At 56.0% G+C, this 57035-nt stretch carries 51 protein-coding genes, 2 tRNA genes and 3 pseudogenes; 30 read left to right on the forward strand and 26 right to left on the reverse strand.

The genetic code is table 11. The features are described 5' to 3' along the window. The 5 genes from AUC61_RS13825 to AUC61_RS13845 form a co-directional block, all read left to right on the forward strand. On the forward strand, positions 1–960 hold a 960-nt coding region (locus AUC61_RS13825; protein ID WP_243246833.1), incomplete at its 5' end, for a type VI secretion system Vgr family protein. After that, positions 960–1742 (forward strand): DUF4123 domain-containing protein, encoded by a 783-nt coding sequence (locus AUC61_RS13830; protein WP_243246834.1) that lies wholly within the window; start codon positions 960–962, stop codon positions 1740–1742. The genes AUC61_RS13825 and AUC61_RS13830, both read left to right, overlap by 1 nt. A 1-nt stretch (position 1743) precedes the next feature. Then, on the forward strand, positions 1744–5463 hold the full coding sequence (locus AUC61_RS13835) for a toxin VasX (RefSeq protein ID WP_243246835.1): 3720 nt from the start codon (positions 1744–1746) through the stop codon (positions 5461–5463). Continuing rightward, entirely contained in the window at positions 5460–6530 is a 1071-nt protein-coding gene (locus tag AUC61_RS13840; protein ID WP_243246836.1) for a hypothetical protein, read from the forward strand. Before AUC61_RS13835 ends, AUC61_RS13840 begins: the two co-directional genes overlap by 4 nt. 5 nt (positions 6531–6535) lie before the next feature. After that, positions 6536–7612 (forward strand): hypothetical protein, encoded by a 1077-nt coding sequence (locus AUC61_RS13845; protein ID WP_243246837.1) that lies wholly within the window; start codon positions 6536–6538, stop codon positions 7610–7612. Between the two features lie 79 nt (positions 7613–7691). Here AUC61_RS13845 and AUC61_RS13850 read toward each other — a convergent pair whose 3' ends face one another. Then, complete coding sequence (locus tag AUC61_RS13850; protein ID WP_243246838.1) at positions 7692–8033, reverse strand: FKBP-type peptidyl-prolyl cis-trans isomerase; 342 nt, start codon at positions 8031–8033, stop codon at positions 7692–7694. Between the two features lie 349 nt (positions 8034–8382). Between AUC61_RS13850 and AUC61_RS13855 the strand changes: the two genes are divergently transcribed. Further along, on the forward strand, positions 8383–9147 hold the full coding sequence (locus tag AUC61_RS13855) for an SDR family oxidoreductase (RefSeq protein ID WP_243246839.1): 765 nt from the start codon (positions 8383–8385) through the stop codon (positions 9145–9147). 13 nt (positions 9148–9160) lie between these two features. On the opposite strand, the gene AUC61_RS13860 is transcribed toward AUC61_RS13855, so the two are convergent. From AUC61_RS13860 to AUC61_RS13880, 5 genes are all read right to left on the reverse strand, one after another. Then, positions 9161–9448, reverse strand: coding sequence for a hypothetical protein (locus tag AUC61_RS13860; protein ID WP_122663663.1), 288 nt, complete (start codon positions 9446–9448; stop codon positions 9161–9163). A 373-nt stretch (positions 9449–9821) separates the two neighbouring features. After that, positions 9822–10790, reverse strand: a complete 969-nt coding sequence (locus tag AUC61_RS13865; protein WP_243246840.1) for a threo-3-hydroxy-L-aspartate ammonia-lyase — start codon at positions 10788–10790, stop codon at positions 9822–9824. Between the two features lie 29 nt (positions 10791–10819). Continuing rightward, positions 10820–11209 carry a RidA family protein gene (locus AUC61_RS13870; RefSeq protein WP_243246841.1) on the reverse strand — a complete coding sequence of 130 codons (390 nt, stop codon included), beginning with the start codon at positions 11207–11209 and terminating at the stop codon, positions 10820–10822. Between the two features lie 45 nt (positions 11210–11254). Next, entirely contained in the window at positions 11255–11878 is a 624-nt protein-coding gene (locus AUC61_RS13875) for a helix-turn-helix transcriptional regulator (protein ID WP_243246842.1), read from the reverse strand. A 324-nt stretch (positions 11879–12202) separates the two neighbouring features. Next, complete coding sequence (locus AUC61_RS13880) at positions 12203–13141, reverse strand: fatty acid desaturase (protein ID WP_243246843.1); 939 nt, start codon at positions 13139–13141, stop codon at positions 12203–12205. A gap of 142 nt (positions 13142–13283) precedes the next feature. Between AUC61_RS13880 and AUC61_RS13885 the strand changes: the two are divergent. After that, a pseudogene (locus AUC61_RS13885) lies at positions 13284–13382 on the forward strand (transporter substrate-binding domain-containing protein); the annotation flags it as partial. Positions 13383–13445: 63 nt separating this feature from the next. After that, on the forward strand, positions 13446–14696 hold the full coding sequence (locus tag AUC61_RS13890; RefSeq protein WP_243246844.1) for an acyl-CoA thioesterase/bile acid-CoA:amino acid N-acyltransferase family protein: 1251 nt from the start codon (positions 13446–13448) through the stop codon (positions 14694–14696). On the opposite strand, the gene AUC61_RS13895 is transcribed toward AUC61_RS13890, so the two are convergent. Continuing rightward, positions 14697–15587: a DMT family transporter gene (locus AUC61_RS13895; RefSeq protein WP_243246845.1), complete on the reverse strand. Its 891-nt coding sequence runs from the start codon at positions 15585–15587 to the stop codon at positions 14697–14699. It lies immediately after the preceding gene. Between the two features lie 779 nt (positions 15588–16366). Between AUC61_RS13895 and AUC61_RS13900 the strand changes: the two genes are divergently transcribed. From AUC61_RS13900 to AUC61_RS13910, 3 genes are all read left to right on the forward strand, one after another. Beyond that, complete coding sequence (locus AUC61_RS13900; RefSeq protein WP_243246846.1) at positions 16367–17524, forward strand: MFS transporter; 1158 nt, start codon at positions 16367–16369, stop codon at positions 17522–17524. 144 nt (positions 17525–17668) lie between these two features. Continuing rightward, on the forward strand, positions 17669–19030 hold the full coding sequence (locus tag AUC61_RS13905; RefSeq protein ID WP_243246847.1) for an MATE family efflux transporter: 1362 nt from the start codon (positions 17669–17671) through the stop codon (positions 19028–19030). Between the two features lie 22 nt (positions 19031–19052). Then, complete coding sequence (locus tag AUC61_RS13910) at positions 19053–19703, forward strand: TetR/AcrR family transcriptional regulator (RefSeq protein ID WP_243246848.1); 651 nt, start codon at positions 19053–19055, stop codon at positions 19701–19703. 16 nt (positions 19704–19719) lie between these two features. On the opposite strand, the gene AUC61_RS13915 is transcribed toward AUC61_RS13910, so the two are convergent. Together AUC61_RS13915 and AUC61_RS13920 are read right to left on the reverse strand one after the other, a co-directional pair. Continuing rightward, entirely contained in the window at positions 19720–22464 is a 2745-nt protein-coding gene (locus tag AUC61_RS13915) for a beta-glucosidase (protein WP_243246849.1), read from the reverse strand. Continuing rightward, positions 22461–22703, reverse strand: coding sequence for a hypothetical protein (locus AUC61_RS13920; RefSeq protein ID WP_243247074.1), 243 nt, complete (start codon positions 22701–22703; stop codon positions 22461–22463). The genes AUC61_RS13915 and AUC61_RS13920 overlap by 4 nt, the downstream gene beginning before the upstream one ends. Before the next feature lie 612 nt (positions 22704–23315). Between AUC61_RS13920 and AUC61_RS13925 the strand changes: the two genes are divergently transcribed. Beyond that, positions 23316–23642, forward strand: coding sequence for a hypothetical protein (locus AUC61_RS13925; protein ID WP_243246850.1), 327 nt, complete (start codon positions 23316–23318; stop codon positions 23640–23642). Here the strand turns inward: AUC61_RS13925 and AUC61_RS13930 are convergent. Genes AUC61_RS13930 through AUC61_RS13940 form a run of 3 tightly spaced genes read right to left on the reverse strand, consistent with a single transcriptional unit; the run spans position 23639 to position 28787 of the window. Further along, positions 23639–26020: a hybrid sensor histidine kinase/response regulator gene (locus tag AUC61_RS13930; protein WP_243246851.1), complete on the reverse strand. Its 2382-nt coding sequence runs from the start codon at positions 26018–26020 to the stop codon at positions 23639–23641. The genes AUC61_RS13925 and AUC61_RS13930 overlap by 4 nt on opposite strands. Before the next feature lie 30 nt (positions 26021–26050). Next, positions 26051–26512, reverse strand: a complete 462-nt coding sequence (locus tag AUC61_RS13935; protein ID WP_122663646.1) for a response regulator — start codon at positions 26510–26512, stop codon at positions 26051–26053. A gap of 16 nt (positions 26513–26528) precedes the next feature. Further along, a complete protein-coding gene (locus AUC61_RS13940) occupies positions 26529–28787 on the reverse strand; it encodes an ATP-binding protein (protein ID WP_243246852.1) in 2259 nt (752 codons plus the stop codon). Positions 28788–29233: 446 nt separating this feature from the next. Between AUC61_RS13940 and AUC61_RS13945 the strand changes: the two genes are divergently transcribed. Both AUC61_RS13945 and AUC61_RS13950 read left to right on the forward strand, forming a co-directional pair. Then, the gene (locus tag AUC61_RS13945; RefSeq protein WP_340163295.1) at positions 29234–30019 is read left to right on the forward strand and encodes a 2-keto-4-pentenoate hydratase; all 786 of its coding nucleotides are present in this window, start codon (positions 29234–29236) and stop codon (positions 30017–30019) included. Between the two features lie 103 nt (positions 30020–30122). Continuing rightward, complete coding sequence (locus AUC61_RS13950; protein WP_243246854.1) at positions 30123–30992, forward strand: lipopolysaccharide kinase InaA family protein; 870 nt, start codon at positions 30123–30125, stop codon at positions 30990–30992. A gap of 145 nt (positions 30993–31137) precedes the next feature. On the opposite strand, the gene AUC61_RS13955 is transcribed toward AUC61_RS13950, so the two are convergent. The 4 genes from AUC61_RS13955 to AUC61_RS13970 all read right to left on the reverse strand — a co-directional run bounded on the left by AUC61_RS13955 (position 31138) and on the right by AUC61_RS13970 (position 34759). Further along, positions 31138–32325, reverse strand: coding sequence for an MFS transporter (locus tag AUC61_RS13955; protein ID WP_243246855.1), 1188 nt, complete (start codon positions 32323–32325; stop codon positions 31138–31140). Between the two features lie 245 nt (positions 32326–32570). Then, a complete protein-coding gene (locus AUC61_RS13960; RefSeq protein ID WP_243246856.1) occupies positions 32571–33485 on the reverse strand; it encodes an SDR family oxidoreductase in 915 nt (304 codons plus the stop codon). Positions 33486–33967: 482 nt separating this feature from the next. Further along, a complete protein-coding gene (locus AUC61_RS13965; protein WP_243246857.1) occupies positions 33968–34315 on the reverse strand; it encodes an antitoxin Xre/MbcA/ParS toxin-binding domain-containing protein in 348 nt (115 codons plus the stop codon). Positions 34316–34683: 368 nt separating this feature from the next. Then, positions 34684–34759: transfer RNA gene (locus tag AUC61_RS13970), tRNA-Asn, on the reverse strand. A gap of 158 nt (positions 34760–34917) precedes the next feature. On the opposite strand from AUC61_RS13970, the gene AUC61_RS13975 reads away from it, so the two are divergent. The 5 genes from AUC61_RS13975 to AUC61_RS13995 all read left to right on the forward strand — a co-directional run bounded on the left by AUC61_RS13975 (position 34918) and on the right by AUC61_RS13995 (position 42598). Next, on the forward strand, positions 34918–36543 hold the full coding sequence (locus AUC61_RS13975; protein ID WP_243246858.1) for an NADP-dependent glyceraldehyde-3-phosphate dehydrogenase: 1626 nt from the start codon (positions 34918–34920) through the stop codon (positions 36541–36543). Between the two features lie 592 nt (positions 36544–37135). Next, positions 37136–39391, forward strand: coding sequence for an ATP-binding protein (locus AUC61_RS13980; protein WP_243246859.1), 2256 nt, complete (start codon positions 37136–37138; stop codon positions 39389–39391). An 84-nt stretch (positions 39392–39475) separates the two neighbouring features. After that, positions 39476–39985, forward strand: a complete 510-nt coding sequence (locus tag AUC61_RS13985; RefSeq protein ID WP_243246860.1) for a cupin domain-containing protein — start codon at positions 39476–39478, stop codon at positions 39983–39985. Between the two features lie 169 nt (positions 39986–40154). Then, complete coding sequence (locus tag AUC61_RS13990) at positions 40155–41039, forward strand: DMT family transporter (RefSeq protein ID WP_243246861.1); 885 nt, start codon at positions 40155–40157, stop codon at positions 41037–41039. 125 nt (positions 41040–41164) lie between these two features. After that, the gene (locus AUC61_RS13995) at positions 41165–42598 is read left to right on the forward strand and encodes an NAD-dependent succinate-semialdehyde dehydrogenase (protein ID WP_243246862.1); all 1434 of its coding nucleotides are present in this window, start codon (positions 41165–41167) and stop codon (positions 42596–42598) included. Positions 42599–42687: 89 nt separating this feature from the next. Here AUC61_RS13995 and pbpG read toward each other — a convergent pair whose 3' ends face one another. Continuing rightward, on the reverse strand, positions 42688–43629 hold the full coding sequence (pbpG, locus tag AUC61_RS14000) for a D-alanyl-D-alanine endopeptidase (protein WP_122663622.1): 942 nt from the start codon (positions 43627–43629) through the stop codon (positions 42688–42690). Between the two features lie 243 nt (positions 43630–43872). Here pbpG and AUC61_RS14005 point away from each other — a divergent pair, with 243 nt between their 5' ends. Beyond that, a complete protein-coding gene (locus AUC61_RS14005) occupies positions 43873–44433 on the forward strand; it encodes a hypothetical protein (RefSeq protein WP_243246863.1) in 561 nt (186 codons plus the stop codon). Positions 44434–44563: 130 nt separating this feature from the next. On the opposite strand, the gene AUC61_RS14010 is transcribed toward AUC61_RS14005, so the two are convergent. The 3 genes from AUC61_RS14010 to AUC61_RS14020 form a co-directional block, all read right to left on the reverse strand. Continuing rightward, a complete protein-coding gene (locus tag AUC61_RS14010) occupies positions 44564–44746 on the reverse strand; it encodes a hypothetical protein (protein WP_122663620.1) in 183 nt (60 codons plus the stop codon). Positions 44747–44864: 118 nt separating this feature from the next. After that, positions 44865–45059: a hypothetical protein gene (locus AUC61_RS14015; protein WP_122663619.1), complete on the reverse strand. Its 195-nt coding sequence runs from the start codon at positions 45057–45059 to the stop codon at positions 44865–44867. A 187-nt stretch (positions 45060–45246) separates the two neighbouring features. Then, positions 45247–45612, reverse strand: a complete 366-nt coding sequence (locus tag AUC61_RS14020) for a hypothetical protein (protein ID WP_122663618.1) — start codon at positions 45610–45612, stop codon at positions 45247–45249. A gap of 212 nt (positions 45613–45824) precedes the next feature. On the opposite strand from AUC61_RS14020, the gene AUC61_RS14025 reads away from it, so the two are divergent. Further along, on the forward strand, positions 45825–46640 hold the full coding sequence (locus tag AUC61_RS14025; RefSeq protein ID WP_243246864.1) for a shikimate 5-dehydrogenase: 816 nt from the start codon (positions 45825–45827) through the stop codon (positions 46638–46640). Positions 46641–46680: 40 nt separating this feature from the next. On the opposite strand, the gene AUC61_RS14030 is transcribed toward AUC61_RS14025, so the two are convergent. Beyond that, the gene (locus tag AUC61_RS14030) at positions 46681–47346 is read right to left on the reverse strand and encodes a YceH family protein (protein WP_243246865.1); all 666 of its coding nucleotides are present in this window, start codon (positions 47344–47346) and stop codon (positions 46681–46683) included. A gap of 154 nt (positions 47347–47500) precedes the next feature. On the opposite strand from AUC61_RS14030, the gene AUC61_RS14035 reads away from it, so the two are divergent. Continuing rightward, positions 47501–48010 (forward strand): DUF1993 domain-containing protein, encoded by a 510-nt coding sequence (locus AUC61_RS14035; protein ID WP_243246866.1) that lies wholly within the window; start codon positions 47501–47503, stop codon positions 48008–48010. Between the two features lie 15 nt (positions 48011–48025). Here AUC61_RS14035 and nhaR read toward each other — a convergent pair whose 3' ends face one another. Next, the gene (nhaR, locus tag AUC61_RS14040) at positions 48026–48928 is read right to left on the reverse strand and encodes a transcriptional activator NhaR (protein ID WP_243246867.1); all 903 of its coding nucleotides are present in this window, start codon (positions 48926–48928) and stop codon (positions 48026–48028) included. Between the two features lie 128 nt (positions 48929–49056). Between nhaR and AUC61_RS14045 the strand changes: the two genes are divergently transcribed. Further along, positions 49057–49293 (forward strand): hypothetical protein, encoded by a 237-nt coding sequence (locus AUC61_RS14045; RefSeq protein ID WP_122663613.1) that lies wholly within the window; start codon positions 49057–49059, stop codon positions 49291–49293. 32 nt (positions 49294–49325) lie between these two features. Beyond that, positions 49326–50087 carry a TerC family protein gene (locus tag AUC61_RS14050; protein ID WP_243246868.1) on the forward strand — a complete coding sequence of 254 codons (762 nt, stop codon included), beginning with the start codon at positions 49326–49328 and terminating at the stop codon, positions 50085–50087. A gap of 94 nt (positions 50088–50181) precedes the next feature. On the opposite strand, the gene AUC61_RS14055 is transcribed toward AUC61_RS14050, so the two are convergent. Continuing rightward, on the reverse strand, positions 50182–50385 hold the full coding sequence (locus AUC61_RS14055) for a hypothetical protein (protein ID WP_243247081.1): 204 nt from the start codon (positions 50383–50385) through the stop codon (positions 50182–50184). A gap of 194 nt (positions 50386–50579) precedes the next feature. Here AUC61_RS14055 and AUC61_RS14060 point away from each other — a divergent pair, with 194 nt between their 5' ends. Then, positions 50580–51266, forward strand: coding sequence for a peptidase C39 family protein (locus AUC61_RS14060; protein ID WP_243246869.1), 687 nt, complete (start codon positions 50580–50582; stop codon positions 51264–51266). A 17-nt stretch (positions 51267–51283) separates the two neighbouring features. Here AUC61_RS14060 and AUC61_RS14065 read toward each other — a convergent pair whose 3' ends face one another. Continuing rightward, the gene (locus AUC61_RS14065; protein WP_243246870.1) at positions 51284–52567 is read right to left on the reverse strand and encodes an NAD(P)/FAD-dependent oxidoreductase; all 1284 of its coding nucleotides are present in this window, start codon (positions 52565–52567) and stop codon (positions 51284–51286) included. Between the two features lie 186 nt (positions 52568–52753). Here AUC61_RS14065 and AUC61_RS14070 point away from each other — a divergent pair. Continuing rightward, positions 52754–52830, forward strand: a tRNA-Val gene (locus AUC61_RS14070). A 107-nt stretch (positions 52831–52937) separates the two neighbouring features. On the opposite strand, the gene AUC61_RS14075 is transcribed toward AUC61_RS14070, so the two are convergent. Then, positions 52938–53177, reverse strand: a complete 240-nt coding sequence (locus AUC61_RS14075) for a tyrosine-type recombinase/integrase (protein WP_243246871.1) — start codon at positions 53175–53177, stop codon at positions 52938–52940. A gap of 99 nt (positions 53178–53276) precedes the next feature. On the opposite strand from AUC61_RS14075, the gene AUC61_RS14080 reads away from it, so the two are divergent. The 4 genes and pseudogenes from AUC61_RS14080 to AUC61_RS14095 all read left to right on the forward strand — a co-directional run. Continuing rightward, positions 53277–53621: an antiterminator Q family protein gene (locus AUC61_RS14080; RefSeq protein ID WP_422765346.1), complete on the forward strand. Its 345-nt coding sequence runs from the start codon at positions 53277–53279 to the stop codon at positions 53619–53621. 607 nt (positions 53622–54228) lie between these two features. Then, positions 54229–54495, forward strand: coding sequence for a phage holin family protein (locus AUC61_RS14085; RefSeq protein WP_243246873.1), 267 nt, complete (start codon positions 54229–54231; stop codon positions 54493–54495). Further along, positions 54399–54930: pseudogene (locus tag AUC61_RS14090) on the forward strand (terminase large subunit); the annotation flags it as partial. The gene AUC61_RS14085 and the pseudogene AUC61_RS14090, both read left to right, overlap by 97 nt. Positions 54931–54932: 2 nt before the next feature. Further along, positions 54933–55412, forward strand: a pseudogene (locus AUC61_RS14095) (phage portal protein); the annotation flags it as partial. Between the two features lie 503 nt (positions 55413–55915). Here AUC61_RS14095 and AUC61_RS14100 read toward each other — a convergent pair. Next, positions 55916–56671, reverse strand: coding sequence for a class I SAM-dependent methyltransferase (locus tag AUC61_RS14100; RefSeq protein ID WP_243246874.1), 756 nt, complete (start codon positions 56669–56671; stop codon positions 55916–55918). Positions 56672–57035: the final 364 nt, after the last annotated feature.

The following is a 57035-nucleotide window of genomic DNA, read 5'->3' on the forward strand; positions in this document are numbered from 1 at the left end:
GGTCCGCAGGGCGAAGAGATTTACTGCGACGACTATGGACGGATCAAGGTCAAGTTTTTCTGGGATCGCGAGGGTGGTCGCAACGAGCATTCCAGTTGCTGGCTGCGGGTCGCCACCGGCTGGGCGCATGAGCAATATGGCACGGCGATGATCCCGCGGGTCGGCATGGAAGTGATTGTGGGTTACTTCGAAGCCGATCCGGACCAGCCTTATGTGCAGGCCTGTTTACCCAATGCCGGTACGCGAGTGCCGCTGAACCTGCCCGCGCAAAACACCCAGACCGTGCTCAGGACCCAAAGCAGCCCGGGCGGCGCAGGCTTTAACGAGTTGCGCATCGAAGACCGCAAAGGTGCCGAGTCCATTTCCATCCGCGCTCAACGCGACTGGTCTGAGCACGTACTTAATGATCAGTCGATTCAGGTGGATAACCAGCGCAAGGTCAATGTCACCGGGCTTTCTAGTCACGAGTTGCACAGCGAAGAGCACCACCTTACGCATGGGGCACGCAAAACCCAGGTGCTGGCCGATGACTCGTTGACGGTGGTCGGTAATCAGCACATCAGCGCGACGAATCGTCTGGTCAGCGCGACTCAGGAAATACACCTCGCCGCCGGGCAAAACATGATTGTCGACGCCACGCTCAGCACCACGATTAAAGCGGGCGGCCACTGGATATCGATTACTCCTGCGGGGATTTTTACCAGCGTACCGATTCAGTTGGGTGGGGTTCCGGTGCCAGGAACCGCATCGGTGCCTTCACTGCCGATGCCGCTGGACAAGAGAACGGCGATCAGCCAGCCCGAGTCCGTTGCAGATCGCTCCAGTCTGGCGCTTCCCGGACAACTGGTAGGAGACACCCCGATTATCGAGCTGTGCCAGACGCCGCAAGGCAAAACACCCATGGAGTGCCCGCTGGAACATTGCCCTTGTGCAAGAAAATTACGCGAAGGGGGGCAGTGATGAATACCTGGATACTGCTTGAGCGTACGAAGTCAGTTCTGGCACAGCTATATAAAAAAGTCGGTGCGCCTAAGCTTTCAATGCTTTTCGATACCACGGAGTTAGCCGCCTACACCGAGCAAAGCCCGATTCTGGTGACGACCGATGAAACCTCGGACTTGCTCAAGGCCGTACAGCAAGCACCTGAAGATTGGCCTGGTTTGATCATTCAGAGTGAGCAGCCGACAGTCGCGGTCCTGGCTCATCTGCGTCAAATTCTGCTGGTTCGCTTTGGTGGCAGAGGCAGAGGTGTTTTACGGTATTCCAACCCTCTCACCGCCAGCTACTTTTTCCCGTCCTGTCAGACCGACGCACTCAAATACTGGCTTGGACCTATCAACCATTTGAGCTGGTACGGCGGGACGTGGGCTGACCGAGCCCTGGACGCAAGCTCTTGGCGAAATATCGAGAACCCTGAAGCGCAAAGCTGGGAACCAACGGCCCACGAAGCTGCGCTCGATAGCCATCAACAGCACGCCCTGCAGTGCCAGCAACGGGATCACTTCCTGTACCGCTGGTGGCTCAAGCAAAGCGACCTTTGTTATTCGCGTGGCCAGCAGTGGTTGCATGAGGGGCTGGACTACGGGTTTACGAAAGTTGATTCGCTTGAGCACTACCTGAACGTGCGTCGGGACTATCCAGCTCCTGACGTACCGCAAGAGTTGCCGAAAGGCTCGGACGAAAGCCGTTTTGCCTTCCTGCTGTACCACCTGCAAAAAAACTCCACCGGACAGGAATACTGAAATGGCGCAGAACGTCGGCGATCTGAGTCGTGGCCCTTGCTGTGAAATCAACAAACTCATCGTCCAGGTGGTTGGCAATGAGCATCCTGCGAGCCAGCGCCTTGCTTTTTATGAGTGCGACAGCGACAAACGACTGGATGCACTGACCGCTCAGGATTGTCCGGAAACCATCACGGCATTCATGTGCACGCCAAGCATGCTGCATGTCTGGGACTGGAGCGACGGATCTCGGAACCGAATGATGCTGGAGGTTGAATCAGAGAGCGGGTCGCCGATTCTGTTACCGCTGCCCGACGTGGGCATCACCGTTCGGCAACTGGACCAGCAACACAATCAAATCGTCCCGATATTGCCGTTCGTGGCGTTGCCCGGAATCAACAGTGCTCACGATTACGGCACGCCGGTGCTGTGTCGGCCCGGTTACATTTATGTGTTTCTCGGTAATCGCCTGTGGCGCGAGCTGGAAGTCCAGGTCACAGACGAAGGCACCACCTATCACGACATCGACCTGAACAAGTTTCGTATTGAGGGCGGATATGCCGATGATGCCCGTCTGGCCACGGGCAAAGGGTTGGACGACATCTGGCTGCCCGCTAACTGGAACAATAAGCGCGTTGAAGCCGAGTTATGTTTCAGCGAAGTACAGCTCAACCCTGCGCGGCTTAAACGTTTGGAGCAGGACCCGGGGTTACGCAAACAGCGTTGCCAAAGGCCCGACCTCAGAGTTGCCCAAGAGGCCTCAAGCCGTCGCTTTCAGGGCAAGCCCGACGGTGCGGCCATGCTCAAAGCATTCAGCGCCTTTGATGCATTTGACGCCGTCAATCAGTCAGAAGCGGGTGCCGCTCATACCTCGTGGCTGAACCTGAGACAGCATGCCTTTCCTGTATCGGTTCCAGCGCCGCAACGCGCGCGGCAGACTGGTTTTGAATGGATGCTCGATCAACCGGCTCAGTATTTGTGCGATCTGGGTGGACGGTTTCTGGCGACCGCTTTCAAGGCTGCACGGCAGCACGTTCAAAGGTGTGAAGACGGGAAGGCCGCTTATCTTCCGCAGCGCCTTGAAACCGGTGCCTGGGCGCAGCGTCTGGCGCAGCTCGTTGAGCCAACGGCCGAATCCAACAGCGGACTATGGGAGGCTCACCCGCCTGCAGAGGACGTTTTATCGCGCGCACGCTCCCGGCATCTCTACGGCGTAATGCTTGTGGACGCGCATTACCGGATGCGTCACCTGAACACCCGCATTCAGGAACAACAGCAGTTACTGGAATTGTGCGGTGCAAGGGCGCAACAGTACGGTCATCACGGCAGTGCGCTGCTGGTACAGCAGTTGATCGTGCCCGCGTCCATTGGCGGCCAGAAGAACCCGATGCATCAACAGCTGGAGCATCTCAAAGAGCAGGGTCGACTGGACATCAACCGCTTTACCGCCACCGGCGAGCGCACACAGTTGTGGCGCAGTCTGGAAATGAGCCAGTCGCTGCTCTGCGAGTGTCTGCAACAGCTGCATACCGAACAGAGCCTCGCTGATTACGCGAGCCAGGACGGATTCAAATACGCTGCATCTCTCTACTTCATCAGCCAGATGTTCGTCACATTGGCGTTGCGCCCAGCGGCTTACGATCCATTGGCGGTCAGTGGCGATATCACCGATGCCGTAACCCAGCTCAGTCTTTACAGCCCCAAAGAGAGCGCTGGTCAGCGCTGGCTCGCTAAAGTCGTCAACGATTTAGAGCATCCGCTGCACCGGATGCTCTGGCCGGATGCGGAGCTGCAAGACCTCAACGCTCCTTATCAGCCGCCCAGTGCGCCTGAAGTCAATCAGGGTGACGGACAGTTTCGCGGTACTGAGCTGGCGAAAATAGAGCGGAGCAACTTTTTTCCGCCTGCAAGCCCAGGCGATATCAACAGCCTGTTCCTGGCGACGTTGCTTAAAAGCGGCAACCTCAACTCCACGCTCACGACAGCTGCCAAGGGTGCCGCTGGGGCACTCATTGCTGTCCATGAAAACCTGCAAGGCGCTGTTGAAGCGGCGGAGCAGGCTTTGCATAAAGCCAAACAGGCTGGCGCCCGGCAATCCTCCACACCCTGGCGTGCAAGTACTGCGATACAACGGAGGGGCATTGCACAGCTGCGCAGCATGCTGCCTGACACCTTTGGCGACCTGCATTTCCTGAGCCGGGCCGAGGCCCATCACAAGGAATACCATGTTTTCGGTCTGGACGACCTGCCCGAGCAGCCCAACCGTTCTGCACACACGTATGGGGTATATCGCAATCAACACGGGGCCATGAAAAGTCCAGCTGAGCGACACGGCTATGCCGAGCAGCCCGTAATACTCTCGCCTGACCGAAGTGTGCTGGGTACGCCGGGGCAACATCCCACCTCAATATCGGTGCGTGACGCTAATCTGCGTTTCAATGAGGCGTGGCAGAAAGAGTTGATGGATAGCGCAGCGGATACGGCTGAAAAGGCAAGCGCTATAGAGAAGGCGGCGAAGCAGCTTAATGGGCTGCGCCATAACGGGTTTTTCGAGGTGTTGAATTCGGCTCCGTTTGCGGCGGGAGTGGTGGGGCTGGAACTGTGGAATTTGAGGAATGAGCTGGATGCGCAGGAGCAAGTCGGTAGGGAAAAAAGCCATTTCAGGGCCAGCGCAGGAATTTCAGGCGCATCGTTAGATCTTGCTATTGCGATGGAGGCACTCACAGTAAAGCTAGCGGGCAGTCAATCTATTCTGGCAGCCGCACGTACGACGCTGTTTACCCTTTCAGAGGCATCGGCCGAGCGGCTCCTGGGTCCTTTAAGTGCATACCTCGTGAAGGCGCTCAGCGCTCGCCTCCTTGGTCAGGTCGGTGCAGGTTTGGTGTTCGCCGGTCTTAACCTCTATGACGCCTGGTATTCCTACCGTTGGGGCGACGATGGCTATGTCGGCCACTTGCTTATGGCCGCTGGCGGGCTTATCGGCGCAGCCGGTAGTCTCATCGTCAGCAGCAGTGCGTTTCTCGGTCTGTCGCCGGCAGGTTGGGCTTGTCTGCTTTTAATCGGCATGGGGGCCGCATGGGTTTTTCTGTTTAGCAGTAGCCCCGTGGAGGACTGGTTGAAAAAAGGTCCTTTTGGAGGTGATCCCTACAACATGGCGGAGCACCTGCGTGACCCGCAAACAGCTTTTTACTACCTGGTCAGCCTGCTGGCCAACATACGGATCGGAGTAGAACGCAATCCGGATTTCGAGCCTGACGCGAAGCTGGACTTTCGCGACACGGTGCCCTTCGAAGTACGCAGTGCTAACACACGGATCCGTATTGAAAGCAATCTGAGCGGGCTATTCGGTGGGCCGAGTTCTTTAAATACTAAAGCTTTGCTTAATCTGAAAAGCTTTGAGGTTTATTTCGAAGCAAGCAGTGAGCGCAGCAGAACGAACAGCTCCCAACTCGATGTGACTCCCGTTGCCCACAGGCTTTGGCCAGATGCCCTGGAACTGTTCGTGAACACGCCGTTTTCTTACAAGGCAGAACCTCTCGCGAACCTGCCCGAGGTTTATCACGTATGGCGAGTACGTGCCCAGTTCAGCTTGAACGACGGGCAGCGCATCTGGGTCTTTCCCGCTCCACCCCCCAAGGACCCAACGCCCTTCGACCCGGCCTATTCGAAGCCGGATTTTGAAAGCATCGAACGTCTGTTCTGGGCTGATGAAAAAACACATAGAGCGAAGACTTCGCTATGAAGGCAGAGCAGACCTCTTACTACGCCCCGACAGCCTATCGGTCGGATAATATTCCCGATCAATTGCCTTCAGCAGAGCGGTCCTGGTTAAAGCGCTTCGGCAAACGACGCTTGCCATGGGGATATACGCTAGATATTGCCCCCGATGATTTCATGCGTAAACGCTCGCCCAGTAACTTACGGTTTCGCGAACAGATGCGCGAAGAACGAGAGAATGAAAAGGCGGCAGGCACCTATGTGCCTGCTCCTTATGAGCACGTGGATTTTCATGATCGACATGACCATCAGCGATTCAGGTTTTCACTGTGGTCCGCCAGATCGCAGTTTTGGGCTTATGTACACATGTTTGGAAAAGGCTGGTCGCTCATATTCACTCCCGTTTACATTTTCACCGCTATTTCTATCGGTGTTACTGCGAGGGGAGATTTTCTACCAGCGCTTATGGATTTTGTACAAAGCACTTACGACGTAATGCTACTTCCCCTTTATGCAGCTTGGGCATTGGCTGCGCTCGTCATTCACAAATTCCCCAAACTCTGGGTAAAACCCTCCCGAGGCCCAATCTGGGAGTTGAACCGCCGCACCGGTCTCGTAACCCTGTTCGACTACAACAATAACGGCGAATACAAAAAGAACGGCACCATCGGCGAGCTGACAGCCCCATTTTATGAGTTCGATGCTTACATCGTCTCCGTAGCAGAGCGGCAGGGCTCAATGAACCACATACTGTTTCTTGCCCATCGTTATCGCGATATCGTGATCGACTTCTCGTCCCTGGTTAACCTCGATAACCGCTGGCAAATGCCCTGCGCGCTGTGGGATTTCCTGCAGAACTACATGGACACCAGCGGCCCGCTGCCGGAGTTGCCGCGTTACGAAGAGTTCCGCCACCTCGATCCCACCACTGCTACCTACGACCAGAAAACCGGCCGCCCGCCGCGTTTCTGGATCGACATGGATGACGCAACTTACAAACAGCATCTGGACCATTTGCTGGACAACATTGATGACATCGAGACTTTTCAACGCCCAAACCTGATGGCGCAGTATGTAAGGTATGTGGACTGAAACCCATGACGACGAATTACAGTGAAACACCTTACTACGCACCGACGGCTTATCGCTCGGATAGCATCCCCGGTCAATTGCCTTCAGCAGAGCGGTCCTGGTTAAAACGCGTCGGCAAACGCCGCTTGCCATGGGGATACACGCTAGACATCGCCCCCGATGGTTTCTTGCGTAAGCGAGCACCGGATAAATTGCGATTTCAGGAGCAGATGTTCAAGGAACGTGATGAAAAGATGGCGGCAGGAACCTATGTGCCAGCCCCTTACGAGCACGTGGACTTTCATGATCGACATGATCACCAGCGATTCAGGTTTTCGCTTTGGTCCACCAGATCACAGTTTTGGCTGCACCTGTTGATATTTGGGAAAGGATTCTTTTTGGTCGGATTGGCTCCGCTCTTGTTCGCTCTAGTTGCAGCGATTTACACACTGCCGAACACGCCTATCGAAATAGCGATGGATACGCTTAAGTACGTTTTTCCTTGGGTTACAGGGCTTCCTCTTCTCTGCTGGGCCATAGGCTCTCTCGTCATTCACAAATTCCCCAAACTCTGGGTAAAACCCTCCCGAGGCCCAATCTGGGAGTTGAACCGCCGCACTGGTCTCGTAACCCTTTACGACTACAACAATAACGGCGAATACAAAAAGAACGGCACCATCGGCCAACTGACAGCTCCGTTTTATGAGTTCGATGCCTACATCGTTTCCGTAGTAGAGCGGCAGGGCTCGATGAACCACGTGCTGTTTCTCGCGCATCGTTATCGCGATATCGTGATCGACTTCTCGGCCCTGGTTAACCTCGACAACCGTTGGCAAATGCCCTGTGCGCTGTGGGATTTCCTGCAGAACTACATGGACACCAGCGGTCCACTACCGGAGTTGCCACGTTACGAAGAGTTCCGCCACCTCGATCCCGTCACTGCTACCTACGACCAGCAAACCGGCCGCCCGCCGCGTTTCTGGATCGACATGGATGACGCAACTTACAAACAGCATCTGGACCATTTACTGGACAACATCGACGCCATCGACACTTTTCAACGCCCAAACCTGATGGCGCAGTATGTAAGGTATGTGGACTGAAACCGATGGCGACGGATTACAGCACAACATTTTACTAGGCGTGTGCTTTCACCTTCTCCGCTCGGGCTACTGATTACCCTCAATCATCCCGAGTCAAAACTTCCAGCAATTCAATCTCGAAATGCAAATCAGACCCTGGCTTGATATGCGCGCCCATCTGTCGATCGCCGTAGGCCAGATGTGCAGGGACGAACAACGTGCGGATACCGCCGACTTTCATGCCCATCAGGCCCTGATCCCAGCCCTTGATCACACGTCCGGTGCCGATCACGCACTGGAAAGGCTTGCCGCGCCCATGGGATGAATCGAACACGGTGCCGTCGTCCAGTTTGCCGGTGTAGTGGGTGGTGATCAGCGCGCCTTTGACGACTGCCTTGCCGTCACCGGTGCGGATGTCTGTGATCAGCAATTCGTTGCTCATGGTGCTTTCTCTAATAAGGCGACAAGGGCGGCTTTTTCTCAGGAAAGCGTCAGTGGTGCAAGAGGTTTGATGAGCTAATCAACATTCCGGCACTCCTGCGATCAAGGCTGTAGGAGATTGCTTCGCGCCCCTGACACAGCGCTGTTACGCGGCAGACAGAGACCTGTAGGAGCGCACGAGCACCGCGAGGCCGCGATAGCGGGGTATCAGACAATATGCCATCGCGGCCTCGCGGTGCTCGTGCGCTCCTACAGTCGATTGTGTTTGCAACTCGATAGCGCGGAGTTGGAAAGGCCGGGTAATCTCCTGTGCTATTCAGCATTTTTCCAAATCAGAAGGGAGCAATTGAATGACCAACGCCACCGCTTCAAAAGTCGCACTGGTCACGGGCGCAGGCAGCGGCATTGGTCGTGCTGTGGCGTTGGGTTTGCTGGAGGATGGCTACAGCCTGGTACTGGCCGGGCGTCGTCAGGAGCCGTTGGACGAGCTGGCCTCTATTATTGGCGAGGCGGGCGGCAAGGCCATTGCCGTGTCCACTGATGTCCGCGACCCGACGAGTGTCGATGCGCTGTTCGCCAGAATCGAAGAGGCTTATGGCCGTCTGGATGTTCTGTTCAACAACGCAGGCGTGGGCGCCCCGGCTGTTCCGGTGGATGAGCTGGACGTCGAGAAGTGGCTGAACGTGATTAACACCAACGTGACTGGCGTATTTCTCTGTGCCCGTGCCGCGTTCGGGCTGATGCGCAGGCAGGTGCCGCAGGGTGGCCGGATCATCAATAACGGTTCGATATCCGCCCACACGCCACGACCGTTCAGTTCGCCTTACACCGCCAGCAAACATGCAGTGCTCGGGTTGACCAAGACGTTTGCGCTGGACGGTCGGGAATTCAACATTGCTTGCGGGCAGATCGATATCGGTAACGCGTTGACCGAACTCGCTGCACGCATGACCACCGGGGTGCGGCAGGCCAATGGGCAGACCGCGGTTGAGCCCATGATGGACGTCAAGGAGGTCGCCGATGCGGTGCGCTATATGGCGAGTTTGCCGCTGTCGACCAACGTGCTGAATATGACCGTCATGGCCACCAACATGCCTTTCGTTGGCCGCGGCTAGGTTTTATAGCGGCTTAGTTCAGGTTCTGGCTGGCAACAACCATGGCTTGAGCAATGTTGGTTTTTTCCGCTTCAGTGAAACCGTCCCAGACATGCACCTTGGCGTAGTAGCCCAGGCCTGCCAGGGAATAGAGGCTCAGGGTGAATACGATGAAGATGGTCACGAACGTCCAGCGGCCGCCGTCGCTCTCTTCACGGGAGGAGAAGTTCTCGGTGTAGGTGTCGTTGCCGTTACGCGATACAGCGTTGGCAGCCAGACGTTTGAACCATTGAAACAGGTAGATCATGACGAGTCGCAGCATGGGATTAGCCTCAAGTTTTAAAAGTGTGCAGTAGGGCGCCCAGCGGGCTGCCCGAAATCGTCGTTTGCGCTCAGGGCGCGCTCGGCCACAAATGCCGAAAACGAAAAAAGCCCGTCTATGACGGGCTTTTCTTTTTATAAATCTGGTCAAGTCGCCGGGCTTCGAATTCGACGACCATTGATGTCGTTGAGGTTCGATTCCGAGTGCGCTTACCGGTATTGCAACATTTTAGAACAAATGGTTTTGCCGTTCCATGACCGTTCGGCAGTTGTCAGACAACTAGTTGAATTTGCGGTGTGGCATTTTGTCGCGTGAAGGGCCGACTGATATTGCAATCATTTCGGAGTGCGAATCGATCGGCCCTTTAGTCCGCCTAGCGGGCTAACAATGCGGCATAACGCTGCAGATCCACGTTGCCACCGCTGATCAGAATCCCGACTTTCTGCCCTTTGAGCTGTTCTTTGATCTGCAAGGCCGCAGCAAAACTCAGGCAGCCGGTGGGCTCGACGACCATTTTCATTCGCTCGGCATAAAAGCGCATGGATTCGATCAGCTGTGCATCCGAGACCGTGAGGATGTCGTCGACGTCGCGGCGGATGATCGGAAAGGTGTGGTTGCCCAGGTATTGCGTTTGCGCGCCATCGGCAATGGTATCGGGAACTGCGATACGCACGATTTCACCCGAGCGGAACGAACGCTGTCCGTCATTGCCAGCTTCCGGTTCCACGCCATATAGCTTGCAGGCAGGGGACAGCGCTCGGGTAGATAGGGCTGAACCTGCGAGCAATCCGCCGCCACCCAGGCAGACCAACAGGGTATCCAGCGGACCGACTTCTTCGAACAGTTCCTTGGCAGCTGTGCCTTGCCCGGCAATCACGTCCGGATGGTCGTACGGTGGAATCAGGGTCATGCCCAAACGTTCGGAGTGCTCGCGGCCGATGGCTTCGCGGTCTTCGGTCTGGCGGTTGTAAATCACCACGTTCGCACCGTATTCCCGGGTCGCCGCAATTTTTGCCGGCGGCGCATCGTGGGGCATGACGATGGTGGCCGGAATGCCCAACAGCCGGGCGGCGAGGGCGATGCCCTGAGCATGGTTGCCGGAGGAAAACGCTACCACACCCCGTTTGCGCTGCTGTTCGTCAAATTTGGCCAAGGCGTTGAATGCGCCGCGAAACTTGAAGGCACCCACCCGTTGCAGGTTCTCGCATTTGAAAAAAACCTGTGCCTCAAACAGGCTATCCACTGTGCGGGAAGTCAGTACCGGCGTGCGGTTGGCCTGACCGACCAGACGTGTTGCGGCGTCTTCAACATCCTGGTAAGTGGGAAGGGCAAATGTGTTCATGCTGATAATCCTTCTCGAAATGAAAAGTGTCAGGCCGCAACGGCCATGGCTTCGACTTCAACTGCACAGCCGTAATGCAGCTGGGCAACGCCCGCAACGGCTCTGGCTGGACGGTGCTCCCCCAGCCATTGACTGTAGAGACGGTTGAACAGCGGCCATTGCTCGATATCCGTGACGTAGACCCGGACCTGTACGAGCTGCTGCCTACTGATACCTGCTGCCTCCAGACAACTGTCCAGATTGAGCAAGACTTGCCGTGTCTGTTCTTCAAACGAGGCATTTGCCAGGTGCGCACCGTCGGCAGTGATTGGCAATTGCCCGCTGATCATCACGAAGCCGTTTGCGATGGACAGGTGCGAGTAGTGCCCGGCAGGCGGGCTGATGGCGTTGCTGTTCTTGCAGAGGATTGGCTGGGACATGGCGCTCTCCTGTTGAAGGGCAGATGCAGGCATAAGTAGTAGGGACTATTTCAGATAGCTGTAAGCGGCTGCCCTGGAGACGCCGAGGTGTTGCGCAACCACTTCCATGGACTTGCGCATCTCCAGCACTCCCGATGCCTTCAACTCTCTGAGCAACACGCGACGCTCATCGGCCTTGAGTGAACGGGGCGTGCTTGCCGAGCGGCCTGCGAATTCGTCGATTCGTTTGCGGATGCTCTGGGCGCTATCCACTTCGAGGCTCTCGTCCACGCTGCAGTCCACCCGCGTGAACTGCGCCATGGCCGTCTGGACGCCTTGAAACAAGGTTAGATCGACGTTCATGCACAGCGCTGCAACGTACTGACCCTTGATATTACGGATACCGATCGAGGTACTTTTGGCCTGACGTCCATCAGGGAAATGATTGGCGTAATTGGCGATGATTTGCGGATAGGCCGGGTCAGCAATTCGCGCCAGGCCAAGCTCGGTGGCTGGGTCGCCGACTTTGCGCCCCGACAGGTTGTTATGAATGGCGTAGATCGCGTGATCCGGCGTTTGCAAGTCGTGCACGACCACTTCACAAAACGGCCCAAAGGTCTCACCCAAGCCTTGAGCGACCTGTTTGAGCTGTTCGAGCAGGTTGCGGGTTTCTGCTGATGGGTTGGGCATGGTTAAGAGTGTCTTGATAAATTATTAAGACAAACTATCCAGTAATTGACGAATAGTAAAGGTTGTTGGCGGTTTGATTTCTTTTGGAGCGCCTCCGTAGTCCAGTGCGCGGCGCTGTTGCGCAGCAAACACATGACCTGTAGGAGCTGCCGAAGGCTGCGATCAGTTATCGCTGACACACCGCAATCGCAGCCTTCGGCAGCTCCTACAAATCCTGTGTGTGCCATGCTGAGTCAGGTAGGAGGCAACTTGTTGGCGAGAGGTTTTGATGCGGTGATTCAGACTAGACGCGTGTCAGGCAGGAGGCAGCCAAGCCGTGATCAATCAGTGCCACGGATGTTGCGGACTATCAATAGGCCGCAAGCCATGCTGACGAAACAGCTCGCCATAGCCGCCCACCAGAAACTGGCCACTGCGTTGCAGCCAGTCTTCGCGGCGTTCCTCGTACACGCGGGGTATGTAATACCAAGGCAAGCCAGGGAGGTCGTGATGAACCAGATGCAGGTTCAGATTCAGGAACAACCAGCGCCACGGCCAACCGGCTTCGTTGATGACCGAACGATGCTCTGGCGATGACGCGGGACGGTGCTCATAGAAGGACCGCACCATGGATAACGCCAAGGCTAAAACACTGGCCAGCAAGTATTCGAGTACGCCGATACCGCCTTGTGCCTGGACGAACAGCAGCAAGCCGGCGGCGCAGACGATGTGAGTCAGCCACATCAGCCAGGCCTGTATTTCCCCTTTGCGTAAACGTTGCAGTTCCACCGCCGCCAGGCCGATCAGCGCTATCAGCGGGCCTACCAGCAAACGGCCATAGAGGGTTTTGTTCAGCCAATGCAGGCGGCGCGAGCCTGTGCTATTTCGTTCCCAGTGCTGTCCGCTGAAGTAGCGGCTCTCAGGGTCACGCTGCGGCAGGGTTAGCTCTTCATCGCGATGATGCAGCAGATGACTGTCGCGATACAGGGTGTAGGGGTACCAGATTGCCAAGGGCGCATAGCCCAGCGCCTTGTTGACCCACAACCAGCGAGTAGGGTGACCATGCAGCAATTCGTGTTGCACCGACATCCAGAAAGTAATCACCGGCACCAGCAACACCAGGGTCAGGCCACGCCCCAGCAGCGCGGAGTAATGGACCAGACTGAACCACGCCGCATAAGTCCCGATCAACAGGAGCCAGGTCGGCCAGTCGGTGCGCGCGGTCCATGTCGAACGGAGCCGTGATATGCGCTGTTGGTGCGCGGCATCTAGATAGTTGGGCATGTGTGCAGCCGAAGAAGGCAGTAGGGACCATAGGTCCAGTGGCCGCACAGTAGCAATTCTGGTTATTTCTGAATAATCACTTCTAGGCACATTTATATAGCGTCAGGTAATTAAAAAAAACGGTGCTTCCAGGTCATGATGGGTGCCCGCAGATTCGGTCATCTGGTTACGCAAGGAGCAGCCGCAGACGCAGCAGGCTCCGGACCGTATAGTGCGCGACTGGCATGGCAGCGGCTGGCTGCCGCTCGACGCTTGATTGCGCCCGTGACGCCTTGAGGCATTCGACAGGAGAACGAGGGATTTCATGACGAGACTATCAGTCACACCGGCAGAGGGTTTGCTGGACGAGCCGCGACGCATCGCTGTCGAAGGTCTCCAGCCTGCTCAAACCGTCGTGCTCTCTACTCGCACGTTGCGTGGCAATGGACAGTATTGGCTCAGCTCGGCGACGTATGTTGCCGATGCCGAAGGGCGTGTGGATCTGGAACGAGATGCTCCCATATCTGGCAGCTACGAAGGTGTCTCTGCGTTGGGCCTTCTCTGGAGTCAGCGGCCTGAAGTTGAGGGCGCCGCCGATGTGTTTCCGGATGACGTATTGCAGCCGTTGGTGACGCGAATATTCGTTGAGGGCAGTGATCAGGAGGTGGCGTTGATTCAGCGCCTTGCCGCCCACGGTGTTACCCGCCGGGAAGTCCGCGAGGACGGTCTGGTTGGCACACTGTTTATGCCTGCGAGCAAAGGGCCGCATCCCGCCGTCATTGTGCTCAATGGCTCCGGTGGCGGGATCAACGAGCCTCGGGCTGCGCTCTACGCATCACGAGGTTACGCCGCCTTCGCATTGGGGTATTTCAAAGCACCAGGTTTGTCGTCTTACATTTCCAATACGCCGCTGGAGTATTTCGTGGCGGGTTTGAACTGGGTTCGTCGAGAGGTGCGGCCTGCTTATGATTTTGTCGCGCTGAGCGGCCAGTCGCGGGGCGGCGAATTGGTACTGCTGCTCGGCAGTATGTTTCCTGAGGCAGTGTCGGCGGTCATTGGTTACGTACCCAGCGCTTTGGTGCATGGCGGGCAAGCGGCGGCGGACCCGGCGGTAGGCCGCGATGGGCCAGCCTGGCTTTATGAAGGCAAGCCATTGGTGCATCTCTGGAACGATAATAAAACCGCTTCCTGGGCTGCAAAAGATGCCGGTTTGCGTAATGCCGAATCGATCAGCACCGCGCTACTGGACCATGAAGCCGTGCAGCGGGTAGCCATCCCGGTAGAGAAAATCCAGGGACCAGTCTTGTTGCTGTCGGCAGGTGACGACGCTGCATGGCCTTCAGCGCGGTTTTCGAGAATGGCGTTGCAGCGGCTTCAAGAGGCGGGTCATCCCTGGCCTGTGCAGCATCTGGATTTCGAACACGCCGGGCATACCATTCTGCTGCCGCACATACCTGCCACCTACAGCGTTGACGGAGCACCTGCGGCGAATGCCGAGGCCAACGAGCAATCATGGCGAGCGGTAAAGGCGTTTCTCGACGCAGCGGTCAACGCCCGCGCTACAAAAGAGTCGTGATCAGATCTTGATGGGCTGTGGCGCCTTGACCGTGGTCCGGCGCCCCAGTACCACAGTGCCTACCACTCCCGCCGCAAATACCCAGGTCAAAGGGTCGATGTGCTCACCGAACCACAGTGCGGAGAAGGCGATCGTGAAGAAGATCTGCAGCAGTTGAACCTGTCCGACCCGGGCGATGCCGCCCATGGCGAGACCCGCATACCACGCAAAGAAACCGATAAATTGCGAGAACAGGGTGACATAGCCAAACGCCCACAATGTCGGTGCGCTGATCGTGCCTTGATGCTGCGAAGCGAGGTACAGAACAGGGCCCAGCAGTAAGGGAAAAGCCAGCACCAATGCCCAGCAGATGACTTGCCAGCCACCCATTTCTTTGGCCAGGCGTCCACCCTCGGCATAGCCCAGACCGCCAAGCGCGATGGCTGCCAACATCAACAGGTCGCCACTACTGACACTGCCTGCGCCTTGAATCATGGCGTAAGCCAGAACGAGCACACTACCCAGTGCGGCGCATGCCCAGAATGCTTTGGAAGGCCGCTCATGGTGCAGCCATGCAGCGTACATAGCGACGATCAGCGGTTGCAGGCCATTGACCAGTGCGCCGTGGGAAGAGGGCAGTGTTTGCATCGCCCATGATGACAGGACGGGGAAGCCGACAATCACGCCAAGGATCACGAAACACAGCCCTTTGAATTGCTGCAACGTCGGCCAGCGCTCGCGTCGACAGAGCAGTAGCGCGGCAGCAGGAATTGCTGCAACAAGCGCCCGGCCCAGGCCGTTAAGCAAAGGATGAATTTCTTCGACCACGATGCGAGTCATGGGCAGGGTAAGGCTGAAAATTATAACGCCGAGCAGGCCCAGGGCCATGCCGGTGTTAACGCGAGATTTCATAAACGGCTCGTCGTTCAGGGATGCGGGCCGGTATTTAGCCATAGAGGCGCACTGTCCAAGCGCTACAGAGAGCGACAGAGTGGGCAGTACACTTTGCGGGTATGGGATCGCCGTTGTTTGCAACGGGAGGGCGGTGTTTCTGATAATGCAGGTTTGTTGGCTGTACTGGCCCCTTCGCGAATGAATTCGCTCCTACCGGATTTGCGCTGACGACGTGAGATCGGCTTTAGCCGGGAGGGCGGTGTTTCTGATGATGCAGGTTTGTTGGCTGTATCGGCGCCTTCGCGAATGAATTCGCTCCTACCGGATTTGCGCTGACGACGTGAGACCGGCTTTAGCCGGGAGGGCGGTGTTTCTGATGATGCAGGTTTGTCGGCAGTACCGGCGCCTTCGCGAATGAATTCGCTCGTACCAGGATTTGCGCTGACGACGTGAGACCGACTCCCACAGGGGCGGGTGTTCACCACCGCTCGCAGGATCGTGCAATGAACAGCGCTAATCAGGCAAACGATGTGAGGTCAGCGACAGTACAATTTCGGGGCACTGCAGTAGCACCTCTGGTGACCAGTTACGTCGCATCAATGCATGTTTCGACGGTAGACCGGAACGAGGTGGCCGGACATAATGGCGGCCGCTGTTTGCCTGCCAATAATTCCCGCCTGCATCGATCGCCTGCCGCATCAGTGATCGGTCAGTACTCAAGTCATATCAGCTCAATCATTTCCTTGTAAAAACCAGTCTGGTGTTCACCGGCCTGGCGCTTCGCTATTGGAGTTCAAATGCTGTTACCCATTCTGTTGTTGTCGGCTGCCGGCTTTACGGTGCTGACGACCGAATTCGTCATTGTTGGCCTGTTGCCCGGCATTGCCCGGGACCTTGAGGTCAGCATCCCTCAAGCGGGTTTGCTGGTGACATTGTTCGCGTTCACGGTGGCCTGCCTCGGCCCATTCCTGACCGCCTATTTCGCGCGCTTCGAGCGCAAGAAACTGTTCGTAACGGTCATGGTGCTGTTTGCGCTCGCCAATACCCTTGCGGCACTGAGCCCCAATATCGTCGTGATGGGCATTGCACGGCTGATACCCGCGCTCGGTTTGCCGGTGTTCTGGGCATTGGCCAGCGAGACAGCGGTTGATCTGGTCGGGCCTGAGCACGCAGGTCGTGCGATGGCGAAGATCACTTTCGGCATCGTCTGCGCCACGGTATTTGGCATTCCGGTGGGGACGCTGGTCGCAGACGCGGTGGGCTGGCGCGTGGCGTTTGGCATGCTCGCGGTGCTGGCGCTGGCAAAAGCGCTGCTGCTGTGGGTGTATCTGCCGAGCATCCGCGTGACCCGTCAGGACGCTTCTCTTCGCCAACAGATGCGCGTTCTGCGCAGCCCCGTATTGCAAGGCCATGTGTTGTTGTCGGTGCTGGTGTTCTCCGGGATGTTTACCGCCTACACCTATCTGGCGGACATCCTTGAACGACTGGCTGGCTTCAACGGCACCGTGGTGGGCTGGTGCCTGATGGCGTTTGGTGCGGTGGGCCTGATCGGCAATTCACTGGGTGGGCGTGCGGTAGACAAGCATCCGCTGATGGCGTCGATTGTCTTCTGCGCGTTCATGGTGGCGGGCATGGTTGCTTTGATACCGAGCATCCACTCGCCGGTTTTTCTGGCCATGGCGCTGGCGACCTGGGGGATTACGCAGGCAGCACTGTTCCTGGTCAGCCATGTGCGAGTCATGAAAGCTGCGGAGGGCGCGACAGCCTTTGGCGCTTCACTGAATATTTCAGGTGCCAATCTGGGGATTGGTCTGGGGGCTATCGTGGGAGGTCGAATGATCGATTCGTATGGGCTGCAGAGCCTCGGTTATGCGGCAGCGTGCTTTGTCGGGCTTTCCATTCTGCTGGCTGTCCTGTTGATGGGGCGGCCCGTTTCCGAGCCATTGCCGGAGTAGGTACCTGACGTCCTGAACCCTTGGTCGGCACGTCGCCGATATTGAGTGCCGGTGATAGCTCCCAAGCACGCCCGCCGCTAGAATCGCCGCCTCAATGGGCTTGGCCACTGTTGCTGGCCAGGCATTGTCTGTTTGGGGAATGTGATGGCGGTAGCCCGCGCGACGTTTACTGAAGGACGCATAGCACGCCATATTCTGGTCATGAGTAGCACGAGTGCCCTGAGCCTGTTCGCGGTGTTTCTGGTGGACATATTGACGCTCGTCTATGTCTCCATGCTGCACCAGCCCTTGCTGCTTGCAGCCGTTGGCATTGCCAAGGTGCTGATCTTCCTCAACAGTGCGCTGGCCAATGGGCTGATTCTTGCGGCTGCGACGGTACTGTCCGAACGAATCGGTCATCGCGCAAGCCAGGCAGTTTCACGTTTCACCACCAGCCTGATCCTGATGGTACTGATCGTCTGTGGTCTGTCAGCAGCCTTGCAATTGGCGTTGATCGTGCCGATTACCCATCTGCTGGGTGCTGATGCTGCGACCTATGAGGCCGCACGGGTATTTATTTGGCTGGCATTGCCTTTCAGCGTGCTGCAGTCCGCCATGCAGATGTCGGCGCAAATCCTGCGGACTGCCGGGGACAGTCGCCGCGCATTGTGGGTGGTGCTTTCTGGCGCGGTTACGTTGGCCGTTGCCGATCCGCTGCTGATCTTTGTACTGGGCCTGGGGCTTGAAGGGGCCGGTATTTCCTACGCATTGTCGGCGTTCGTGTCTGCCAGTCTGGGGCTGTACTGGGTGCGTCGCCATGTCGGGATGAAGGTGTCAGTCAGGCCAAAACTGCTGCGCATGCACGTCAAACGCACGTTCCGGGTGGCCTTGCCTGCAATGGTTGGCAATTTGGCGACGCCCGTAGGGTTGGCGTATCTTGTCTCGTCCGTGGCTACTTTTGGCACATCAGCTTTAGCGGCGATGGCAGTCCTTGACCGGGTCCTGCAGTTTTCCTACTGCGCTTTTTTTGCGTTGCCGAGTGCCTTGGCACCGGTTCTCGGACAGAATATCGGCGCTCACCTCGATAAGCGGGCCAACGCGGCAATCGTCTTTTCGCGAAGGCTGGTGGTTGTTTACGGGCTGTTTGTCTGGGGATTGTTATTGCTTACCTGCGGTACCATTGCCGATTTCTACGGCCTTGAAGGCGAAGGCCGAGTGCTGTTTCTGGCCTTTTGTCAGTTGGGTGGTGGTTTGTGGGTACTGATTGGTCTGGATTTCGTCTCGATTGCCGTTTTCGTAACCATGCAGCGGCCTTGGTTTGTGGCGATGTTCGCCTGGCTTAGGTCCACTGCAGGCACAGTACCGTTCGTGTTCGCCGGCATGCATGTGTTCGGCAGCAGTGGGGTGATGCCAGGCATGTTTACCGGCAATGCGCTGATTGCAGTGATCTCGACCGTTGTTGCGTCCATTACTGCAAAGCGGTTTTTTGAACGACGGAACCAGCCCGCGAGCGCCGGGATAATTTGAATGAAGCGGTTATCGGATTTTTATGTCAGTTGACGAATCAGGGAATGAATCAGGCGAAGAAGTCGCGCCAAAGCGTCGTCGGGCGCCCAAAGGGGAGATGCGCAGAGCGGCGCTGCTTGACGCGGCAACAGTGATTTTTGCCCGGGATGGCTATACCAGTGCTTCGATGCGCGATGTCGCGACGCTTGCCGGTATCACGACCGTAGGCCTGTTACATCACTTCCCCAATAAAGAAGCGTTGCTGGCTGCGCTGCTGGATCGTAGGGATCAGCGGGTGACTTCGAGGTTTCACGAGCTGACGACCGAACTCACCGTGCAGGGTTTCCTCAAGTTTCTGAGGCTGAGCATGGGGTTTAGTGTCGAGGATGCTGCCGAATGTCAGGCGTCACTGGTGATGAATACCGAAAGTCTTTCCCATGCTCATCCGGCATGGTCCTGGCATCAAGACAGATTTCACCTTACCCACCAGCATGCTCGCGGCCATTTGAACGCGTTGAAAGAGGCGGGTGAAATTCGTGCCGATATCGACGTGAAGGCCATGGCCCAAGAGATTTTCTCGGTCATGGACGGCTTGCAGATTCAGTGGCTGAGATGCCCGGAAGAGGTGGATGTCATGGCGGTGTTCGACATCTATTTGCGGCGTCTCGGGAAGGACATTCAGGCTCATCCTTGAGCCTGAACGCTGACGCTTAGTAAGCCTGTGTGGCGTTCACCTGCACGGCTTTGCGCAGTGGCAGTGGCAGCGGGTTACTGTCGCGGGTGGTCAGGTGTTCCGGGAACAGCGTGGTCAAGGTGCGATTCAGGGTCAGATTTTCCGAATCCGAACCGACGAGAATCTTGAACTTGCCAGCGTCCACATCCCAGCTTGCAGTCTTGTCTACGTAGTAGGCCAGGGAGCGTGAGTCGATCGGGATGCTGACGGTTTTGCTTTCGCCGGGTTGCAGATACACCTTGGTAAAGCCCTTGAGTTCCTTCTCAGGACGATCAACGGCCGGTTTCACCGGTTGCACATACAACTGCGCGACTTCGAAGCCCGCCTTGTTACCGGTGTTGGTCAGGGTGAATTTCACGTCGATGGTTGCGCCGGGGCTCAGCACGTTGGTCGACAGTTTCAGATCGCTGTAGCCGAAAGTGGTGTACGACAGACCGTAGCCGAACGGGTAAAGCGGTTTGGCGTGTTTCTTGTCATAACCGCGATAGCCCATGTACAGACCTTCGCTGTAGGTCATTTCGGTCAGCGGATTGCTGCCACGGTAAGCCGCCGGGTCCGGATAGGACGCATAGCTCGGGTTATCTTCGATTTTCTTGTCGATGGTGATCGGCAGTTTGCCCGAAGGGTTGACCTTGCCATACAGAATCTCTGCCAGTGCCTGACCGCCTTGTTGGCCCGGGAACCAGGCTTGCAAGGTGGCGCCGACTTTGTTCGCCCAAGGCTGCATGTCAGCAACGCCGCCGCCGTGCATGACCACGATGGTGTTCGGGTTGGCGCGGGTCACGAAACTGATCAGCTCAGCCTGTTGATCGGGCAGCTCGAAGCCATGGTCAGAGCCTTCGCCTTCATGCTCGTAATTGGAACCTGTGGCGACCACGACCGCGTCGTATTTCGACAGATCCTTGGGTGGACGCAGGGACGCCCAGCTCATCTGTACCCCGGTAATCCCGCCCAGTGCCGGGATGAAGTTACCCTGCACGCGTTGGTATTCAAGCTTCACGGTGTAGGGTTTGCCAGCGACCAGCGCCGGAGTTTTGCCGGAGGTGGTCATGGCGTTTACCACGTCTGCGGAGTACGGCACGCCGTCGCTCTGCAACACCAGCTCATCGTTGACCCACAGTTTGTAAGGGCCGTCCGCACGGACTTTGAACACGTGTGCACCGGACACCGTTGGCTTGATCGTCGCGGTGAATCTGGCCGAGAAAGCACCCGCTGTCGGGCTGAAACCAGACACAGCCGTAGTGCCCGCGTTGGTTTCGTTGGTGCCAGTGGTCCAGTTGAGGTTCACGCCAGGCTCGACGCGAGTCACGCTTGGGCTGCCGGACAAGCTGGTGTTGGAGAAGTACTCAGCCTTGACGCCCGAATTGCTGATGCCTTTGTCATTGGTTGCCGGTTGATACCAGGCCGACGACTTCGGGTTCAGGCTCAGTTCCGGAAGATAGGTAACGTTCGAGCTGCTCGACGCCAGTTGTTGCAAGCCGCTCAGTTCGGTCACGTAGCTGTTAGGCGGTGAATTGGCGGTGCCGAAAGGTGAGGCGGGGGCCTCGTGTGCCCAGTCGCCGATCACTGCGACTTTTGCGGTCTTGGCCAGTGGCAACAGCGGTTTGCCTTCAGTGGTGTTTTCATTGCGCAGCAGCACGATGGATTCGCGAGCCGTGTTCAGCGCCGCACGTGCGCCATATTCGGGATGGTCCAGCGTCTTGGCAGTGTTTAGGTGTTCCTGGAAGTCATAGCTGACGATGGCGCGCAGGTTGCGTTTGACCTTGTCATCGATAACATTCTGGGTGAGCTGGCCACTCCAGAGATACGGCAGCAGGTTGGCTTCGGTAAATTGCAGGCCCGACGGCATGTCGATATCGGTACCGGCCCAAGCGCCTTTGAACGCATCGTGAATGGCGTTGAAGTCGCTGATTACGGTGCCCTGATAACCCCATTCACCCTTGAGCACTTCAGTGATCAGGTGATGGTTTTCACAGGCGTAGTCGCCGTTGACTTTGTTGAAACCACACATGATCGACGCAACGTTGGCGTTTTTCACCATCGACTCGAAGCCTGGCAGATACAGTTCGCGCAGGGTGCGTTCGTCAGCAATAACGTTGACTGCCTGGCGATTGGCTTCCTGTTCGTTGGCCAGGTAATGCTTGCCACTGGCCTGAATGCCCTGAACCTGAATGGCATTGACCACGGCCGGTGCAAGCACGGCACCGAGGAACGGATCCTCACCACTCATGTACTCGGCGGAGCGGCCGTTGTAAGGCGTCCGGTACAGGTTGACGCCCGGTGAGAGCATTTGCTGGCCACCCGAGATACGGGTTTCGTAGGCAATGGCCAGGCCGAACTCCTTGGCGCGATTGATGCTCCAGGTCGCAGCGAGTGCGGACTGGGACGGGTACTGCGCACCGAATGTCGCGTTGTTGACGTGCACACCCATTGAGGAATCGTAGGCCGTGGTTCCTTTGATGCCCCACTTGAGCAGCGGCGGGATCATGTGCCCGTCGTTGACCCGGGTAAAGTTGATCTTTTCGGACTGGCTCATGTTGTCCAGGATTGAACTGACACGGGCTTCGACTTCATTGCCGGTAGCTGGCGTGACGGCGGCCAGGGCCAGATTGGCCTGCAGGACGCTGAAGGTCAGCAGGCTCAGGCTCAGGGTATGTTTGAAAGCTGACACGGCAAGCGTCCTTTTGGCGGATGCAATCGGCTGATGGTGGGGTTGGTTCATGGACGTTGCGCCTGGGTCGGGGCGTCATCGGTCATCACCGGCGCGTCGAGCACGGTGGAAGGGCCTTTTGCCGTGGATGTGCTGACATTGGCAGCGCCAGTCAACTGATCACGTCTGGCTTCTACCTGCACACGAATCTGCTCGGCGGACGTGGCAGCGTTCGTCGCAGAAGTTGAGTCCGCCGCCAGGGCAGACAAACTTTGCGCGCAGAGTAATACAGCGCTAATAACAGACAGCAAGGGTCGACTCATCGATTGCATCTCGATTGATGGTTTAGAGAAAAAAAGAAAAGGCTGTTAGGGCGCACGGTTAAATGCGCCGAACGTTAAGTCAGGTTCGAGTCATAAAAGTTCAGTGGCGAAGAAGGATATTTGTAAGCGCGGCGTTATTAAATGGTGGCACATGGCCTGAGAGGGGTTTTCAAGCGTTTTAAGCAGAATTGAGTTTGGAGGTTCGTTTGATTTTATGCCTGTTCAGGGTTTTTATTGCTGAAAAATCTATTTTTGTGGTTATAAAAACTGTTATTTATAATTTTATGAGATTATTATTGCTTTGTTGTAAACCTAACTGTCGTTAGGTTTAGTGTTCTGGTAAGCTGTTCGTCGTGCTTGAAGTGGGCGATATTATGCGAGATTTAATAATCGGTTACTTAGCCGCTATAAGGCTTTTTGTTGGGCGCCTAATAAGAAGATTTATTGTTGGTTTTGACCTGTTTTAGAATAGCAGTGGCTGACGCTGTTTCAGTGTTTGGTTTGATCGAGTTTATATAAAGCGCGTGCTGGAGGGTATTTGCCCGTGAGTGGGCTAGTGGTTTAAGTATCGTCTTTCCTTTTTTAACGATGTCATCATTTATGCAGTTACTTCCCGCCGATACGCTCCACCCAGCGACTGCTGAGAGAAAATACGCGATCGACCTCGCCGTCCTGAAAACCGTCCAGCAACTCAATCATGTCCAGTCCAGAAAACTGACATTTGGCCAGATCTACATGCAGATGCTGCGCACGCGCACGCGCATTCCACCGATTGCTCAGTGCGTAGAAGCGGTTGATGCGTTGGTGAAGGAGGGGCTGTTGGTGTCAGAGCGGATACTGGATGAGGATCCTGCGTTTCCCTACACCCAGCACATTATCAGCGGGCTGACCGAGATTGCAGCAGCCTCTCTGAGAGGGGAGTGCTAGCGACGCCCGGAGCTGCTCAACATGGCGTGCAGCTTGTTCCGCAAATCGAACTCGTTGAATGGCTTCTGGACCACAGCCGAACCGTTCAGACCCAGAACATCGGTGTCGGCATAGCCCGTGACAAAGAGCACCGGCAGGGCTGGATGGTTCTTATGGATCAGGCTGGCGAGCTCACCGCCGGTCATGCCTGGCATTGCAAAGTCGGTCAGCACCAGATCAATGTCCTGATCCAGCATGGTCAGCGCCTGCGCGCCATCCTTTGCCTGTTTGACCTTGTATTCCATGGACTCAAGCATCTGCACCGTCACGGCCCTGACTTCCGGGTCGTCGTCCACAAGCAGGATCGTGTGCGCGCCACCCCCGTGAGAGGGGGCCTGAGTCAATGTCTGCTCATCCGCCAGAGTCACTGGTTTGTCGACGCTGGGCAGATAGACCATGACTTTGGTGCCGGCTCCCAGCTCGCTTTCAATCATTACGCCGCCGCCCGATTGCTTGGCGAAGCCGAATACCTGAGCCAGGCCGAGGCCCGAGCCCTTACCCACGTCTTTGGTGGTGTAGAACGGTTCGAACGCCCGAAGCAGGGTCTCGGGGCTCATGCCGCTGCCTGAGTCACGGATAGCCAACACTACATATTTGCCTGGCTCCGGGTCCTCCGGGCGTATGGCAGGCCGGGTGACGTGCTCATTGAACGTGGAAAAGCACAGCGAGCCGCCCATGGCCATGGCGTCTCGCGCATTGATCGCCAGGTTGAGGATGATCATCTCGGTCTGGGTCGGGTCGCCCATCGCATACCAGAGGTCGTTGGCCAGATCGGTTTCGATCCAGATACTGCCACCCAGTGCGCGGCCGAGCAGGGTGCCCATGCCACGAATGGTGTCATTGAGATTGATGGCGGTTGGCTGCAGGCGCTGGCGCCGGGAGAAAGACAGCAGTTGAGCCGTGAGCTTGGCCCCGCGTTCGCCTGCGTCCTTGACGTTCTGCAAGCGTTTGGCGGTCTTGTCCAGTGTGCCGCGTTCGATGTCCCTGATCGCGAAGGTAGTGCTGGTCAGGATCACGGTCAGCAGGTTGTTGAAGTCATGAGCCACGCCAGCGGTTAGCTGACCTACTACTTCCAGGCGCTGCATCTGCTGCAAGTCCGCTTCGATCCGTTCCCGTTCGCTGATTTGCGCCCGCAGTCTCTGGTTAGCCGCGGCCAGTTCATCAATGACTGCGCGCTCCTCGGTAATGTCGCGAACGGCGGCATACATCAGCCCGCCCTCGGGGACGATGGTCCACGACAGCCAGCGGTAGTCACCGGACTTGTGCTTCATGCGGTTGACGAACCGGGTAGAGATATTGCCCTGGGCAATGCTTTCCATTTCGTGGAGTGTTGTGCGGAAGTCATCCGGGTGGATCAACTCCCATAAACGCATCTGGCTGATCTGCTCATGCGACCAGCCCAGCGTCGCCTCCCAGGCCGGATTGAACGAGATAGGCGTCATGTCCAGTTGCAGCACGGCGAGCAGCTCCCTGGACAGCTCCCAGATTCGATCACGCTCTCGCGTGCGCTGCTCGATACGCGCCCCCAGCACTTCGTTCAGCTCGACCAGCTCCCGGGTCGCTTGCTTGCGCTCGCTGATGTCCTGCATGACGCCGGTAATGCGCACGCATCTGCCATTTTCGAACACCGAGCGGCCGCTGGAGAACAGCCAGCGTGAGCGGCCATTGGGCATCAGTGCCCGGTATTCGATCTGGTAGTCAGACTCCCGGGCAATGACTGCATTGATTTTCGACTCCAGCAGCGCGCGATCTTCCGGATGGCATCGAGCAAGCAGGAACGCCAAGTCCACCGAGGTGTGGGGCAATATTTCGTACAACGTGTTGCAGCGTTCATCCCAGAGCATCCGGCCGGTGGCGGGCTGGATTTCCCAGACGCCCATCAGTGCGGCTTCAATGGCGAGACGCGCCCTTACCTCAACGTCCTGAAGCGCGGTTTCCGCCGCCCGTCGCTGGGTGCGTTCGCGCACTTCCGACACCGCACGCCTGACGGCTTTGGGCAGCATCTTGAAGTTTTGCTTGAGGACGTAATCAACAGCCCCCAGGCGCATCATTTCCACGGCCTGCTGCTCGCCGAAAATGCCTGAGAGAAAGATGAAAGGGGTTTCAGGTGCGAGCTGTTGGGCGATTTTCAGCACATCTGCGCCGGATGACCCCGGCAGCAGAAAATCACACAGAACTACATCAAACACCTGTTGAGTGAGCGCCTGTGCGGCACCCTGGTGATTGTGTACCAGGGTGGAGTCAACTTTGATGCCACTGGCCTCCAAGGACAAAAGGGTCAATTCCGCATCCTGCGGACTGTCTTCAATAAGGAGGAGCTTCAATTCTTTGAGTGGCATTAAGTCTGACTGCGCTTAATCAAATTGGGATCAGGAGCTAGGACGACGCTGAGCTCTGACCGATCCAGGTGGTGGTTCGTTCAGCACGGCCCAGAAAATTCCCAGATCGGAGATGGCGCTGACGAACTCTTTGAACTCCACAGGTTTGACGACATAGGCATTGACGCCCAGTTGATAGGCGCGCGACAGGTCCAGTTCTTCACGGGAGGAGGTCAGCATGACCACCGGGATGCTGCGTAAATCTTCTGACTGGCGAATCGCGTCGAGTACCTGCAACCCGTCGACCTTGGGCAGTTTTAGGTCCAGCAGCAGTACTGCTGGATTGCCGCCAGTGCGCTCTGCATAAGCATTGCGGCGAAACAGGTAGTCGAGCGCTTCCGCGCCGTCGCGCAGCACAATCACTTCGTTGGCCAACTGGCTGCGTTCGAGTGCGACCAGGGTCAGCTCCAGATCGTTGGGGTTGTCTTCAACCAGTAAGATGGGTTTGAGCATTTTTTTTCCTTCGTACTCAGACGACTGGGTTCAGGGTTTTGTAGGGCAGGGTGAAGGAGAACGTCGCGCCTTGGTTGAGGACGCCTTCCGCGTGAACGGTACCGCCGTGTCGCTCGATAATCCGCCGGACATTGGCCAGGCCAATACCGGTGCCTTCGAACTCCTCCATTCGGTGCAGGCGCTGGAATACGCCGAACAGCTTGTCGGCGTATTGCATATCGAAGCCAACACCGTTATCCCTGACGCTGACGACAACGCCTTGGGGGTCCTGAACCGCAGTTATTTCAATGACAGCAATGGTTTCATTGCGGGTGTATTTTATTGCGTTGGCGAGCAGGTTGCGCATCGCCAGGTGTAAAAAAGCCGGGTCGGCAATAATGATAGGCAATTCGCCCACCACCCACTCGATTGTCCGGCCTTCATAGTCGGGCTGCATCTCCCGCTGAATCGACTCAACCATGGCCGTCAGATTGACCTCTGACTGACGCATGGCGGATCTGCCCATCTGCGAGAAGCTCAGCAGGTTGTCAACCAGGGTTCCGGCGAACTTCGCCGAATCACCGATGGTGCTCAGAAAGCGTTGGCCACGCTCAGACAGGTTTCCCTGTTCCATATCCTTGAGCAGCTCTGCATAACCGGCAATATGCCGAAGCGGGGCGCGCAGGTCGTGGGAAACGCTATAGGAAAACGCTTCCAGCTCTTTGTTGCTGCGCTTGAGTTCAGTGGCCAGTTGCGCCATTTCCTCAGCCTTGCGCAGGACGATGCCCAGCACTGCAAGGCGCAATTCGCCAACACCTTCCAGCTCGGTTTCTTCCCAGGCAGCGGAATACCCTTCGACGGTCTGCTTCCACAATTCAAAGCTTTGACGAGGACTCAGGGAGCCGTTTTTATCAATGGATTTTTCCGGCTTGCCAGCCCAGTGAACCACTCGGGTCTGCTCGGGTTTGAACCAGATAAGGTAGTTGGAGTGCAGTTCTGAAATGGACACCGCCAGCACGCCACTCACCGCCCGGGCAAGGCCAGGTATTTGCGCGACGTCCAGGCTTACGTTGTTGGTCTGGAAGGTATCGGGGGCACCGCGCTCCGCGAGCCATGCAGCCAATGCGCGAACGGAGCGCTCAGGCGGCGTCTGGCCAAACAGTTCGCATTCTTCATCCGAGACCACCGCGGCACCACAGGCGCCCACGAAGCGGATAAATGTCTCCGGAAGGGATTTCAGGCCCTTGAACACGCTGTCATGGTCGGCCATTGCCGCCAGCATGTGCACGATGTCTTTGCGCAGCCCCAGCATTCGATGGTTACGCAGGTGAGCTTCTTTGGTTTCAACCTGCAACGACAGGACACGTCCCAGCAATTCGCAGGCCGAACGGGTCTGGAAACTGACTGGATGCGGTGCAGCGTTATGGCAGGAGATCAGGCCCCACAATTGGCCATCGACCACAATCGAGATGGACATGGAGGCACCGGTGCCCATGTTGCGCATGTACTGCAAGTGCACCGGGGAAACGCTGCGCAGCGTCGCGTAGCTCAGGTCGAGCGGGCGCTGTGTTTTGGGATTGATGCCAGGCGTGATCACCGACGGGGTGTAATTGGCATCCGCAATGATCCGGATGCGATTCAGGCAATACAATTCGCGCGCTTGCGCAGGAATGTCCGATGCCGGAAAGCAAAGCCCCAGATAACGTGGATATCCGGCGTCTGCCAGCTCGGCGTTGACCACGCCGTTGCCATCCTTGTCGAAACGGTAAGCATTGACCCGACCGAACCCGGTAATGCGCTTGATAAAGCGCACCGATCGTTCACACAGCTCGTCAACGCTTTCTTCCTCACGCATCTGACTGATGAACGCGCGAACCAGTGGGTACAACTGTCCGTGAGCCGTGGCGGTGTCACCGGCCGGTTCGAATTCGGCAATCAGCACGCCTTCGTTGCGGTGCAGCATCATTGCCACCGCTTGACCCGCACGATCGCCTTTGAGGAACGTCACGTCACCGACGTGGAAAGGCTGCGCCTCATCTTCGTCCAGCTCACCTAACTGGCCAACAAATGCGGTGCCATCTTTAACGAGGGAGTCGAGGTCGCTACCCAGCAATTGGGCAGCATCCACATTCAGCCACTGGGCAATGTTCTCGCTGATCTGGACAATCGTCATCGCGGGCTCATCAATAACGATCAGAAACCCTTGCGGTTGAATGCTGCCCGGTGTGCGAATAGGCTCGCGAGCACAGTTATCGATGGCCGCCTGCAGAGATGCGTGAGTGTCGGTAGCGGTCAAAATTTTCCCCTCTTGAAGGCTTCAGAGACGGTTGGCACAGACTCAGGTGATGAGCTGAAGAACGCCGGGTCGCATTCGTCCCAAAAAATCCGATGACACAGTATCAAATTATTGAAAGTCGCACTGCGGCCGTTGATATGTTGTTGGACGATTGGGGGGATTTTTATCGTTAATTACGGTGATCTTTACGCTCACTCACTTCGATGAGCATAATTATCATTATTAGGCGTAGGGCTTAGCGGCCAGAGAAACCTGCATGGCAGTTTTTCCGCAACCATCCCTCAATATTGCAAAGACGATCGTGATTTGCTGAAGCTGACCCATCTGATGCAAGAGGCAACGATGAAGATAGGGCAGCTTCTTTCCTTGGCAATTGTTAGCGAGGAGATGTAATGCTCTATCGTGATAGCGACAAGTATATCCACGATCAACGACTGGAACTGACTATGCAGAGTGCTTCTTTCGACCCATCGGCCACCGCATCGGTACTGCTGAACGCCTGGCGCAGCGGTGAGTTACTGCTTGAGTTGCCCGCAGCGCTCAGGCCCGTGACGCTTGAGCAGGGCTATGCCGCGCAGAACCAGTTGTTCAAGGCTGCCGGAGGGCCACGGGCAGGGTGGAAACTTGGTGTCGGCAGCCCGGCGGCGATGCGCTCCGGTAATCTGTCGCGCCCCCTGGTGGGTCAGTTGGAGCAAGACCGCTGTCATCGCAGCGGGGTGCATCTGCAAATGCCTGCGCCGACTCAGGTCACCATCGAGTGCGAGATCGCATTTATCCTGGACCGTGATTTGCCACCGCTGTCGGGCAGGAAAATCGAGCCTCAGGACATCCGCTCCACCTGCGTCACTTTCGAAGTGGTGCGCTCACGATTTACTGACCGCAAGACAGTCGGCTGGCCGAGCTTTGTCGCGGACAACGTAGGTTTTGAGGCGCTGGTGATCGGCGAATCAGTGTGCGCAGGACTGGACGAAAACGCTCTGCGTGAGTTGGCCGAAACCGTTGTCGTGTATCTGGATGGCGAACCCAGGGCCAAGGGGTTATTTGATGACACGGCGACCAATCCACTGAATTCTCTGACTGCGCTTTTTCAACATGCTGCGGAGTACGGGATCACTTTGCAGGCCGGTGAGATCATCTCTACCGGAGCCATGTGTCAGCCCTTCGATATTGTGGGTTCAGGTCATAAATTGTCGGCCAGATACTTTGGCAAGACATTGGATTTTTCAGTTTAAAAAACTAATGTCAGCCTTGGTTGTTTTGGCTGCGCATCTGCTTGTAATAGCTTAGCGATATCGGTGATTCTAGCCGGCTATTAGCATTGATATGGATATGCAGATGCGTCACCTCAAAGAATTGACCCGCCCGTTAGCCAGTCAGAGCATCCATGGCATAACCTTTCATTTCGAGCCGTCCTGTCAGGATGAGTTGGCTACGCTGGTCCGTCGCTTTATCGCGGCGCCTGAGGCGCACGCGACGCTGGATATCCCTGAGGAGACACGCGGTGTGTTCCTGCTTGAGGGGCAGCGTAAATGGGTGTTGAAGTACAACCGTCTTGCGCACTGGAAAAAACAGCTACAAAACTACCTGGGTCTCAAGAAAGTTTTCGGGCTGCATGATTTGACGAACGAATTCATCAATCTCTCAGCGGTGTCGCCGCGCTCCACTAGCGTTCCTCGTGTTGCCGGGTTCGGGTATAAGGCGCGTTTCCCGTTTCTCAAGGAAGAATATCTTTTGCTGGGTTTCTTCGATCAGCACTGCAGCGTTGATGATCGACTTACCCAGCACCCTGAAGACGCTCATTCTCTGCTGCCTCAAGTATTCCGCCTCTTTGAGCAAATGCTCAGCGAAGGCTTTGTGCACATGGACCCACATCCAAAAAATATTCTGATCGGGCCGGACGGCAGCTTGCGCCTGATCGACTTTGAATGCTGCGCTCATTCAGTGATCAACCACGATTTCAGTCTTGGTTTTTTGATGGGGTATTTCTATCACTACTGGATCAAGCGTTTTATTGCGCTCGAAGACTATCGGGCGCTGTGTGAGCGCTATTTGCTTGATGAACAGCCAGGACTTGACCGGGCCGTTTTTCTGCCCGTCTTCGAGCGTTTCCTGACGAAGAAAGTATCGCGCAGTACCCGCTACAGCATCTTTACCAGTGCCAGCCATCAAACCGCATTCAGACAGGCGCCCGATACGCATCCTTGATGGGATGCTGGCTCTGTGCAGATACGCGCCTATGCGCTCAAGGGGATTGCCGAGATGGAGTTCATCTCGGCAAGTGGGGCATTTGAAGCGCAACCGGGCGAGGGTGGGGGTCGTCACGACGGCCGCCGGGGCAAGGTTGGCGGGTTCAATCGCCGCCTTTCATGCGCCGCGCAATCAGGTAGAGACCCAAGCCCACCAGTGCAGTGGCTGCACCGATATACCCGGTGCTGGTCCAGCCCAGCCCGGCGGTAATTGCCATCCCGCCAAACCATGGTCCAAGCGCATTCGCCAGGTTGAATGCCGCATGGTTGGACGCGGCAGCCAGGCTTGGGGCTTCGTGAGCAATGTCCATGAGGCGGATCTGTAGTGGAGCCGCCAGAGCCACCATTGTTCCGACAAGCCCGATGCCTAGCGTGACGCCCCACAGCGAACCGGCTGCAAGCGGAAAGAACAGCAGCACTGCCATCGACCAGACGAGTATCAGGCCCACCGCACGGAACTGCAGACGGTCGAACAGTTTACCTCCGGCGATGTTGCCGATGATGCCGCCCAGTCCGAAAGCAGCCAGCCCGAAGGGAATCCATTGCGGTGTTACGCGGGTGACTTCGAGCATCGTGGGTGCCAGATAACTGAAGACGCAGAACATCCCGGCAAAGCCAATGGCGCCAATCGCAAGGGCCATCCAGACCTGCGGTTTGGTGAAAGCGCGCAGTTCCTTGCGCGGATCACTGCGCGGCTCATCATGGCGGTCAGGCACAAAGCGCCAGACCAGCGCGATGGTGCAGATTGCAATGGCCCCTACCAGCGCGAAGGCGGATCGCCAGCCGAAAAACTGACCCAACACCGTCGCAATAGGGTTGCCCAGCAGCATCGCCAGCGTCAGGCCCATCATCACCCTTGCCACGGCACCGGCACGCTTATTGGTAGGCACCATGCTCGAAGCCACCACTGCTGCGATACCGAAATAGGCGCCATGAGGCAGGCCGCTGATAAACCGAAAGGCAATCAAGCTGCCAAATGTCGGCGTAAACGCAGTTGCCAGATTGCCCAGAGCGTACAGCGCCATCAGCAGTAGAAGCAGGTGTTTGCGCAGCAACCTGGCACCCAGAATGGCCAAAAGCGGTGCTCCGACCATCACCCCCAATGCATACGCGCTGATGGCATGGCCGACCTGTGGTTCGCTCAATTGCAGGTTGCTGGCGATGTCGGGCATCAGCCCCATGATCGCGAATTCGCCAGTACCGATAGCGAAAGCGCCTACGGCCATTGCGGCTTCCATTTTGGCGGCCGAGCGTGCGGGCAGTGCATGCCCGGGTGTTTGCTGAATAGACATGCGTCGTCAAAATCTCAAGGGTCACGAAGAGTGCGGCGCCGATGCTAACCAGAAATCGGCGAAAGGGTCTAGAACGCCCTTTGGCGATAGAGTTCAGAAGAATCAGTGTCCACCGGCAGACACTTTACCCGGTGCGTCTACGGGAAGGGGCCAGGGAGATGCACTCGGCGGCAGGCATTCAGCGTTCTGCTCGCTGTGTCATAACCAGAATGTGGGGCGTGATCAGAGCAAGTGCGTCAGTACCATCAGTTTTTGAATCGTGCACGAACAGCATCAAGGTCTTTAAGGACGGTAGGCGGCTCTTTGTCCAGAGGCAGGTTTTCCCGATCTTCGATTGCATCATGAGATTTGGACGAGTCGGCTGGTAGCGCCGAGAACAATGGATCGAGATCGCGTTGCGCATTGCCTCTTTCTGCCACTAACTCGAAGGTCTTGCGGGTTGCCGCTACTGATGTCAGTGACGAGACCAGGACCTCGGCGATTTTCACTCGGGCGACTACGCCATCAGATGGAGAGCCTGCCCAGTGTGTGTCACCCTGGCGCATCACGAGTCGCTGCTGATCAGCTGCGTTGTAGTCGAACCAACCAGGTCGCACGATGGTGTAAGGCAGCCCGCTGGCACGCACCAACCGTTCGCCTCGCCGTTTCCAGTCATGCCCGACACTGGGTTTTGTCACTCCGACAGTCGTCATCAAGGCTATCCGGGCGGGCGCACTCAGCACGCTCAGAACATTGCGCACGGCGCCGTAATTGACCTGCTCGGCGCCTCGCGGATCATTGCCGCTGATGCCGTGTGTGAACACAATTCCGGTCACTCCGGCAACCGCTTCGTGCAGCGTATCGGCACGCGTGAGGTCGCCGACAATGACCTTTACGCCGGCCGGAAACAGTTTGGCCTGATCCGGATCGCGCACCAGTGCCCGCGTCTCGTATCCACGTTTTAATGCCTCGGCAACAACCGGTTGACCGATGCTGCCACTCGCACCAACGACCAGCACTACCGGGTTTTCTCCACCCGGATTTTCTTTAACGTCCTGATGGGTGACGTCGCTGGCCATGTCTGCCTTCGGATTCGCCGGTGAAGTTGCTTCTGCCATGACCATTTCGGTCAGCAAAGAGAGCAGAAGCGGCACCGAGAACCTGATTGAGAAAAAACTCATGATGCGTACTCCAAGCGTCATTGACCAAAAGATCGGGCAGAGGGCGCTGGTTCTTTCGTGTTTTTGTCACAGATCCACGCTCATCAAGCGCTGGTCCTGAAAGTCGCATGCTGAGCCCCAATATCCACTACCAAAGCTCTTCCAGCGCGTCGTTGAACGAGGCTTACATATCTATGATGAGGTGAGCTCTCGCCTCGCCACGTTGCAAGACCTGCGTGCTAGTCGACTGGAGGCGGGGCAGGTCGGTGGAGTACATCCTACGGAGCCTGATCTCTCCAATTAAGAGGCTTATTCGGGATACCTTCCTGAACTGAGTTCATCAGTGCGGTATTTGGTGCTGGAGGTAATGGATTTGACTTGGCTCGCATGCCGGAACGACTTCTATCGACGGCGGTGGTTGCGGGCACTGCTATAACCGACAAAGCGTTGCCTCGTCCTTAGCGCTTGGGGGATGTAAAAAACAGCATCGGATCAGGTCGCCCTTATGCGAAAAATCCGTGACTGATTAGCTCAAGAGCTTCTTCAACTGCGCAATAGCCGGGCGTGGTGGTAGCGGCTTCCAGAGCGGCCAATCCTCCAAAGGTCTTCTGTGCTTTGTTAAGCCAGTGAGCTGACTTGGTCTTGTCACCAAAAACGTGCTCAGCGAGAATCACTAGCTTACTCACCCGGTACAGGCGGTCGCCTTCATCTAGCGACAGGCGCTCGCCCTTGATCTGACGGCGGCGCAGGGTAGGCGCGCTGATGATCCCAAGGTTGACTGCGCTGACGCCGTGTCTGGACAGGTTGTCGAGGGCTGTCAGCGATACGCCGTTGCGAATAAGCTGATCCATACATTGACCAGGTACTCCCTCCATCAGCTGTAGCACCTGAGAGTCCATTTGAGTAATCATGATTGCGTCCATTGTCCGGGTAGTCGCGTAGGAGGATAGAGCAAGCAAACCTGAGGGAGTGGTAATGGGCTGTACTGGCAGGGGTTATGTCGCGTAGGGGGCGATGTGCTTCGGTAGTCGTAATCGTAAGTGAGTCGCCTGCGAGCTCATGATTAGTGACACTGCCTGCATCCTTGCGCGACAACTGGAAGGGAAACTTCGTGATTCGCGGCCAAGAAAAAGGGCGGTTTTGTCAGAGCAGCCTCTCAGTGATTCAGATCACGAGATGACTAAAGTTCTGCAAAACCGCCCAGTCGCTTGATTCAATATGGCTCCACGACCTGGACTCGAACCAGGGACCCAGTGATTAACAGTCACTTGCTCTACCAACTGAGCTATCGCGGAATGAGCGCTATGTTACTGTTTCAATTGGATTAGTCAAGCGTGTGCCGAAAATATTTTTACTATTCAGCAGCTTGGCGAGAGGCGTCTCCAAAAGGAGCGAGCTTTGGCGTAGTGTCATGACATGCCCTTTGTGACTGATCTCTAGAGAGGTGAAAGAAGTGACCGTCAGCAATCGTCTTGAATCGTTATTTCCTGCGCTGGAACAGATCCCTGAGCAGTACCGTCCTGTTGAGGCCATCGAACAGCGCGAGTACTTGGTCAATGGCACGTTGCAGCTGTGGCAAGGGCCTTTGGCACCGGTGCGCAGCCCGGTGTGTCTTAGTGGTGCCGACGGTATCCGCTCAGTCATTCTGGGCAGCACTCCTTTGCTGGATGCGGCCACCGCGATGACTGCACTGGAGGCGGCGGTTCAGGCTTACGACAGAGGGCAGGGCGCCTGGCCGACGATGCGGGTTGTTGAGCGTATTCAGCATGTAGAGGCGTTTCTCAAGCGCATGCGCGAGCAGCGTGAGGCAGTGGTTAAGCTGCTGATGTGGGAGATTGGCAAAAATCTCAAGGACTCGGAGAAAGAGTTTGATCGCACCTGCGATTACATCGTCGATACCATCAATGCGCTCAAGGAGCTGGATCGGCGTTCGAGTCGTTTCGAGCTTGAGCAGGACACCTTGGGCCAGATTCGCCGGGTTCCTCTGGGCGTGACGCTGTGTATGGGACCCTACAACTATCCGCTTAATGAAACCTTCACCACGCTCATACCGGCACTGATCATGGGCAATACCGTGGTCTTCAAGCCGGCCAAGTTTGGTGTGTTGTTGATCCGGCCATTGCTGGAAGCCTTTCGGGACAGTTTCCCGGCCGGTGTCATCAACGTTATCTACGGCAGCGGTCGGGAAACGGTCAGTGCATTGATGGCTAGCGGCAAGGTCGATGTGTTCGCCTTTATCGGCACTAATAAAGCGGCCAGTGACTTGAAGAAGCTTCATCCCAAGCCACATCGTCTGCGTGCTGCACTGGGCCTGGATGCCAAGAATCCAGGCATTGTGTTGCCGGATGTGGACCTGGACAACGCGGTGAGTGAGTCTATAACCGGGGCGTTGTCTTTCAATGGTCAGCGTTGCACTGCGCTCAAGATTCTCTTCGTGCATGAAAGTGTGGTCGACAGTTTTCTGGAAAAATTTCAGCACAAACTTGCCCAGTTGAAAGCCGGGATGCCATGGGAGGCGGGGGTGTCGTTAACGCCATTGCCTGAGCCTGGCAAGACCGACTACCTCAAGGGGCTGGTCGAAGACGCTGTGAGTAAGGGCGCGCGCGTGGTCAATGAGGGCGGCGGGGAGATCAATGAAACATTCTTCTACCCGGCGGTGTTGTATCCAGTGACTTCGGCTATGCGGGTTTACCATGAAGAACAGTTTGGTCCGGTAGTGCCCATTGTCGCTTATCGCGATCTGGAGTCGGTGATCGACTACGTACTGGACTCGGACTTCGGCCAGCAACTAAGCATTTTTGGCAGTGATTCTGCTCAGGTCGGACGTCTGGTGGACGCGTTTACCAATCAGGTCGGGCGTATCAACATCAATGCGCAGTGTCAGCGTGGCCCGGATCAGTTTCCCTTCAACGGTCGCAAAAACTCGGCCGAAGGGACTTTGTCGGTTCATGACGCGCTTCGGGTTTTCTCGATCCGTACGTTGGTTGCGACCAAATTTCAGGAAAGTAACAAAAAGCTGGTCAGCGACATTATTCGTAATCGGGAGTCCAGCTTCCTCACCACGGACTATATTTTCTAACGGATGGGGACTGGGACGTCAGGCTGGCGGTGCAGCGGCACCGTAGTCTGGCAGCCCTGTTATTGTGGATGAGTGAGTTGGGTTAAATCGTTATTCCAAAAGATCCGTATCGAGATACTTCGCGGAATCAAGTTGATGCTGTAATGTGTCGGGCGTCTTTAAAAAAGAATCTGCTTTAGTGATATTGAATGGAATATAACAGTGCGCCGAACTCGTTCGTGTGCCATGGTTACGGACACTGAAATTTGCTTGACGAATATCTCCTTGCGAAGCAGTCGATACCCCCCGAATTCGCACGTTTTGCGAACCCGTCTTGTGTCAGGCGGACCCCGCGCTGGTCAGTATTCTTCCCTGAAGTGTTGGTGTTTGTTACTCCTGCATGGCGTCGCGATGATCTTTATCGTCCTTTATCGCGGAGTTTTCGTGGTGAATACTTTTCGTCGGAACGGTCAGGCATGAATCTCGGTAAGTTGGATCCAATCATAAATATTCGCCGGAATGAATTACCGGTGCTGATTAACAACTCGTCGCACAGGGTTGACGCGTCGCTAGTTTATGTTGAGCGCTGGTTCAAGCGTGTGGAGGTTTTGCGATGATTGTTGACGACGGTGATGTCTTTGATCGGTTGCTGGCCAATTGTGATCAGGAGCCTATTCAGGTCCCGGGTGCAATTCAGCCCCATGGCGTGCTGCTGACTGTCAATGAGGCAACCTGGGTCGTGCAACAACTCAGCGCAAATGCCGATGGGCTCTTCGGTCGTCCTGCATCGGAACTGGCTGGGAAGGACCTTGAAATCGTGCTGGGCGCACAACAGGCGCAGCAAGTGCGCAGCGCTGCAGCGGCCTATTCACTGGACGAAGTCAATCCGCTGTCGTTGACCTATGGCCTGGGTCAGATGGACTGCACCTTGCATCGTTACGACGGATTGCTGGTGCTGGAGATCGAAAATCCCGGTGAGCTTACTTCAGCCAGCATGCAGCATCTGGATCGTGGCCTGGGCCGCACGCTGCGTCGTCTGCAAGGTGCAAAATCTCTCGCAGAGCTTTACGAAATAAGCGTCCGCGAAATTCAGGCATTGACCGGTTATGACCGCGTGCTTATCTATCGTTTCGAAGCCGAAGGGCATGGCCAGGTTATTGCTGAGGCGTCCAGCCCAGGCATGGACATCTATAACGGTCTGTTTTTTCCGGCGTCCGATATTCCGAGCCAGGCTCGTGAACTGTACCGGGTCAATTGGTTGCGGATAATCCCCGATGCGCGCTATATGCCTGTGCCTCTGGTGCCACTGCTACGCCCTGATACGTTGTTGCCGCTGGACATGACACATTCGCTGTTGCGCAGTGTTTCGCCGATTCATTGCCAATACATGAAGAATATGGGCGTGTTGTCCTCTATGAGCATTTCTTTGCTAAAGGACGATCGTCTCTGGGGGCTGATCAGTTGTGGCAATCGCCAGCCGTTGCTGGTGCCACATGGGTTGCGGGCCGCATGCCAGACGATTGGTCAGGTGCTGTCGATGCAGATCAGTGCTCTTGAAGAAGCCGAGATAACCCGTCAGCGCCAGAAGAAAGAGGTGTTGCTCGCCGAGCTTGCCCGAGCAATGCACTCGGCAGCGGACAAGGATGTATTAGAGGCGCTGGCACAGGATCCAGAGTCGCTGATGGCGTTGACCGGAGCGTCAGGCGTCGCTGTGCTGGTAGAGGAGCGATTGCACGTGTGGGGCGCTTGTCCTGCGGTAGAGCATATCCGTTCTCTTTATACCTGGCTTCAACAGCAGCCTTCAGGCATTTATGAATCATCGAATCTGAGTGCCGATTTCCCGGCTGCCCATGAATATCAGGATGTCGGCAGCGGCCTTCTGACGTTTACGTTGCCCAAGCCGGTGGACAATGCCGTGCTGTGGTTTCGTCCGGAGGTCAAGGACAGCGTTCACTGGAGCGGCGACCCGAGCAAGCCGATGGAAATGTCCGAAACCGATACCGGTAACCGGCTTCAGCCTCGCAAATCATTCGAGATATGGAAGGAGCAGGTGGATGGCAAAGCGCATCGCTGGGACAGTGGTGACCTGTTCGCGGTCGCTGACCTGAGACGCTCTGCGCTGGAGGCCGACCTGTCTCGTCAGGTGCTACGTGAGCAGGAAGCTGTGCGTGCGCGGGATGAGCTGGTCGCGGTGGTTTCCCATGACTTGCGCAACCCAATGACTGTCATCGTCATGCAGTGCGGAATGATGCAGCGTTTGATCGGGGCCGACAGCACTCCGTCCTCCAAGCGGGTCAACTCAGCTATCGATACGATGCAGCGTGCGACAACGAGAATGACCAATCTGCTGGAGGATCTTCTGGATACCTCGAAAATCGAGGCCGGACGCTATTCCATCACGACGCAGCTTCGCGATGTAAGTCAGATTTTCGAAGAGGCTTATTCGCTGCTTGCACCGTTGGCGCTGAATAAATTCATTGATCTGAGTTTTGTATCCGAACCCGGCCTGCGTGTTATGGCTGATCCGGAGCGGCTGTTTCAGGTGCTGTCCAACCTGATTGGGAACGCCATCAAGTTCACTCCAAGAGAGGGGCGAGTCGCTATCACCGCCGAAAAACAGGGTGACTACGCCACCTTCAGCGTTGTCGACACTGGAGCCGGTATCGCCCCTGACCAACTACCTCATGTGTTTGAACGATACTGGCGGATTCGTGAGGGTAATCCGAGTGGTACGGGTCTGGGGCTTTACATCTCAATGGGGATCGTCAAAGCCCATGGCGGTGAGTTATGGGTCCGCAGTGAATTGGGGCAAGGCAGCGAATTCAGCTTTACTGTGCCCTTGGTCTCTCTTGAGGCAATGGCCGAATAGACCGCCTGACCGCAGCACGCAACTTCAAGCTTTGTGCGGGAGTCGACATGGGTAATCAATGGTCTTCAGGCAGGAGCCGCCATCATGATTTCACGTATACCTGAGCAGTTGTACTTTGACGAGAACCACTCCATTCCCAATAGCAGATTACCGGTGCTGATCTATCGGGGGGTGTCGTTTGATAGCCCCGATACTGCCAAGGCGTTCGAGCGGCTCTTTACCAGCAATCACTGGCTGGCAAAGTGGCGTGACGGGATTTTTGACTACCACCATTATCACGCTACTGCGCATGAGGCGCTGGGCGTGGCAAGCGGCGCCGCACGGGTGATGCTCGGGGGCGCAGGCGGGCAGGAAGTCACCGTGGCACCTGGCGATGTGCTGGTATTGCCAGCCGGAACCGGTCACTGCTGCCTCGAACAAAGTGATGACTTCCTGGTTGTGGGGGCTTATCCCTACAATCAGAGCAATTACGATATCCAGCGTGCAGACCCTGCTGTGCTGCCGGTTTCAAGGAAGCGTATTGTCGAGGTGCCTTTGCCCGAAGCCGATCCCCTTAATGGCACGACAGGGGCTTTACTGCGATTCTGGATCTGAGTCCTTACCAGACTGGTCAGTCAGTTAATTTCGTCATGAACCGTTGCTTTGTTTGGATAACCGGGACAGCTTCTATATTCTTTGGTCTATCCGCTTTTCAGGGACATCGGATGCGCTGTCATTCGATCTTTGAATATGCGCCTGTTTTCTGCCATGCCAAGGAAACCAGATGACCATCGTCAGCACGCCGCTATCTGGCGTCAATCAGCCACTCAAGGGCATCGCGCTCATTGTGCTGGCAACGTTTCTGTTTGCCAGTCATGACACCATCTCCAAGTACCTGTCCGGTTTCTATCCCGTCTTCATGGTCGTCTGGGTGCGTTACTTAGTGCATACCTTGCTCATGGCCGGGATTTTCATGCCCTCGGCAGGGCTGCGGGTTTTGCGTACCAAACGTTTGAAGCTGCAAATAATAAGGGCGCTCTGTCTGTTGGGTACCAGCCTGTTGTTCACGACCGGGCTGATGTATATCCCGCTGGCCGAAGCAACCGCCGTTAACTTCCTTGCGCCATTGTTGATCACCGCTATGTCGGTGCCGTTACTGCACGAGCATGTCACGCGTAAACAGTGGGCCGCAGTGCTGGTGGGTTTTGTGGGGGTGCTGATCATCGTGCATCCCGGAGGTGAGTTGTTTACTCCGGCTGTTTTGCTGCCGTTGGCTTCTGCGACGCTATTTGCGTCCTATCAGTTGCTGACCCGCATGGTCAGTGCTCATGACAGTCCGACCACCAGCAACTTTTTTGCCGGGCTGTTCAACAGCCTTGTCATGACCGCATTGCTACCTTTTTTCTGGACGGTGCCGGAGCTCAAGCATCTGCCGTTCATGCTGGCGCTCGGCGCATGCGGCATGGTTGCTCATTTACTGTTGACCCAGGCCTTTCGCTTCGCCGCTCCCGCGATGCTGGCGCCGTTCAGTTATTGCCAGATTGTATTCGCCGGTTTGCTGGGCTATCTGGTGTTCGGTCATGCGCCGTCTTTGACGGCTCAATTGGGCATCGCGGTAATCTGCCTGAGCGGATTGGCAGCAGCGTGGCAACAGCGCACCAAGGCCTGACGGGTAGCGACTCCTGACGTCCATTTGTTGAAATGCCTTGATATATACAGGCACGCCCCCATTGAACTCGTAGCGCTTTTGAAAAGCTTATTTCTGTCTATGCGAACGCAACTGGAGAAATCGCTATGTATCCTGATGTACAGCTATTCATCGATGGTCAATGGCGTGCAGGCCAACAAGGTCGCACCCTGCCAGTCATCGATCCTGCCACAGGTGAGAAATTGGGCACCGTTGCGCACGCCAGTATTCCTGACCTCGATGAAGCGCTTGCCGCTGCCGAGCGTGGTTTTGCGGTGTGGCGCAAGACTTCGGCTTACGATCGCTACAAGACGATGCAGAAAGCCGCGCAACTTCTGCGCGAACGCGCGGATGTCATTGCCAGGATTATGACTCAGGAACAGGGCAAGCCTTTGGCTGAGGCCCGTGCCGAGGTGCTGTCCGGTGCTGATGTCGTCGAATGGTTGGCCGAAGAGGGCCGTCGTAGTTATGGCCGCATTGTTCCATCCCGTGGAGCAAGCGTTGAGCAGAAGGTCGTCAAGGAACCGGTTGGGCCCGTCGCTGCGTTTACACCGTGGAACTTCCCGATCAATCAAATCGTGCGCAAACTCTCGTCGGCTCTTGCTGCGGGCTGTTCAATCATCGTCAAGGCCCCTGAAGAAACACCGGCATCACCTGCCGAGCTGATTCGGGCGTTTGCAGACGCGGGTGTCCCAGCAGGTGTTATTGGCCTGGTGTACGGTGATCCAGCGGAAATTTCCTCTTATCTCATCCCTCACCCGGTTATCCGCAAGGTGACTTTCACCGGCTCGACACCGGTCGGCAAGCAGCTGGCTGCTCTGGCCGGGCAGCACATGAAACGCGCCACAATGGAGCTAGGTGGTCATGCTCCGGCGCTGGTTTTTGATGATGCCGATGTTGATCTTGCTGCGCGCGTGTTGGCTACGGCCAAGTTCCGCAATGCCGGTCAGGTGTGCGTTTCACCGACTCGCATTCTGGTCCAGCGCGGGGTGTTCGATGCATTCCTCGAGAAGTTTGTCGGTCTGACTCGGGAGATCAAGGTAGGTAACGGTCTGGACTCCACTGTAACCATGGGGCCGGTCGCCAATGAGCGACGTATTCCGGCACTGGCGGCATTGGTAGAGGACGCTAAAGCTGCTGGCGCGACGCTGAATGCTGGCGGTCGGGCGATTGATGGCCCTGGCTACTTCTTCGAGCCCACCGTACTCAGTGGCCTGACTCGCGAAATGCGCATCATGAACGAGGAGCCGTTCGGTCCAGTCGCTCTGTTGGTGCCGTTCGATACGGTTGAAGAGGCCATAGCCGAATCCAATCGAGTACCGTTTGGTCTGGCTTCTTATGCCTTTACCACGTCAATGAAGACGGCTCATGCGTTGAGCACCTACATTGAGGCGGGCATGCTGTCCATCAATCATCAGGGTATTGGTTTGCCGGAAGTGCCATTTGGTGGCATCAAGGATTCTGGTTATGGCTCTGAAGGTGGTACCGAAGCGATTGAGGCTTATCTGAATACCAAGCTGGTGACTCAGTTCAACCTTTAAGCGCTTAGCGACACAGACGCAAGAAAGCAAAAGGCCGCCAGCTTCTTGATGAACTGGCGGCCTTTCTTTTGGAGCGATTAACTGGCGAATCACTCGGTGGCTTGTAGCCCTTGTTGCTTCATCACCAGATTCTTTTCTTTCTTGTACTGCAAGGCTACGGCTGGAGGCGGGTTACTTTTGCCTGTTTCCATCCATTGGCGGATCCGGCTAGCGTCCGCAAAGTGTGTGTATTTGCCGAATGCATCGAGAATCACCATCGACACAGGACGATTGGCCATGCTGGTCAGCAGCACCAGGCAGTGCCCGGCCTGATTGGTGAAACCCGTCTTGGTCAATTTGATGTCCCAGTTGGATTTTCGAACCAGGTGGTCGGTGTTGCTGAAGCCGAGGCTGTAAGTCGGCTTGCGGAACGTTACGGTTTTCTCCGGCGTTGTACTTAACTCGCTAAGCGCTGGATATTTACGTGATGCCAATAGCAGTTTGGTCAGATCGCGGGCGGTAGAAACGTTGTATATCGAGAGGCCTGTAGGCTCGACATATACGGTGTGCTTCATACCCAAGGCCTTGGCTTTAGCATTCATCGCCAGAATGAACGCTGCGTAGCCGCCCGGATAACTGTGCGCGAGGCTGGCCGCCGCGCGATTTTCAGACGACATCAAGGTAATGAGCAGCATTTCCCGGCGCGGTAGTTCGCTGCCCAGCTTTACCCGGGAGAACACGCCTTTCATTTCCGGCGTCTGAGAAATATTGACCGGAATGACCTCATCCATAGACTGCTTGGCGTCCAGCACGACCATTGCGGTCATGAGTTTGGTAACCGATGCGATGGGTACGATGACATCCGGATTGCTTGAATACAGAACTTTATCGGTTTGCAGATCGACGACCATGGCACTGCCTGACGCCAGATGAAGAAGTGACGGGTCACGATTAAGTGGGGCAGGGTCGTTCGCATAGGCACTGGTGGATAGTGCCGGGCCTGCAAGTGCAAATAAAAGGCCCAAAAGTGGAAGACGAATTTTCAAGAGCAGCGCTCACTAAAAGTGGAGTGTGGTATCACACAGGGTTAAAGAAACTGCGCGGTATTTTATGAGCAGGCCTGACTACTGTCGATGGGTGTTGTAGGACGTTTCACTAATAAGCTTAATATTTAACTTTGCATCGACCGGCTGAAATATCGTCCGTCGATGACAATAGTCGTGGTGTCCGGCGCCAGCACCGATTAGCATCCCATGCCATCGATAGCAGCCGACACAGACCGAAGGAGTCGCGCAATGCCCAAGGGGTTTATCAGCAAGGATTACGTTGTTTTAGTGATAGTTGCCGGTGCAATAGCCGTTCTGTTGATGGGGGCAGGATTCTTTTCAAGGCCTGCAGACTGGGTGGGTTGGGTTCAGGCAACGGGCTTGATTATCGGCATGATGGTCGCTGTTGCAGTGCCGGGTATTCAGCGCAGTCAGGAGGCGGCAGTGCAACACAAGGCTATGCGCGAAGGGCAGATCGGTTATGCCAGGCGCATGCAGTACCTGTGCGGCGAGCTGGGCGAGCTGTTGGGCAAAATCAGCCTGAGCCTGAACCATCTGCGCGCAACTGATCGGCATCGCTTGAAGTATGTCTTGCAAGATTATCTGCACCGCCTGTTTGAATCCCACAAGGATGACCTGAATGACGATCGCGTAGTGATTGCTTACGAGCTGCGTCAGGTCGCCAACGACCTTATCGATGAGCTGGAAAGTGGTCGTTCGGATCGGGTGGTGTTCATGAGCATGGAGAAGCGTCTGCAGAAACTGACCCATCGGTGTCAGGTCAACGCAGCGATGGCTGAGCGTCTCTGATTGTCGGTTGCGAATTCGCAGCCAAAAAAAGCCCGCATCAGGGGAGTGATGCGGGCAAGGGGATGTGCGGAGCAACGCACGATTCATTCAGGGCGTAAAACCAGGTGAGCTGTCGGTCTATCGCGAGTGGTCAGCCATTCAACTGACCACTTTCAAACATATCGGAACGCGCTTGTGCGGCATTCAGCGAGGCGAAAGGGCCGCTGACGGGCTCACCGTCGTGCACCAGATACCAGCAGGCCAGAAGACCTTGGGCTCTAAGGGCTTGCGGGACTGCGCTGCCTACTACTGACATGATTTTGAGTGTGTTCATAAGTGCCTCCAACAATCTATGGCGCTACTCTACGGCGTCATGGGACGCAGCAGAAATCAACGCTCTCGATAGTGGACATTGATGAACAGGCAAGCCGGAGATGTTCGGCGGATGAGGGTCAGTCGACGACCTGGTCCAGCATGTTGATGACTTCCTCGTCGGACAACACGCCTTTTTCCACCAGATTCTGAGCCAGAAGCGCAACGAACTTGGCGGTCCTGTGGCCTTCAAGGCTCTTGAGTTCTGTCAATGCGCTGTAGACCTTGTTCGACGTACAGAGTCCGACCATTCGATGTGGGTTCTGTGTCGGCATCCTGATTTCCTTATTGTTATGGCTGACTGGTAGCAATGGCGTTGGAAGGTTTTCATTTGGCCAGAGGCGAGCCGGAACTGTTAGCAGGCTATCGTCTTTTTTTCGCCGATCTTGAGCCTGAAGATAGCTGTTATCGGCCATCCAGCAAAAAAAAGCCCCGCCGGTAAGGGCGGGGCTTTTTCAATGGTTACCAGCGACCACGATCATAATAGCCGCGCGGCGGTCCGTAATAACCCGGCGGAGGGCCGTAATAGCCAGGTGGTGGGCCATACACGCGCACGGGCGGCGGCGCTACAACCTGATAAGCCGGTTGGTAATAGACGGGTTGTGGCGGTGCCTGAACGTAGACCGGCTGTTGGACATAGACCGGCTGTTGCTCAACATAGACCGTTCTGTCGCGGCCGGAAGAGACCGCCGAACCAATAACGCCACCCACAATTGCACCTACAACTGCAGGGCCCGCCCAGCCACCGCCGCCACCATGGGCGTTCGCCTGGCCGGCCATGGCCAGAGCAGCTAACAGCAAGGCAACCTTGGGGATTTGACGAATCATGACTATTCCTCGACTTTCAACCCGTTGTCGCGGGCCTGCATTACTCTCAAGCACTGCCACGGGATAACTCTTAAGACAGCGCTTTGCTAAAAAACTGCGAAGCCGTTAAGTAAATTTTGTGTAAGGTATCCGGCGAGTTGGATCAGGCCGTGTTGCGGTGCTGATATTACGCTTTTCAATGAAGCAATGACTAATACCGTTCGGGAGAAAAAATGCCCATTATCCCTGACAAGGAAACCGTACTGTGCATGTCGCTCGCTGCGCGACCAGGCAACTTCGGTGTTCGTTTCCATAACCATCTCTACCAGCAATTGGGTCTCAATTTTTATTACAAGGCTTTTTGCCCTTCGGACTTGCCCGCTGCTATCGCCGGGATGCGTTCACTGGGGATTCGCGGCTGTGCCGTTTCCATGCCCTTCAAGGAAGCAAGCATTTCGTTGGTTGATGAAATGGATGACTCCGCTGCGGCTATCACGTCGATCAACACCATCGTCAATACTGCTGGCCATCTCAAGGCTTACAACACGGATTACATTGCTGTCGCACAGCTAATGGACAGCCATGCTGTGCCGCGTACCGAGTTCGCTCTGCGCGGCAGTGGCGGGATGGCCAAGGCGGTGGCTTTCGCTATGCGCGATGTTGGCTTCACAGACGGGGTAATCGTTGCCCGCAATGAGAAGGCGGGACGGGCGCTGGCTGAGTCCTGTGGACTGCGTTGGCAAGCGGAGCTGGGGGACTTTCGGCCATCTTTACTGGTCAATGTCACCCCGCTGGGGATGATCGGTGCTCAATCAGATGAACTGGCGTTCAGTCTCGACGCTATCGACGCGGCCGACACGGTCTTTGATGTCGTCGCCAACCCCGCCAATACGCCACTTATCGAGGCCGCACGCGCGCGAAGCAAGCACGTTATCAGCGGCGATGAAGTGGCAGCCATTCAGGCGCTGGAGCAGTTTGTGTTGTATACCGGCGTTCGTCCGAGCGATGAGCAGTTTCAGCAAGCTGCGGCATTCGCCCGGGCGGGATAAAGGTTGAATCCTGCCCGGATTGAGCGCTTTGTCCACAGTACTATTCGAGCTTGGCCAGACGCTCTTCCAGTGCCGCAATGCGGGCTTCGAGTTCGTCCAGTCGTTCGGCGGAGCCAGTGTTCGCAGAGGATGATTGGTTAGGCTGGTTTTGCCGCGCCGTGAGGATTTCCTGCAGGTCATCCGCATTGCCCAGGGTGTGCATATAGCGGTCCTCCCGCTGGCCTGACTGGCGTGGCAGGAGTATCGCCAGATTTCTGGCGATTAACCGCTCAAGTTGATGGATGACCTGCTCGGTATCTTCAAAGTCATGCATGCGGTTACTGCGGGTCAGCAGTTCATTGACCGTCTGCGGACCGCGCAGCAGCAAGAGGCCAGTCAGAATCACCTGAGCTGGCACCAGCTCCAGGGTTTTATCGACACGCTGCTCCCAGCGATCAGCGCGACTCCCCATCACTAGCCGAACCAGACCACGGCCCTCCAAGGCACGCAGGCTTTGACCAACGGGGCCGGGATTGAGGTTCATCACCGGATCACGACTGGTTTTTTGATTGCAGGCAGTGACCAGCGCATTCAGCGTCAGTGGGTAGGTTTCCGGGCTGGTTGCCTGCTTTTCGATCAGACAGCCCAAAATACGCACCTCAGTGCTGCTCAGGTTCAGCGCATCCGGTTGCTCGGACGGATTGCTTGCGGACTGTTCTGTGGACATGGCGCTTTCCATAGGCAATGACGGGCAGATAGCCTATGGGCTGCACGGGATTATTTCCAGCAGCAACTTCGGGCTGCGCACGTTAGCCATAAACAGGCACAGCACGGTCGGGCTGACATGCCTATAATCAGCCACTTTCTTTAAAGGACTTGTCATGACTATTTCCCTGTACGCTGCTTCCGTTCCGGTTTTCCAGCAAATGCTCACTGCCTTGAGCCAGATCCTGACCAAAGCTGAAGCCCACGCCGCACAGAAAAATATCCAGCCTGAAGCTTTGCTGCAGGCCCGTCTGTATCCGGACATGCTCAACTTCACACGTCAGGTTCAGATCGCTGTGGACTTCGCCAAAGGCGCATCAGCGCGCTTGGCTCAGATTGAAATGCCCAAGTATGACGACACTGAAACCAGCTTTGCGGAGCTGCAGGAGTTGCTGGCGAAAACGCTGGCCTTCATCGGTAGCATCAAACCGGAACAGATCGACGGCAACGAAGGGATCGAAATCATCCTGCGTCCCGGTACCCCCAAGGAAAAGCGCTTCACTGGCCAGACTTACTTGCTCAGCTATAGCCTGCCGCAGTTTTTCTTCCACGTGACTACCGCCTACGACCTGTTGCGCCACAATGGCATCGAGATCGGCAAGCGCGACTTCATGGGTACTGTTTAAGTCTTTTATGCGCGTTTAAGTCGCATCGGTGAATAGCTTCTGTCTGGCACCTTCGGTAATCGCAACGATGCCCGGGTGCTTGACCTTGCGCTCTACTGAAATGGCGTAAAAAGACTCGGTCACGGCATCTGTCTGGCCGAGTAGCTGCACGCCATATTGCGCCTGGACTTCATCGGCGATCACGCTGGGGGCAACGAATATGCCGCTGCCTGACTTGCCGAATGCCTTCATCAGCGCGCTGTCATCGAATTCCCCGACAATCCTTGGCTGGACTTTAAGCTCCGCGAACCAGCGCATCAGCCGACTGCGCACCACAGTTTCCTGGCCGGGAATCAACAAGGGGGCACCTTGCATACCGAACGGAAAATTCTGCCCGTAACGCTCTGAAAGCTCCGTGGTGGCGAAAAAGCTGATTCCGCATTCGCCCAGCTTCTGGCTGTAGCCTTTGATATCCAGATGCGAGGGCATAGGGCTGTCGGATATCACCAGATCAAGGCGCTGAATAGCCAGATCTGCAAGCAGTCGCTCGAGTTTATCTTCGCGGCAGGTAATGCGAATTGGCTCACTCAATTCCATTGTTGGCGCAATAAGTCTGTACACAATCGACTTGGGCACCACGTCAGCGACCCCGACGCGGAACAGTATTTGCTGTTCATCCGGCTGGGCCCGTAACACCGACTCCAATTCGTTGCCAAGCTGGAACATCTGTTCGGCGTAGGGCAGGGTGAGGCGCCCGGCTTCGGTAAGCTCAAGTTGCCGGCCGACCCTCTGAAACAGATCGACGCCCAGCGATTGCTCAAGCAGGCTGATCTGGCCGCTGATGGTCTGTGCGGTGAGGTTCAACTGATCGCAAGCCCGCACAATGCTGCCGGTTTTAGCTACCACCCAAAAGTAATGCAGTTGACGATAGTTAAGCATGGGCGTTCTCGATTCGGTTTCGCCGAAGTATACAGCTTAAAAATACGAATTTTACTGATGATCTGATCTCTCTAGAATGCTGGCCTATCGCCGGAGCAGTATCGACCGGTTCATTTTCGAGGCTTCAGATGATCAAACCTCTTTACGCAGTGTTGCTAGCTGTACCCCTCATGGTTATGGCAGGCTGTGACCAAATCGAAACATCCAGTAAACAACTGTTGAGCACCGCGGCTGATTCAGCCAAGCAAGCAATCGACGATACTCACAAGGCCGCAACACAAGCCTTGGATGATGCCAAACAGGATCTGTCCATGGCGCAGCCCAAAGCTGAGCAGAAAGACGACGAAAGCAAGCAAGAAATCTGACCTTATCTACTGACTGAATCAGGGCAATACACATGGAATACCTGTTAGAACTCGCTTCAAGTCCAGCTGCCTGGATTGCCTTGGCTACCCTTGTGGTCATGGAAGTCGTGCTGGGCATCGATAACCTGATTTTCATCTCCATCTTGACCAACAAGCTGCCGGCTCATCAGCAGCAAAAGGCACGTCGCCTGGGTATTGGTATGGCGTTGTTCCTGCGTCTGGGCTTACTCAGCACCGTTGCCTGGATCGTGCAGCTTACTGAACCTGTCATCGAGATCCTGGGGCAGGTGTTCTCATGGAAGGACATGATCCTGATTGCAGGTGGTCTGTTCCTGGTCTGGAAGGCTACGACCGAGATTCACCACAGCGTTGATGTAAAGACCGAGGAAGAGCAGAAGCTGGATACAACCATCACCCTGAGCATGGGTGCGGCGATTAGTCAGATTCTGGTACTGGACCTAGTGTTCTCGATCGACAGCATTATTACGGCTGTCGGCATGACCGAACACTTGCCAATCATGATTATCGCGGTGGTGTCTGCTGTGATCGTAATGCTGGTGGCAGCTGAGCCGTTGGCCAAGTTCATCAATGACAACCCGAGTGTTGTGATGTTGGCGCTGGGCTTCCTGATCATGATCGGCATGACGCTGATCGCAGAAGGTTTCGGTGCTCACGTACCAAAAGGCTACATCTATGCGGCGATGGCTTTCTCGGCCTTGATCGAGGTCCTGAATCTGTGGGCGCGTAAGGCCAAGATGAAAAAAGAAGCAGCAGCTCAAGCGTCCAAGGCGTAATAGCCAGGTTCGATTGCCAGCCTGAAAAACAAGCGGCCGGTATGGGCAATGTCCATACCGGCCGCTTTATTTGAGATAACTCAATCAGGCTCGCTCAATGGGCCGGAACGTGCCGTCGGCCCTTGATTGGCTTCATGGGTTTAGCTGCTGCGGGTTCAACACTGCGATGGTGATGATGACGACGGGAAATACGCATCACACCCCAGAGCATGGCGGTGGCAACAGCCAGCCATGCGGCGATCAGCATCACGATTGTCATTTCCAGGCTCATACGTCCTCCACGGACCCTGCTTTTCATTTGCGGTCCTTATAATCGACAGTCTAGTACGTGGCATGTTTCCGTTAGTTGACCAATGGTCGAAGCTTCATGATTGATTTGATCTATGTGCGGCTGAAGACTGCACATTGAGGTATACCCCGCACCTGACGCGTCCTATTATCGTCGTCCGAGCCGGGCCGTGGGTTGTCCGGCGCTTGTTGAAGTGAGTAAAAATGTCGCCGGTATTTCCTCTGTCTCGTGTCGCTGGCCTCAAGCGTTTAGGCGCGGTCATTGCGGTTGTCCTTACCCTTGGCGGTTGTGCCTCGGCCTTGAGCCCTGAAATTAAACGCCTCCCGGACCGCGTCGAGCTCAACAACGTCCCATTCTTCCGTGGTAACGCCTACCAGAGTGGTCCCGGCGCACTGGCCAGCATGCTGTCTTATCAGCGGGTGCAGATAACCCCCGGGCTATTGGACAAATCCCTGCAATTGCCAGGCGGCGAGAGCAAGCTAGAACAAAATATGCAGCAAGTGGCGCGGCAGTACGGGTTTCTGGTGTACCCGCTAGACAGTGGGCTGCAGTCGTTGCTGACGCAGGTATCGGCAGGTTATCCGGTGATGGTGCGTTTCGCTGAGGGGGCGATCTTCACCGAACCGCGTTACGGCGTGCTTGTCGGTTACAACCGCAACAAGCAGACCGTGTTGCTCCACGCTGGCATGAATCGACATTTGCTGATGAGTTTCAGCAGCTTTGCCTCGGCTTGGGAAAAGACCGGCAGTTGGGCTGTACTGATTCAGAACCCGCGTCAGCTGCCTGCCAATCTCGATGAGCAGCGCTGGTCGAAGGCAGCCAACGACCTGGCTCAGGCAGGGCAAGAGCAGGCCGCTGGCGAAGCTATCAAGACACTTAAAAGCCGCTGATCAGCTGTCGCGTCTGGTTAGAAGCCAAGCTTGTCTCGAAGGCTGTAATACCAGGCGCCCAGTGCTGTAAGGGGCGTGCGCAGCAACTGTCCGCCGGGGAAAGGGTAATGTGGCAAACCGGCGAACGCGTCAAAGCGTTCGGCCTGCCCACGTAAAGCCTCGGCCAGTACCTTGCCAGCCAGGTGGGTGTACGTCACTCCGTGGCCACTACAGCCCTGAGAGTAGTAAATGTTGTCACCCAGTCGGCCCACTTGCGGCAGTCGCGACAGAGTCAGCAGGAAGTTGCCCGTCCAGGCGTAGTCAATTTTCACATCCTTGAGCTGCGGAAATGCCTTGAGCATTTTCGGGCGGATGATCGCCTCAATGTTCGCCGGATCGCGTGCGCCGTAAACTACACCACCCCCGAAAATCAGGCGCTTGTCTGCGGACAGTCGATAATAATCCAGAAGGTAGTTGCAATCCTCGACGCAGTAATCCTGAGGCAGCAGCGTTCTCGCCAACTCGTCACTCAGGGGTTCAGTTGTAATGACCTGAGTACCGCAGGGCATGGACTTGGCTGCCAGTTCTGGCACCAGATTACCCAGATAGGCGTTCCCGGCGACAATCACAAAGCGCGCTTTGACTCTGCCTGATTGCGTATGAACAACCGGGGCAGCGCCGCGTTCTATTCGTACGGCTGCAGATTGTTCATGGATGACGCCACCCAGCGACTCCACTGCGGCGGCTTCACCGAGCGCGAGATTGAGCGGGTGAATATGGCCACCGCTCATATCGAGCATGCCGCCTATGTATTGATCCGAGGCGACTACTTCGCGCATGCGACGCTTGTCCAGCAGTTCCAACTGAGTGTGGCCGTAGCGTTCCCACAAGCGCTTCTGCGCTTCCAGGTGCCCCATCTGCTTGTCAGTGATGGCGGCGAATACTCCGCCGTCTTTCAAGTCGCACTGAATCTGATACTTCGCAACACGCTCGCGGATGATTGCGCCGCCTTCGAACGCCATTTGACCAAGCAGTTGCGCCTCCCGGGGGGCGACAGAGCGCTCAATCACGTCAATATCTCGGCTGTAACTGTTAACGATCTGCCCGCCATTGCGGCCAGAAGCGCCAAAGCCGACCTTGGCAGCTTCCAGAACAGTAACCTTGAATCCATGCTCCAGCAGGAACAGGGCGCTGGACAAACCGGTATAGCCAGCACCAATGATACAAACGTCAGTTTCCACATCACCCTGCAACTGCGGGCGGTCCGGTACCGGATTGGCCGAAGCGGCGTAATAGGAATGCGGATAAGGAGTGTTCGCCATCCTTCAACCTCCGTTTAATATTTTTTACGAAGGTTCAGATCCTACCCGAGATAAAAAATCTCCACCAGCCAGTGATCAAACAAAGAGACAAATCGCCGATAGCGAAAAAATTCGCATATTCATGGAGTTAGCGCGAAAAAAGGTGTTGACACACATTCCAATATCCGTAGAATGCCGACCCACAGCAGGCGCGTAGCTCAGTTGGTTAGAGCACCACCTTGACATGGTGGGGGTCGCTGGTTCGAGTCCAGTCGCGCCTACCAAACAAAATCCGGTCCTGCTGCCGGTCTAGAAGGGTCTACAGAGATGTAGACCCTTTTTTGTTGCCCGTTTCAAAAATCGATTTGCAAAACTTTTGCAAAACCCCCACTCAGAATGCCAATTTGGCACCCACCTCGACGTACTCGATTTTCTTCTCGTCATGCCCCTCCTGATAATGCCGCGTCATCTTCTCGTCCGCATGGCCCAGCAGTGCCTGGATGTACTCCTGTGGGAATTTCTGCTGCTCATAAAGCCAGGCACCTAAAGCGCGGATCTCGTGAAAAGTGGGGCGCTCACCTGTTCGTTTCGCTGAACCCCACTCAGCTCCATGCTGATCATGGGTGCGCACCGAAGAAAGCAAACATGCCGAGGATGAAGGAAAGGATGCAGGTCCAGCGCAGCATAAAGGTGGCGAAACCGTCAGGCTTCTTGGGTTGCTGCATCTGCACTGCAACCGGCGCTTCGTCGATGCGCTTGGTGGCGGATGGATGGGATGGGGATTCCGAGCTACGCCTCGCCGACTTTGGCTTTGATGCGTGACGTGATGCCGTGCTCTACCAAGTCATATGTGATCACCGATGACTTGGCCTGCGCCGTCGATTCGGCTCTCGCGCGGCTTTGTAAGCGGGAGCAGCAAATGGGCGACATGATCTGGCTCTACTATGGCGCCAAGTGGCCTGCTGTTCGCGTTGGTCGTCATTACCAGTGCAGCGAGATGAAAGCGCGTGAGCTAATCAAGGCTGGTGTTGCTTGGATTGATTGCGTGTTGGAGAACCTAAAAGAGGCGGCATGAAAAAAGAGTTGTCCATATGGAATGGCTCTGTTTTCATGGCACGGTGTTCAGCTGTTCCAGCGCGGCACCAATCCCCAAGCCTCGTTTGCTGCGAGGCTTTTCTTTTTGTTGTGGCAATGTGGTATTACCTAGCTCTCTATCCAAGGAAGTTAGGAGACTCCATGAAACGCGATCTTCAGCACGTTAAGCATTTGCTAGAACTGATACAGGCGCACGCCGATGTAGACGGAGTCTACTATGACGAATTGGAGGTTAAGTGGCAGCAGTCAGGCGGAAACGCTGCTGTTCCGCTTAGGCCCAGCGAGTGCAATTACCTCCTCAACCGATGTGCTGATGCTGGGTTCATTACCATCCGGGCGGCATGAACCAAGTCCAGTTAACTTGGAGTGGGCATGACTACCTTGACTCTGTCTCGGCGCCTTCGCACTGATTTACAGGTACGCAAACTACCGCGTTTGTATGCGTAACTGAGCAAATTATCCTAAGCCCCGGCATTTGCCGGGGCTTTTTCGTTTTCGGCTCCACCACACCCATTGCTCTGAGCTGGGAGTGCTGTTGGAGCCGGATTTATTCATCTCCCCGAGAGGGAGGACACCGGATGCCTAACATGCCTGACAAGCCAGATTCATGGGCTGCACTCTGGGTCGCTCTCTCGAATCCACTCTGGCAGGGCGCGCTCATGGCGATCCTCATCTGTTGTTTGCGGATCCTTTACGAGGCGAAGGAAACCAGCAAGCGCCGAATGATCTTCGAGGCGCTGATCTGCGGCGGTCTTTCGCTTTCTGCCACCCGTCAGTACTTGAGCGGCGCAAGGCAGAAGCGCCTCGGCTTCATGACTTCTCCAATGATGGTCACCTTTGCCTGGTTGATGTAATCGGCGATGACCTGGAAGAGGTAGGAGAGATTGCCGCACGGGTAGAGAAATCCGGTTTGCTCGACCAGATCGGCGTCGACCCTGCCGGAATCGGCGGAGTGCTCGACGCCTTGGTAGCCGCCGGGGTTCCTCAAGAAAAAATTATCGGTATTTCGCAAGGCTGGAAGCTCGGCGGCGCGATCAAGACGACCGAGCAAGCTCGCCGAGGGAGGGTTGGCGCACGGCGGTCAGCCGATGATGGCCTGGTGTTGCGGGAATGCCCGCGTCGAGCCGCGCGGGAACTCAATTTTGATCACGAAACAGGCATCCGGGTCCGCAAAAATTGACCCCCTGATGGCCACTTTCAACGCAATTTCGCTCATGTCGCTCAACCCCGAGAGCAAACGCGGGATGGACGATTATCTGAAACACGGTTTCTTCGGACTTGTAGGCTGACTATGGCATTTCGTTGGTACAACCCGCTGACGTGGCGCTTTTTTGGCTACACGGATCCGGTGACAGGCGACTATGTCGAGGTCGACCTCGAAGTCGGTGGCAAGCGCACCAAGGCCGGTGTGCGAATCACGCCCAAGAATGCGATGAGCATTGGGATCGTCTGGTCTTGCGTAAAGATTCTCTGTGAGTCTGTTTCCGGGCTGCCTCTAAAGCTTTACGACGACAAGGGCGGTAAGCGCGTGATTGTCCCTTACGGCGATCGCATCGCTCGTCTGCTGCGCAAGCCCAATCCTTACATGACCCGGCTCAACTTCCTCAAAGCTGCGGTTGTGAACATGGCGCTGCGGGGTAACAGCTACAACCTCATAGAGCGCAATGACCGTGGTGAACCGGTGGGTTTTATCCCGCTTCCGGTTGATTGTGTCGAGGTCAGCCTGGATGACGACCTGATCTATTGGGTGACGCTCGGGGGTAATTGGTTCAACAGTTGCTGGCGTTCGATCCGCATCTGTTCGACCTGGGCGGCTACCCGCTCAAGGCCGTTTATGCGTTTCCAGTCTTCGGCCGCCTCTCGCAGACAATCTGAAACCCGCGTGTTGGCTTCGGCAAGTTTTGTGCGCAGCATGTTTCGTTCGGCTGTGATTTCGCTGTGCATTTCTACCAGCTTGGCAGTGTTCTGCCTGTACCTTGATAGCTCCTCCTGAAGCAATCTTCCTCTTCCACCAGGTGGGTGTGCTGGCGCTGCATTTCTTCAGGTGTGGGTGAGAACGGCCAATTCTCGGCGTCGTAGTCGATTTCCATGGGTGAGCTCATTGTATGTATGGATATACAGTAATCGAGCGCCGCGACTTTGGACAAGCCAGGGTGACGAGTAGCACGTGGATGGGGTGTTTTTCAGTCGGCAGGACGCCGGAGGAGGGATGAAGCTCGTACCAATTTACTGAAAAAAAAAGCCCGCGTTTGCGGGCTTTTTTCTTGCTCTGTTTTATTTCTTTCTTGCGATAACGATCAGTGACCCGCCCACAGGAAGACTGACACCTGCCCGGATCAACAGAAACTCAACCTTCATTACCATTTCAAGGGCGCTATTCAGCCAGTGAGGTATCTTGAGTTCCGCCTGAGGGTCATCATCGTGTCTCGCCTGAGACTGTTTGCGTGACAGCCACATGACCGGGACGAGCAAGCTTACAAAGGATGTGGCGTAGAGCACGTCAAGCCCGGTCGCCTTTATCTTCGAAATCATCTCAGACCTTGAATATCGGCGTACGTGGCATGCGATTTCATCGGTGTGCGACCACAGCCATTGATGTTGAGGCACAGAAACCATGAGCGTTCCGCCTGGCTTCAGCGCTGATACAAGGTTCTTCAGCGTCAGCTCATCCTGCTCAATGTGCTCGACTACATCAAATGCGCCAATCACGTCGTAGCGCGACTCTTCAGACATCGCTGTGGCATCGAGCTGCTTGAACTGGGCGTTCGGCAATCGTTTCCTGGCGTGGACGAGCCCTTCCTCGAAATATTCAGAACCGTGTAACTCGGCGGAAGGGAAGGCCTTGCCCACCCCTTCAAGAACGAACGCCGTACCGCATCCGATCTCCAGAAAGTTTTTAAAGCTGCCGGCGTACTTTTTCAGTGCCCAGAGGATTACTCTGTTTCGTGCTCTGAACCACCAGTGATTTGCCTCAGCTGAAGCCAATATCTCGAACGCGTCGGCGGGGAATGGGGGGGGAGCTGAATCCATCCAGAAAACTCCATTTGTACTAAGGCGGCGAGGAATGGCAGCGTAGGAAAAGACGCAGCCTAATGCATGATGCATCCCTAGGTACAGAGGGGAAGACGGTGTTGGTTTGAGCGTTTGGTTATTTAATCGGCAAAACGCGGGGGGGCAGTCCCTCCATGAGCGCCACATGCCCATGGATGGCGCGTTCCTCTAACACCTGCTAATCCGCACATTCGGCGAAAAGCTGTAGCAAAATACAGGTGTAAGTTATTGATTCTTATAGGGTGGTTCGCGATGTTCTGGTTGCTGCGGCTAACGGCTATATCCTTTTATAATCAATAGCTTAGCGAATACTCACGGTCACCTTGACATGGTGGGGGTCGCT

This window comes from Pseudomonas maioricensis (genome assembly GCF_022790535.1).
Taxonomy (GTDB): Bacteria; Pseudomonadota; Gammaproteobacteria; order Pseudomonadales; family Pseudomonadaceae; genus Aquipseudomonas; species Aquipseudomonas maioricensis.

Coding starts and splice junctions, on each gene's coding strand:
- AUC61_RS13995 (WP_243246862.1), top strand. CDS start 41,165: ATGTATCCTGATGTACAGCTATTCATCGATGGTCAATGGCGTGCAGGC.
- AUC61_RS13870 (WP_243246841.1), bottom strand. CDS start 11,209: ATGTCCCAGCCAATCCTCTGCAAGAACAGCAACGCCATCAGCCCGCCT.
- AUC61_RS13930 (WP_243246851.1), bottom strand. CDS start 26,020: ATGCCACTCAAAGAATTGAAGCTCCTCCTTATTGAAGACAGTCCGCAG.
- AUC61_RS14065 (WP_243246870.1), bottom strand. CDS start 52,567: ATGGCGAACACTCCTTATCCGCATTCCTATTACGCCGCTTCGGCCAAT.
- AUC61_RS13960 (WP_243246856.1), bottom strand. CDS start 33,485: ATGAGTTTTTTCTCAATCAGGTTCTCGGTGCCGCTTCTGCTCTCTTTG.
- AUC61_RS13950 (WP_243246854.1), top strand. CDS start 30,123: ATGCGTCACCTCAAAGAATTGACCCGCCCGTTAGCCAGTCAGAGCATC.
- AUC61_RS13965 (WP_243246857.1), bottom strand. CDS start 34,315: ATGGATCAGCTTATTCGCAACGGCGTATCGCTGACAGCCCTCGACAAC.
- AUC61_RS13915 (WP_243246849.1), bottom strand. CDS start 22,464: ATGAACCAACCCCACCATCAGCCGATTGCATCCGCCAAAAGGACGCTT.
- AUC61_RS13895 (WP_243246845.1), bottom strand. CDS start 15,587: ATGAAATCTCGCGTTAACACCGGCATGGCCCTGGGCCTGCTCGGCGTT.
- AUC61_RS13835 (WP_243246835.1), top strand. CDS start 1,744: ATGGCGCAGAACGTCGGCGATCTGAGTCGTGGCCCTTGCTGTGAAATC.
- AUC61_RS13925 (WP_243246850.1), top strand. CDS start 23,316: ATGCAGTTACTTCCCGCCGATACGCTCCACCCAGCGACTGCTGAGAGA.
- AUC61_RS13880 (WP_243246843.1), bottom strand. CDS start 13,141: ATGCCCAACTATCTAGATGCCGCGCACCAACAGCGCATATCACGGCTC.
- AUC61_RS13875 (WP_243246842.1), bottom strand. CDS start 11,878: ATGCCCAACCCATCAGCAGAAACCCGCAACCTGCTCGAACAGCTCAAA.
- AUC61_RS13850 (WP_243246838.1), bottom strand. CDS start 8,033: ATGAGCAACGAATTGCTGATCACAGACATCCGCACCGGTGACGGCAAG.
- AUC61_RS13910 (WP_243246848.1), top strand. CDS start 19,053: ATGTCAGTTGACGAATCAGGGAATGAATCAGGCGAAGAAGTCGCGCCA.
- AUC61_RS14055 (WP_243247081.1), bottom strand. CDS start 50,385: ATGAAAAGCAGGGTCCGTGGAGGACGTATGAGCCTGGAAATGACAATC.
- AUC61_RS13955 (WP_243246855.1), bottom strand. CDS start 32,325: ATGTCTATTCAGCAAACACCCGGGCATGCACTGCCCGCACGCTCGGCC.
- AUC61_RS13845 (WP_243246837.1), top strand. CDS start 6,536: ATGACGACGAATTACAGTGAAACACCTTACTACGCACCGACGGCTTAT.
- AUC61_RS13990 (WP_243246861.1), top strand. CDS start 40,155: ATGACCATCGTCAGCACGCCGCTATCTGGCGTCAATCAGCCACTCAAG.
- AUC61_RS14025 (WP_243246864.1), top strand. CDS start 45,825: ATGCCCATTATCCCTGACAAGGAAACCGTACTGTGCATGTCGCTCGCT.
- AUC61_RS13945 (WP_340163295.1), top strand. CDS start 29,234: ATGCAGAGTGCTTCTTTCGACCCATCGGCCACCGCATCGGTACTGCTG.
- AUC61_RS13980 (WP_243246859.1), top strand. CDS start 37,136: ATGATTGTTGACGACGGTGATGTCTTTGATCGGTTGCTGGCCAATTGT.
- nhaR (WP_243246867.1), bottom strand. CDS start 48,928: ATGCTTAACTATCGTCAACTGCATTACTTTTGGGTGGTAGCTAAAACC.
- AUC61_RS13840 (WP_243246836.1), top strand. CDS start 5,460: ATGAAGGCAGAGCAGACCTCTTACTACGCCCCGACAGCCTATCGGTCG.
- AUC61_RS13900 (WP_243246846.1), top strand. CDS start 16,367: ATGCTGTTACCCATTCTGTTGTTGTCGGCTGCCGGCTTTACGGTGCTG.
- AUC61_RS13905 (WP_243246847.1), top strand. CDS start 17,669: ATGGCGGTAGCCCGCGCGACGTTTACTGAAGGACGCATAGCACGCCAT.
- AUC61_RS14060 (WP_243246869.1), top strand. CDS start 50,580: ATGTCGCCGGTATTTCCTCTGTCTCGTGTCGCTGGCCTCAAGCGTTTA.
- AUC61_RS13860 (WP_122663663.1), bottom strand. CDS start 9,448: ATGCTGCGACTCGTCATGATCTACCTGTTTCAATGGTTCAAACGTCTG.
- AUC61_RS14015 (WP_122663619.1), bottom strand. CDS start 45,059: ATGCCGACACAGAACCCACATCGAATGGTCGGACTCTGTACGTCGAAC.
- AUC61_RS14005 (WP_243246863.1), top strand. CDS start 43,873: ATGCCCAAGGGGTTTATCAGCAAGGATTACGTTGTTTTAGTGATAGTT.
- AUC61_RS14045 (WP_122663613.1), top strand. CDS start 49,057: ATGATCAAACCTCTTTACGCAGTGTTGCTAGCTGTACCCCTCATGGTT.
- AUC61_RS13935 (WP_122663646.1), bottom strand. CDS start 26,512: ATGCTCAAACCCATCTTACTGGTTGAAGACAACCCCAACGATCTGGAG.
- AUC61_RS13865 (WP_243246840.1), bottom strand. CDS start 10,790: ATGAACACATTTGCCCTTCCCACTTACCAGGATGTTGAAGACGCCGCA.
- AUC61_RS14100 (WP_243246874.1), bottom strand. CDS start 56,671: ATGGATTCAGCTCCCCCCCCATTCCCCGCCGACGCGTTCGAGATATTG.
- AUC61_RS13830 (WP_243246834.1), top strand. CDS start 960: ATGAATACCTGGATACTGCTTGAGCGTACGAAGTCAGTTCTGGCACAG.
- AUC61_RS14030 (WP_243246865.1), bottom strand. CDS start 47,346: ATGTCCACAGAACAGTCCGCAAGCAATCCGTCCGAGCAACCGGATGCG.
- AUC61_RS13855 (WP_243246839.1), top strand. CDS start 8,383: ATGACCAACGCCACCGCTTCAAAAGTCGCACTGGTCACGGGCGCAGGC.
- AUC61_RS14050 (WP_243246868.1), top strand. CDS start 49,326: ATGGAATACCTGTTAGAACTCGCTTCAAGTCCAGCTGCCTGGATTGCC.
- AUC61_RS14020 (WP_122663618.1), bottom strand. CDS start 45,612: ATGATTCGTCAAATCCCCAAGGTTGCCTTGCTGTTAGCTGCTCTGGCC.
- AUC61_RS14035 (WP_243246866.1), top strand. CDS start 47,501: ATGACTATTTCCCTGTACGCTGCTTCCGTTCCGGTTTTCCAGCAAATG.
- AUC61_RS14085 (WP_243246873.1), top strand. CDS start 54,229: ATGCCTGACAAGCCAGATTCATGGGCTGCACTCTGGGTCGCTCTCTCG.
- AUC61_RS13985 (WP_243246860.1), top strand. CDS start 39,476: ATGATTTCACGTATACCTGAGCAGTTGTACTTTGACGAGAACCACTCC.
- AUC61_RS14010 (WP_122663620.1), bottom strand. CDS start 44,746: ATGAACACACTCAAAATCATGTCAGTAGTAGGCAGCGCAGTCCCGCAA.
- AUC61_RS13890 (WP_243246844.1), top strand. CDS start 13,446: ATGACGAGACTATCAGTCACACCGGCAGAGGGTTTGCTGGACGAGCCG.